63 protein-coding genes and 2 pseudogenes (2 of these 65 only partly in view) are annotated in these 55919 nt (G+C 71.8%); 41 read left to right on the top strand and 24 right to left on the bottom strand.

Features of this window, described 5'->3' with window-relative positions; all coding sequences use genetic code 11:
• A protein-coding gene (locus AB0K14_RS24550) for a glucosyl-3-phosphoglycerate synthase (protein ID WP_360453677.1) crosses the window boundary here: on the top strand, window positions 1-143 show its end. 757 nt of this gene lie to the left of the window's left edge; the window shows 143 of its 900 coding nt (coding positions 758-900); the start codon falls outside the window, past its left edge; the stop codon is at window positions 141-143.
• Window positions 144-340: 197 nt separating this feature from the next.
• Here AB0K14_RS24550 and AB0K14_RS24545 read toward each other — a convergent pair.
• The 4 genes and pseudogenes from AB0K14_RS24545 to AB0K14_RS24530 all read right to left on the bottom strand — a co-directional run.
• Window positions 341-1633, bottom strand: a pseudogene (locus tag AB0K14_RS24545) (ATP-binding cassette domain-containing protein); the annotation flags it as partial.
• A gap of 167 nt (window positions 1634-1800) precedes the next feature.
• Window positions 1801-3405 carry a thiol reductant ABC exporter subunit CydD gene (cydD, locus tag AB0K14_RS24540; RefSeq protein WP_360453680.1) on the bottom strand — a complete coding sequence of 535 codons (1605 nt, stop codon included), beginning with the start codon at window positions 3403-3405 and terminating at the stop codon, window positions 1801-1803.
• Entirely contained in the window at window positions 3392-4237 is an 846-nt protein-coding gene (locus AB0K14_RS24535; protein ID WP_360453683.1) for a cytochrome d ubiquinol oxidase subunit II, read from the bottom strand. The genes cydD and AB0K14_RS24535 overlap by 14 nt, the downstream gene beginning before the upstream one ends.
• Before the next feature lie 10 nt (window positions 4238-4247).
• Window positions 4248-5414, bottom strand: coding sequence for a cytochrome ubiquinol oxidase subunit I (locus AB0K14_RS24530; protein WP_360453686.1), 1167 nt, complete (start codon window positions 5412-5414; stop codon window positions 4248-4250).
• 89 nt (window positions 5415-5503) lie between these two features.
• Here AB0K14_RS24530 and AB0K14_RS24525 point away from each other — a divergent pair, with 89 nt between their 5' ends.
• The 5 genes from AB0K14_RS24525 (at window position 5504) to AB0K14_RS24505 (ending at window position 8193) form a co-directional block, all read left to right on the top strand.
• Complete coding sequence (locus AB0K14_RS24525) at window positions 5504-5842, top strand: helix-turn-helix transcriptional regulator (protein WP_201438570.1); 339 nt, start codon at window positions 5504-5506, stop codon at window positions 5840-5842.
• Window positions 5824-6501, top strand: coding sequence for a permease prefix domain 1-containing protein (locus AB0K14_RS24520; RefSeq protein WP_360453689.1), 678 nt, complete (start codon window positions 5824-5826; stop codon window positions 6499-6501). Before AB0K14_RS24525 ends, AB0K14_RS24520 begins: the two co-directional genes overlap by 19 nt.
• Before the next feature lie 25 nt (window positions 6502-6526).
• A complete protein-coding gene (locus AB0K14_RS24515; RefSeq protein WP_360453692.1) occupies window positions 6527-6895 on the top strand; it encodes a DivIVA domain-containing protein in 369 nt (122 codons plus the stop codon).
• Window positions 6896-7168: 273 nt separating this feature from the next.
• Window positions 7169-7579 (top strand): SRPBCC family protein, encoded by a 411-nt coding sequence (locus AB0K14_RS24510; protein WP_360453695.1) that lies wholly within the window; start codon window positions 7169-7171, stop codon window positions 7577-7579.
• The gene (locus AB0K14_RS24505) at window positions 7576-8193 is read left to right on the top strand and encodes a DNA-3-methyladenine glycosylase I (RefSeq protein ID WP_360453697.1); all 618 of its coding nucleotides are present in this window, start codon (window positions 7576-7578) and stop codon (window positions 8191-8193) included. Before AB0K14_RS24510 ends, AB0K14_RS24505 begins: the two co-directional genes overlap by 4 nt.
• On the opposite strand, the gene AB0K14_RS24500 is transcribed toward AB0K14_RS24505, so the two are convergent.
• Together AB0K14_RS24500 and AB0K14_RS24495 are read right to left on the bottom strand one after the other, a co-directional pair.
• On the bottom strand, window positions 8180-8959 hold the full coding sequence (locus AB0K14_RS24500; protein ID WP_360453700.1) for an enoyl-CoA hydratase-related protein: 780 nt from the start codon (window positions 8957-8959) through the stop codon (window positions 8180-8182). The genes AB0K14_RS24505 and AB0K14_RS24500 overlap by 14 nt on opposite strands.
• Window positions 8960-8973: 14 nt before the next feature.
• Complete coding sequence (locus tag AB0K14_RS24495) at window positions 8974-9753, bottom strand: PaaX family transcriptional regulator C-terminal domain-containing protein (RefSeq protein WP_360453702.1); 780 nt, start codon at window positions 9751-9753, stop codon at window positions 8974-8976.
• Window positions 9754-10014: 261 nt separating this feature from the next.
• Between AB0K14_RS24495 and AB0K14_RS24490 the strand changes: the two genes are divergently transcribed.
• Both AB0K14_RS24490 and AB0K14_RS24485 read left to right on the top strand, forming a co-directional pair.
• Window positions 10015-10182 carry a DUF3117 domain-containing protein gene (locus tag AB0K14_RS24490; protein ID WP_012783412.1) on the top strand — a complete coding sequence of 56 codons (168 nt, stop codon included), beginning with the start codon at window positions 10015-10017 and terminating at the stop codon, window positions 10180-10182.
• Between the two features lie 167 nt (window positions 10183-10349).
• Window positions 10350-11825, top strand: coding sequence for a leucyl aminopeptidase family protein (locus AB0K14_RS24485; protein ID WP_360453705.1), 1476 nt, complete (start codon window positions 10350-10352; stop codon window positions 11823-11825).
• Window positions 11826-12168: 343 nt separating this feature from the next.
• Here AB0K14_RS24485 and AB0K14_RS24480 read toward each other — a convergent pair whose 3' ends face one another.
• Window positions 12169-13035, bottom strand: a complete 867-nt coding sequence (locus AB0K14_RS24480) for a LysR substrate-binding domain-containing protein (RefSeq protein ID WP_360453835.1) — start codon at window positions 13033-13035, stop codon at window positions 12169-12171.
• Between the two features lie 56 nt (window positions 13036-13091).
• On the opposite strand from AB0K14_RS24480, the gene AB0K14_RS24475 reads away from it, so the two are divergent.
• Window positions 13092-14279 (top strand): MFS transporter, encoded by a 1188-nt coding sequence (locus AB0K14_RS24475; protein WP_360453708.1) that lies wholly within the window; start codon window positions 13092-13094, stop codon window positions 14277-14279.
• Between the two features lie 453 nt (window positions 14280-14732).
• On the opposite strand, the gene AB0K14_RS24470 is transcribed toward AB0K14_RS24475, so the two are convergent.
• Together AB0K14_RS24470 and glgA are read right to left on the bottom strand one after the other, a co-directional pair.
• Window positions 14733-16094: a hypothetical protein gene (locus tag AB0K14_RS24470; RefSeq protein ID WP_360453710.1), complete on the bottom strand. Its 1362-nt coding sequence runs from the start codon at window positions 16092-16094 to the stop codon at window positions 14733-14735.
• A gap of 99 nt (window positions 16095-16193) precedes the next feature.
• Window positions 16194-17357, bottom strand: a complete 1164-nt coding sequence (gene glgA / locus AB0K14_RS24465; protein WP_360453712.1) for a glycogen synthase — start codon at window positions 17355-17357, stop codon at window positions 16194-16196.
• Window positions 17358-17460: 103 nt separating this feature from the next.
• On the opposite strand from glgA, the gene glgC reads away from it, so the two are divergent.
• Window positions 17461-18675 (top strand): glucose-1-phosphate adenylyltransferase, encoded by a 1215-nt coding sequence (glgC, locus tag AB0K14_RS24460; RefSeq protein WP_360453715.1) that lies wholly within the window; start codon window positions 17461-17463, stop codon window positions 18673-18675.
• Here the strand turns inward: glgC and AB0K14_RS24455 are convergent.
• Window positions 18662-19054: a cupin domain-containing protein gene (locus tag AB0K14_RS24455; RefSeq protein ID WP_360453718.1), complete on the bottom strand. Its 393-nt coding sequence runs from the start codon at window positions 19052-19054 to the stop codon at window positions 18662-18664. The two genes, glgC and AB0K14_RS24455, sit on opposite strands and share 14 nt — an antisense overlap.
• A 53-nt stretch (window positions 19055-19107) precedes the next feature.
• Between AB0K14_RS24455 and AB0K14_RS24450 the strand changes: the two genes are divergently transcribed.
• Entirely contained in the window at window positions 19108-20124 is a 1017-nt protein-coding gene (locus AB0K14_RS24450) for a helix-turn-helix domain-containing protein (protein ID WP_360453720.1), read from the top strand.
• A 336-nt stretch (window positions 20125-20460) separates the two neighbouring features.
• Here AB0K14_RS24450 and AB0K14_RS24445 read toward each other — a convergent pair whose 3' ends face one another.
• Entirely contained in the window at window positions 20461-21087 is a 627-nt protein-coding gene (locus AB0K14_RS24445) for an O-methyltransferase (RefSeq protein WP_360453723.1), read from the bottom strand.
• A gap of 217 nt (window positions 21088-21304) precedes the next feature.
• Between AB0K14_RS24445 and sigE the strand changes: the two genes are divergently transcribed.
• From sigE to AB0K14_RS24420, 5 genes are all read left to right on the top strand, one after another.
• Window positions 21305-21886, top strand: coding sequence for an RNA polymerase sigma factor SigE (gene sigE, locus AB0K14_RS24440; RefSeq protein WP_360453726.1), 582 nt, complete (start codon window positions 21305-21307; stop codon window positions 21884-21886).
• On the top strand, window positions 21883-22509 hold the full coding sequence (locus tag AB0K14_RS24435) for a zf-HC2 domain-containing protein (protein WP_360453729.1): 627 nt from the start codon (window positions 21883-21885) through the stop codon (window positions 22507-22509). Before sigE ends, AB0K14_RS24435 begins: the two co-directional genes overlap by 4 nt.
• Window positions 22510-22590: 81 nt before the next feature.
• On the top strand, window positions 22591-24120 hold the full coding sequence (locus AB0K14_RS24430) for a trypsin-like peptidase domain-containing protein (protein WP_360453731.1): 1530 nt from the start codon (window positions 22591-22593) through the stop codon (window positions 24118-24120).
• A 62-nt stretch (window positions 24121-24182) separates the two neighbouring features.
• On the top strand, window positions 24183-24563 hold the full coding sequence (gene tatB, locus AB0K14_RS24425; RefSeq protein ID WP_360453734.1) for a Sec-independent protein translocase protein TatB: 381 nt from the start codon (window positions 24183-24185) through the stop codon (window positions 24561-24563).
• A 19-nt stretch (window positions 24564-24582) separates the two neighbouring features.
• The gene (locus AB0K14_RS24420; protein ID WP_360453737.1) at window positions 24583-24753 is read left to right on the top strand and encodes a hypothetical protein; all 171 of its coding nucleotides are present in this window, start codon (window positions 24583-24585) and stop codon (window positions 24751-24753) included.
• 16 nt (window positions 24754-24769) lie between these two features.
• On the opposite strand, the gene AB0K14_RS24415 is transcribed toward AB0K14_RS24420, so the two are convergent.
• Window positions 24770-25939 (bottom strand): P-loop NTPase, encoded by a 1170-nt coding sequence (locus AB0K14_RS24415; protein WP_360453740.1) that lies wholly within the window; start codon window positions 25937-25939, stop codon window positions 24770-24772.
• Between the two features lie 139 nt (window positions 25940-26078).
• Here AB0K14_RS24415 and AB0K14_RS24410 point away from each other — a divergent pair, with 139 nt between their 5' ends.
• Window positions 26079-26498, top strand: coding sequence for a MarR family transcriptional regulator (locus AB0K14_RS24410; RefSeq protein WP_360453838.1), 420 nt, complete (start codon window positions 26079-26081; stop codon window positions 26496-26498).
• Window positions 26499-26520: 22 nt separating this feature from the next.
• On the opposite strand, the gene AB0K14_RS24405 is transcribed toward AB0K14_RS24410, so the two are convergent.
• Together AB0K14_RS24405 and AB0K14_RS24400 are read right to left on the bottom strand one after the other, a co-directional pair.
• Window positions 26521-27015 carry a DUF1003 domain-containing protein gene (locus AB0K14_RS24405; RefSeq protein ID WP_360453743.1) on the bottom strand — a complete coding sequence of 165 codons (495 nt, stop codon included), beginning with the start codon at window positions 27013-27015 and terminating at the stop codon, window positions 26521-26523.
• Window positions 27008-28252: a CBS domain-containing protein gene (locus AB0K14_RS24400; protein WP_360453841.1), complete on the bottom strand. Its 1245-nt coding sequence runs from the start codon at window positions 28250-28252 to the stop codon at window positions 27008-27010. The genes AB0K14_RS24405 and AB0K14_RS24400 overlap by 8 nt, the downstream gene beginning before the upstream one ends.
• Window positions 28253-28346: 94 nt before the next feature.
• On the opposite strand from AB0K14_RS24400, the gene AB0K14_RS24395 reads away from it, so the two are divergent.
• A complete protein-coding gene (locus AB0K14_RS24395; protein ID WP_360453746.1) occupies window positions 28347-30398 on the top strand; it encodes a TIR domain-containing protein in 2052 nt (683 codons plus the stop codon).
• A 15-nt stretch (window positions 30399-30413) separates the two neighbouring features.
• On the opposite strand, the gene AB0K14_RS24390 is transcribed toward AB0K14_RS24395, so the two are convergent.
• Entirely contained in the window at window positions 30414-31271 is an 858-nt protein-coding gene (locus tag AB0K14_RS24390) for an aminoglycoside phosphotransferase family protein (RefSeq protein WP_360453749.1), read from the bottom strand.
• Complete coding sequence (locus AB0K14_RS24385; protein ID WP_360453752.1) at window positions 31268-31603, bottom strand: hypothetical protein; 336 nt, start codon at window positions 31601-31603, stop codon at window positions 31268-31270. The genes AB0K14_RS24390 and AB0K14_RS24385 overlap by 4 nt, the downstream gene beginning before the upstream one ends.
• 115 nt (window positions 31604-31718) lie before the next feature.
• Between AB0K14_RS24385 and AB0K14_RS24380 the strand changes: the two genes are divergently transcribed.
• From AB0K14_RS24380 to AB0K14_RS24365, 4 genes are read left to right on the top strand one after another with little or no spacing between them, the layout of a single operon-like run.
• Window positions 31719-32678 (top strand): CoA ester lyase, encoded by a 960-nt coding sequence (locus AB0K14_RS24380; RefSeq protein WP_360453755.1) that lies wholly within the window; start codon window positions 31719-31721, stop codon window positions 32676-32678.
• Window positions 32679-32721: 43 nt separating this feature from the next.
• On the top strand, window positions 32722-33804 hold the full coding sequence (locus AB0K14_RS24375; RefSeq protein WP_360453758.1) for an AAA family ATPase: 1083 nt from the start codon (window positions 32722-32724) through the stop codon (window positions 33802-33804).
• Window positions 33801-34217, top strand: coding sequence for a DUF4276 family protein (locus AB0K14_RS24370; protein WP_360453761.1), 417 nt, complete (start codon window positions 33801-33803; stop codon window positions 34215-34217). Before AB0K14_RS24375 ends, AB0K14_RS24370 begins: the two co-directional genes overlap by 4 nt.
• A gap of 59 nt (window positions 34218-34276) precedes the next feature.
• On the top strand, window positions 34277-34477 hold the full coding sequence (locus AB0K14_RS24365) for a hypothetical protein (RefSeq protein ID WP_360453764.1): 201 nt from the start codon (window positions 34277-34279) through the stop codon (window positions 34475-34477).
• A 6-nt stretch (window positions 34478-34483) separates the two neighbouring features.
• On the opposite strand, the gene AB0K14_RS24360 is transcribed toward AB0K14_RS24365, so the two are convergent.
• Window positions 34484-34786, bottom strand: coding sequence for a DUF4190 domain-containing protein (locus AB0K14_RS24360; protein WP_360453767.1), 303 nt, complete (start codon window positions 34784-34786; stop codon window positions 34484-34486).
• Window positions 34787-34928: 142 nt separating this feature from the next.
• Here AB0K14_RS24360 and AB0K14_RS24355 point away from each other — a divergent pair, with 142 nt between their 5' ends.
• The 11 genes from AB0K14_RS24355 (at window position 34929) to AB0K14_RS24305 (ending at window position 44776) form a co-directional block, all read left to right on the top strand.
• Window positions 34929-36125: an acyl-CoA dehydrogenase family protein gene (locus AB0K14_RS24355; RefSeq protein ID WP_360453770.1), complete on the top strand. Its 1197-nt coding sequence runs from the start codon at window positions 34929-34931 to the stop codon at window positions 36123-36125.
• A 216-nt stretch (window positions 36126-36341) separates the two neighbouring features.
• Window positions 36342-36869: a general stress protein gene (locus AB0K14_RS24350; RefSeq protein ID WP_360453773.1), complete on the top strand. Its 528-nt coding sequence runs from the start codon at window positions 36342-36344 to the stop codon at window positions 36867-36869.
• Window positions 36870-37040: 171 nt separating this feature from the next.
• The gene (locus AB0K14_RS24345; protein WP_360453776.1) at window positions 37041-38297 is read left to right on the top strand and encodes an ABC transporter substrate-binding protein; all 1257 of its coding nucleotides are present in this window, start codon (window positions 37041-37043) and stop codon (window positions 38295-38297) included.
• Window positions 38294-39244: a sugar ABC transporter permease gene (locus AB0K14_RS24340; RefSeq protein ID WP_360453779.1), complete on the top strand. Its 951-nt coding sequence runs from the start codon at window positions 38294-38296 to the stop codon at window positions 39242-39244. The genes AB0K14_RS24345 and AB0K14_RS24340 overlap by 4 nt, the downstream gene beginning before the upstream one ends.
• Window positions 39244-40089 carry a carbohydrate ABC transporter permease gene (locus AB0K14_RS24335; RefSeq protein ID WP_360453782.1) on the top strand — a complete coding sequence of 282 codons (846 nt, stop codon included), beginning with the start codon at window positions 39244-39246 and terminating at the stop codon, window positions 40087-40089. Before AB0K14_RS24340 ends, AB0K14_RS24335 begins: the two co-directional genes overlap by 1 nt.
• A gap of 4 nt (window positions 40090-40093) precedes the next feature.
• Window positions 40094-41275: a sn-glycerol-3-phosphate ABC transporter ATP-binding protein UgpC gene (ugpC, locus tag AB0K14_RS24330; protein WP_360453785.1), complete on the top strand. Its 1182-nt coding sequence runs from the start codon at window positions 40094-40096 to the stop codon at window positions 41273-41275.
• A gap of 276 nt (window positions 41276-41551) precedes the next feature.
• Window positions 41552-42439, top strand: coding sequence for an SDR family oxidoreductase (locus tag AB0K14_RS24325; RefSeq protein WP_360453788.1), 888 nt, complete (start codon window positions 41552-41554; stop codon window positions 42437-42439).
• Window positions 42440-42494: 55 nt separating this feature from the next.
• On the top strand, window positions 42495-43082 hold the full coding sequence (locus AB0K14_RS24320) for a type IV toxin-antitoxin system AbiEi family antitoxin domain-containing protein (RefSeq protein WP_360453790.1): 588 nt from the start codon (window positions 42495-42497) through the stop codon (window positions 43080-43082).
• Window positions 43079-43510 (top strand): nucleotidyl transferase AbiEii/AbiGii toxin family protein, encoded by a 432-nt coding sequence (locus AB0K14_RS24315; RefSeq protein WP_360453793.1) that lies wholly within the window; start codon window positions 43079-43081, stop codon window positions 43508-43510. The genes AB0K14_RS24320 and AB0K14_RS24315 overlap by 4 nt, the downstream gene beginning before the upstream one ends.
• Before the next feature lie 4 nt (window positions 43511-43514).
• Window positions 43515-43727 (top strand): hypothetical protein, encoded by a 213-nt coding sequence (locus AB0K14_RS24310; protein WP_360453795.1) that lies wholly within the window; start codon window positions 43515-43517, stop codon window positions 43725-43727.
• Between the two features lie 77 nt (window positions 43728-43804).
• Window positions 43805-44776 carry a hypothetical protein gene (locus tag AB0K14_RS24305; protein ID WP_360453797.1) on the top strand — a complete coding sequence of 324 codons (972 nt, stop codon included), beginning with the start codon at window positions 43805-43807 and terminating at the stop codon, window positions 44774-44776.
• A 1-nt stretch (window position 44777) separates the two neighbouring features.
• On the opposite strand, the gene AB0K14_RS24300 is transcribed toward AB0K14_RS24305, so the two are convergent.
• A complete protein-coding gene (locus tag AB0K14_RS24300) occupies window positions 44778-45617 on the bottom strand; it encodes a chromosome partitioning protein ParB (RefSeq protein WP_360453800.1) in 840 nt (279 codons plus the stop codon).
• Between the two features lie 14 nt (window positions 45618-45631).
• The gene (locus AB0K14_RS24295) at window positions 45632-46309 is read right to left on the bottom strand and encodes a metallophosphoesterase (RefSeq protein ID WP_360453802.1); all 678 of its coding nucleotides are present in this window, start codon (window positions 46307-46309) and stop codon (window positions 45632-45634) included.
• A 107-nt stretch (window positions 46310-46416) separates the two neighbouring features.
• Between AB0K14_RS24295 and AB0K14_RS24290 the strand changes: the two genes are divergently transcribed.
• On the top strand, window positions 46417-47502 hold the full coding sequence (locus tag AB0K14_RS24290; RefSeq protein WP_360453804.1) for a DUF2332 domain-containing protein: 1086 nt from the start codon (window positions 46417-46419) through the stop codon (window positions 47500-47502).
• A 221-nt stretch (window positions 47503-47723) separates the two neighbouring features.
• Here the strand turns inward: AB0K14_RS24290 and corA are convergent, their stop codons facing one another.
• Window positions 47724-48800, bottom strand: a complete 1077-nt coding sequence (gene corA / locus AB0K14_RS24285) for a magnesium/cobalt transporter CorA (protein WP_360453806.1) — start codon at window positions 48798-48800, stop codon at window positions 47724-47726.
• Between the two features lie 298 nt (window positions 48801-49098).
• Here corA and AB0K14_RS24280 point away from each other — a divergent pair, with 298 nt between their 5' ends.
• The gene (locus AB0K14_RS24280; protein WP_360453808.1) at window positions 49099-49605 is read left to right on the top strand and encodes a MaoC family dehydratase; all 507 of its coding nucleotides are present in this window, start codon (window positions 49099-49101) and stop codon (window positions 49603-49605) included.
• A gap of 134 nt (window positions 49606-49739) precedes the next feature.
• On the top strand, window positions 49740-50825 hold the full coding sequence (locus AB0K14_RS24275; RefSeq protein WP_360453811.1) for a DUF2332 domain-containing protein: 1086 nt from the start codon (window positions 49740-49742) through the stop codon (window positions 50823-50825).
• Between the two features lie 60 nt (window positions 50826-50885).
• Here AB0K14_RS24275 and AB0K14_RS24270 read toward each other — a convergent pair whose 3' ends face one another.
• On the bottom strand, window positions 50886-51299 hold the full coding sequence (locus tag AB0K14_RS24270) for an NUDIX domain-containing protein (protein WP_364338761.1): 414 nt from the start codon (window positions 51297-51299) through the stop codon (window positions 50886-50888).
• A 143-nt stretch (window positions 51300-51442) separates the two neighbouring features.
• Here AB0K14_RS24270 and AB0K14_RS24265 point away from each other — a divergent pair, with 143 nt between their 5' ends.
• The 5 genes from AB0K14_RS24265 (at window position 51443) to AB0K14_RS24245 (ending at window position 54588) form a co-directional block, all read left to right on the top strand.
• On the top strand, window positions 51443-51601 hold the full coding sequence (locus AB0K14_RS24265) for a hypothetical protein (protein ID WP_360453817.1): 159 nt from the start codon (window positions 51443-51445) through the stop codon (window positions 51599-51601).
• Window positions 51602-51639: 38 nt separating this feature from the next.
• On the top strand, window positions 51640-52200 hold the full coding sequence (locus AB0K14_RS24260) for a PH domain-containing protein (RefSeq protein WP_360453820.1): 561 nt from the start codon (window positions 51640-51642) through the stop codon (window positions 52198-52200).
• Window positions 52201-52214: 14 nt separating this feature from the next.
• Complete coding sequence (locus AB0K14_RS24255) at window positions 52215-53072, top strand: PHP domain-containing protein (RefSeq protein ID WP_360453823.1); 858 nt, start codon at window positions 52215-52217, stop codon at window positions 53070-53072.
• Between the two features lie 363 nt (window positions 53073-53435).
• On the top strand, window positions 53436-54275 hold the full coding sequence (locus AB0K14_RS24250) for a PD-(D/E)XK nuclease family protein (protein WP_360458840.1): 840 nt from the start codon (window positions 53436-53438) through the stop codon (window positions 54273-54275).
• Between the two features lie 10 nt (window positions 54276-54285).
• Window positions 54286-54588 carry a hypothetical protein gene (locus tag AB0K14_RS24245; protein WP_360458842.1) on the top strand — a complete coding sequence of 101 codons (303 nt, stop codon included), beginning with the start codon at window positions 54286-54288 and terminating at the stop codon, window positions 54586-54588.
• A 150-nt stretch (window positions 54589-54738) separates the two neighbouring features.
• Here the strand turns inward: AB0K14_RS24245 and AB0K14_RS24240 are convergent.
• The 3 genes and pseudogenes from AB0K14_RS24240 to AB0K14_RS24230 all read right to left on the bottom strand — a co-directional run.
• A pseudogene (locus AB0K14_RS24240) lies at window positions 54739-54936 on the bottom strand (RICIN domain-containing protein); the annotation flags it as partial.
• 35 nt (window positions 54937-54971) lie between these two features.
• On the bottom strand, window positions 54972-55844 hold the full coding sequence (locus AB0K14_RS24235) for an alpha/beta hydrolase (protein WP_360458844.1): 873 nt from the start codon (window positions 55842-55844) through the stop codon (window positions 54972-54974).
• Between the two features lie 42 nt (window positions 55845-55886).
• Window positions 55887-55919: the final stretch of a PQQ-binding-like beta-propeller repeat protein gene (locus AB0K14_RS24230; protein ID WP_360458846.1), read on the bottom strand. Its footprint extends 1323 nt past the window's final position; the window shows 33 of its 1356 coding nt (coding positions 1324-1356); its start codon lies off the right edge, out of view; it ends in the stop codon at window positions 55887-55889.

Genomic DNA, 55919 nt, shown 5'->3' with positions numbered 1-55919 from the left:
TGCTGCGCCGGTGCGGTGTGCCGGTGGAGTCGTCCACGTTGACGCGGTTCGTGCCGTTCGACGGCGAGTGGCTGCCCTCGCCGGTGGACGTGCCGGCGGAGGACCGGCCCGCCATGCGCTCGGTGCTCCAGCGGTCGCGGTAGTAGCCGGGGACGTCGACCAGTTCGGCGTGCGTGCCCTGCTGGGTGATCCGGCCGTCCTCGAACACCACGACCCGGTCGAAGTCGACCAGCGGGGCGAGGCGGTGCGTGACCAGCACGACGCTGCCGCGGGCGTGGTCGAGCACGCGGCGCAGCACGGCGTCGCCGTGGTCGACGGCCAGGCCTTCGACGGGTTCGTCCAGTAGCAGCACGTCCGGGTCGGCCAGCAGCACGCGGGCCAGGAGCAGGCGTTGGCGTTGGCCGCCGGACAGCGCGTCGCCGTCCTCGCCGACGACGGTGTCCCACGGGACGTCCAGGTCGACCAGTGCGGCCGCCCGGTCCAGCTCGTCCCGTGACGCGTCGGGGCGGGCGAGCCGGACGTTGGCTTCCACGGTGGCGTGGAAGACGTGGGCGTCGTCCAGCACGCCCTTGGCGACACCGGGATGTGCGGCGGCCAGGGCTCTCAGGAACGTGCTCTTGCCCGCGCCGCTGGCACCCACGACGCCGACCCGGCCGACCGGCAGCTCGACGTGCGGTGCGGGGACTTGGTGCGGCGCGAAGGCTGGGTGGGGTGCTGGGGCTGGGTGGGGTGTGGGGGCTGGGTGCGGTGCGAAGGCTCGGTGCGGTGTGGGTGCTGGATGCGGTGTGAGGGCTTGGTGGGGTGAGGGGACAGGGTGGGGTGCTGGGGCTGGGTGCGGTGCGAGGGTTCGGTGCGGTGCTGGGGCTGGTTGCGGTGCGGAGGCTGGGTGCGGTGCGAGGGTTTGGTGGGGTGCGGGGGCTGCGTGCGGTGTTGGGGCTGGGGCTTGGTGGGGTGCCGAGGCTCGGCCGGCCCGCAGCGCTTCCCGCACCCGGGCGACCGAGCCGCGCACCTCGGCCCACCGCTGGGCCGCCGCCGCCAACGGCAACGTCACCTCCAGCACCGCGACCGAGCCGAGCACGACGTGGGCGGGCGCGCCGGCCCGCAGCAGCGCCAACGCCACCCCGAACTGCACGACCACCGCCACCGCCGCCAGCACCGCCGCACCGGAGCCGCCCCGCCGTTCCCGTGCGGCCAGCGCGTCGACCACCCGGCCGGTCGCGGCCAGCTCGCGGTCCAGCGCGCCGAACGCGGTCAGCTCCGCCGCGCCGTCCAGCAGCACGACGGTCCGCTCGGCCAACGCCGACCGCAACGGCGCCAGCCCGTCGAGGTGCCGGGCGGCCAGCAGGTAGGCGGTCGTCGGGATAATGCATACAGTCGTCAGAAGACCAACGACCAAGGGCCACGCGAAGCCGGTCGCGATCAACGCGACCACGCCCACGGCGGACGCCACGGCGCCGGGCAGCAGGCATCGCAGCAGTGCATCTTGTATACCGTCGACATCCGACACGAGCCGGGTGAGGGCGTCACCACCGCGCAGCGGACGCCGCGTCAACGCCTCGTACAGCCGGCCGCGCACCTCGGCCAGGTGCCGCAGCACGGCGGAGTGCCCGGCCAGCCGCTCGACGTACCGCATACCGCCGCGCGCCACGGCCAGCGCCCGCACCGCCACGATCGCCACCGTCAACGCCGAGAGCGGTGGCTGTTGCGCGGCACGCATGACGAGCCACACGGCGGTGGTCATCAGCCCGATCCCGGCCAGTTCCGCGGCCACCCCGGCGACCACCGCGAGCACCAGTCGCCTCATCCGAACGCCACCACCCGGTCGACCTCGCCGAGCATCACCGGCCGGTGCGCCACGACCAGCGCCGTCCGCCCGGACGCGAGCCGCCGCGCGGCCCGCAGCACCGCCTCCTCCGTGCCGCTGTCCAACCGGGACGTCGGCTCGTCCAGCAGCAGCACCCGCGCGTCGTCCCGGACCAGCGCCCGCGCCAACGCGACCCGCTGCCGTTCGCCGGAGGACAGCGGGTGTTCGGCGTCGACCAGGTGCGCCAACCCGACCTCCGCCGCGGCGGCCCGCACGTCGCCGGTCGAGCCGAGCGCGATGTTCGCGCCGACCGTGCCGGGGAACACCGTCGGCCGCTGCGGCACCCACGCGAGCTGCCGCAACCACGACTCCCGGTCGATCTCGCGCAGGTCCACCCCACCGACCAGGACCCGCCCGGACGAAGGCGTGACGAACCCCATCAGCACCGCGAGCAGCGTGCTCTTCCCGACACCGCTCGGCCCCACCAACCCCACCCGCTCACCGGGCGCGACCCGCAACGACATCCCGCCCAACGCCTCCCGCCCCGGGTACCGGACCACGACCCGGTCGACCACGATCTCGGCCACGCGCAGGTCCGGCGCCCGCACCCCGCCCACCACCACCCCGCCCACCACGACGCCGGACCGCTCGCCGAGTTGTCCACAGGCCGCGTCCGCGGGCGCCTTTTCGTCGGTCCTGCCTGGCAGTATCGAAACCGGGGATCCCCCTGGCGGGGACCCCTGCGCAGCCGCGGCGTCCAGCACGGCCAGCCCTTCGGCCGAGGCGTGGAACTGCGACCCCGCCGCACGCAGCGGCAGGTAGGCCTCCGGCGCGAGCAGCAGCACCAGCAGCGCCACCGGCAACGTCACCGCGCCGTCCAGCAGCCGCAGCCCCACCGGCACGGCCACCAACGCCACCGACAGCGTCGCCACCAGCTCCAGCACCAACGCCGACAGGAACGCCACCCGCAGCGTCCGCATGGTCGCCGCCGCGTGCGCGCCCGCCATCGCCCGCACCGTCGCCGCCTGCGCCGCCGCCCGCCCGAACACCTTCAACGTGCCCAACCCGCGCACCACGTCCAAGAAGTGCCCGCCGACCACGGCCAGCCCCTCCCACTGGGCCCGCGTCCGATCACGGGTGTGCATGCCGACCAGCGCGGCGAACACCGGCACCAGCGGCAACGTCACCAGCACCACCACCGCGGACGTCAGGTCGGCCAACGACAACCGCACCACCACCGCGACCGGCACCACCGCCGCCACCACCAGCTGCGGCAGGTACCCGGCGAAGTACGGCTCGACCGCGTCCAGCCCCTTCACCACGAGCGTCGCCACCGACCCCGCCTGCCCGCCCGACCCGCACGAGTCGCGCAACACCCGCTTGCGCAACGACGCCTTCACCGCGGACGCCTCCCGCTGCGTGACCACCCGCCCGCCCCACACCACGAGCCCGCGCGCCACGACCACCGCCACCAGCCACCACGCCGACCACCCACCGGACAGCACCGACGCCAACACCTCGGCCTGCGCCAACACCACCGCCGCCGTCACCACCGCGAGCACGGACAGGACGACGACGTACCGCCGGTCAACGTGCCGCACGGGACATCCACCAGGTCGCCCACTGGAACACCAGCACCAACGGCACCACCACGACCGCCGCCCACGTCAACACCCGCAACGTCGACTCATCGGCCATCACCGACACCGTCACCACCGACCGCGCGCCGAACACACCCACCACCGGCAACGCGCACAGCACGGCGCTACAACCGAAAGCGACCCGGTGACGCCCGCCGCGCAACGCCCACCACACCCCGCCCAGCAGCGCCAACGCAGCCACCGCCGTCATCCCGAACGCGGGCGCGGGCGCCGATCCGGCCGTGAGTACCGCCGCCACCACGAACGCGGCAGCGGGCAGCACCAGGGCAACCGCCGTGCGCGTCGCCCGTTCCCGCAACCCACCGGACAGCCGCCAAGCGAGGAAAACCGCGCCGTGCAACGAGAACAACACCACCAGACCCGCGCCCCACAGCACGGACGGCCCGCCGAGCACCCGGCCCAGCAGCACACCCCAGCCCGCCGCGACCACCAGCGCACCGCCCACCAACAGGAAGTCCCACGCGGGCGAACGCAGCTGCACCGCGACCGTGAAGCACACCAACCCGGCCAACAGCACCGTGAACACCGTGTGCTGCGACGACAGCAGCTCACCCTCCAGCCGGGGGAACGCACCGAACAGCACGCCCACCGCCGCGACCAACCACACCTCGTTGCCGAGGAAGAACGGCGTCACCGCCCGCAGTACCTCCCGCCGCGACCGTTCGTCCCGCCCGATCAACCGCAACAACACCCCGACCCCGTAGTCGAACCCGGCCAACGCGAAGTAACCGCAGGTCAGAAACGCCAGCAGGGCAATCTGGACACCTTGCACGACACACCCCTCACAGAGCCGGAACGAGCGGCGACACGGGCGCCTCGTCGGACGACACCGGTCCGCGCCGCGCCAACCGGGCGATCAGCACCCAGTCGGCGACCGCGAGCAGCGCGAACACCGCCGTGAACGCGACGAAGGACACGAGCACCTGGTCCTGGCCGACGTGCGACATGGCGTCCTGCGTGGTCAGCAGCCCCTGCACCAGCCACGGCTGCCGGCCGACCTCGCGGAACAGCCAGCCGCCGATCGCCGCCACGAACGGCAGCGGGATGCCGATCACCATCAAGTACAGCGGGAACCGCATCCGCACCACCCAGTCGCGGAACAGCAGCGGCACCGTCACCCAGCTCACCAGCAGCAGCACGAACCCGATCTGGATCATGAACCCGAGGCCCGTGCCGTCGAGCGCCCCGACCGTGTCCATCTTGTCCGGCTGGTACCGCTCCACGATCGGGAACTGCCCGAACCCGAACCCCACCAGCAGCGGCGTGGCCAGCGCGGTCAGCACCACGCCGAGCCGCAGCGACCGGCGGAAGAAGTCGACCTCCGCGGTGCGCCGGATGAAGTGGTAGGCGCTGACCCCGGTCAGGAACACCCCGCCCGCGGTCAGCGCGGCGAAGCACACGTGCAGGAACGCCGTGCCGAACGTGGGGTTGGCGAGCATCGCGGAGAAGTCGACCATCCGCAGCACGCCGTCGCGGAGCTCGTGCCCGGCGGGGTGCTGGAGGAAGGCGTTCGCCATCATGATCCAGAACGCGGAGGCGTACGCGGTCAGCGCGACCAGCCAGATCAGGGCCAGGTGCACCCACTTGTTCAACCGGTCCCAGCCGAAGATCCACAGGCCGAGGAACGTCGACTCCAGGAAGAACGCCACCAGCGTCTCCATCGCCAGCGGCGCGCCGAACACGTCGCCCGCGTAGGTCGACAGGCCCGACCAGTTCAACCCGAACTGGAACTCCATGACGATGCCGGTCGCGATGCCGAGCGCGTAGTTCACCACGTAGAGCCGACCCCAGAAGCGCGTCATCCGGGCGTGCACGGGGTCGGCGGACAGCGTGGCCCGGGTCTGCATCAGCGCCACCGCCGTCACCAGTCCGAGCGTCAGCAGCACGAACAGGAAGTGGAACGACGTCGTGGTGGCGAACTGGAGCCGGGCCAGTCCGAGAGCATCCATGAGTAGGGACCGTATATGTAGGCAGACAACTTAACATCGGGGATGTCCCCGATTCCGACCCCGGCCCGCGATCCGTAGAGTCACTACCCATGAAGTCCGACGCGTTGCGGGGACATCTCGACGCGCTCCTGCTGGCCACGCTCGACGGCGGCCAGCTGCACGGCTACGCCATCATCGAGGCGTTGCAGCGGCGCAGCGGCGGTGCCCTCGACCTGCCCACCGGCACCGTCTACCCGGCGCTGCGCCGACTGGAGACCGCCGGCCTGGTGGCCAGCGAGTGGAGCACCGTGGGCGGCCGGCAGCGCCGCACCTACCGGCTCACGAAGGCGGGCCAACGCGCCCTGGCCGCCGAGCGGACCGCGTGGCGCGAGTTCACCACCGCGATCGAGGGCGTGCTGGGAGGCGGGCCGTGGCCGGCGCAGGCGTGATCGACGACTACGTGACCGCGCTGGACCGGCGGCTGCGCGGCCCCGACCCGGTCAAGGAGGACCTGCTGGCCGAGGCCAGGGACAGCCTCCACGACGCCGCCGCCGCGCACCGCGGCGAAGGTCTCACCGAGGACGCGGCCCAACGCCGCGCCGTCGCCGAGTTCGGCCCGGTCACCACCATCGCCCGCGAGTACCAGGGCCTGCTCGGCCTGGCCTACGGCGTGCGCACGCTGCGGTCGGTGATGCTCGTCCTCCCGCTCGCGTACCTGATGTGGGAGCTCAACCGCAAGTTCTGGATCGGCTCCTGGGACGCCTTCGCCGCGCCACCGCCCGAGTGGTACCTGATGATCGCCCGGCTCAACGACACCTCGGCCTGGTTCGTCGCCGGCGCGGCGGTGCTCGCGCTGCTCATCGGGCGACGCCTGGCCCGCACGACGGTCAGCACGATGACGCTGGCCAGGCTCGCGGGTGTCGTCGCCGTCGTCGCGGTCGGCGTGTCCCTGCTCGGCAACGTGGCGATCCTCGCCGCCACCGCCTACCTCGACGCGCCGAGGCTGCTCATGTCACCACCGGTGGCCGCCGCGACCGTCGTCTCGTTCGCCATCGCGCTGCGGCTCGCCGTCCTCGCCCGGAGGTGCGTGGTGTTCTCGTCGGTCTGACCGGGGGATGTGTCACGATCGTCACGTGACTTCAGCGCTCCTCTACATCGTCATCATGGCGCTCGTGGCGGCGGTGGTGTTCCTGCTGGCCGCGTTGGTGTTCGGGCGCGGCGAGGAACTGGCGCCGCTGCCGCCCGGCGCGTCGCCGACCCGCCTGCCCGCCGACGACGTGACCCCCGAAGACGTGCGCGACCTGAAGTTCCAGCAGGTCCTGCGCGGTTACAAGATGACGGAGGTCGACTGGGCGCTGGACCGCCTGGCCGGCGAGGTCGAGCGGTTGCGCGCCAGGGTGGCCGAGCTGGAGGCCGAACTGGGCGTCGACCCGTCCCCCGACCCCACCCACGAGCCCGAACCAGCCCTGAGCCCGCAGGGGCCCGGGTCCGACCTGCGATGACCCCACCGGCAGTTGTCCACAGCCGCGGCCACACGCCCCGCGATTGTCGGACCCCTCTGGCAGGATCAAGAACAGGGGTCCCCTGGGCGGGGACGCCTGCGAAGCAGCACCGCGGACCGGACCAGCACCGTGGGGCGAGCCGGACCGTCGGCCTGCCCCCGCCCGTCCGACCTTGAACCTGAACCCGTGAACCCGAACCCGTGAACCCGAACCCGTGAACCCGAACCCGTGAACCCGAACCCGTGAACCCGCGACACGATCAGGAGCCCGAGCGTGGCCAGGCTTGACCTGCGCGTCGACGTCGAAGCGCCAGCCACCACCACCTGGGCCGCGCTCACCGACTGGGCCAGGCAGGGCGAGTGGATGCTCGGCACCACCGTCCGCGTGACCAGCGGTGACGGGGCGAGTAAGGGCAGCGGGCTGGAGGCGTTCACCGGCATCGGCCCGATCGGCTTCACCGACACCATGCGCATCACCGCGTGGGAGCCGCCGGTGCGCTGCGCGGTCGCGCACACCGGCCGGCTCGTGCGCGGCACCGGCGAGTTCGTCGTCGTGCCCCGCGGCACGCGCAGCGAGCTCGTCTGGTCCGAGGACATCGCGCTGCCGCTCAACCTGGCCTTCGCGCCGGGCGTGAAGTGGTCCCTGCGCCGGTTCGCCGCCTTCGCCCGGGAGTACCCCGCATGACCGACCTCGTCCGCTGCCCGTGGGGCGACAGCACCCCCGACTACGTCGACTACCACGACACCGAGTGGGGCGTCGAGCTGCACGGCGAGGCCGCGATGTTCGAACGCGTGTCGCTGGAGTCGTTCCAATCCGGCCTGTCCTGGATCACCATCCTGCGCAAGCGGGAGAACTTCCGGACGGCCTTCGCGGGGTTCGAACCCGCCGCCGTCGCCGCGTTCGGGCCCGACGACTTCGACCGGCTCATGGCCGACGCGGGCATCGTCCGCAACCGGGCCAAGATCAACGCCACGATCAACAACGCCCGCGTCGTGGCCGAGCTCGACGTGCCGCTGGACGACCTGCTGTGGTCGTTCGCGCCCGAGCACCACGAACGCCCGGCCACCTTCGCCGACGTGCCCGCCGTCACACCCGAGTCGAAGGCGATGGCCAAGGAGCTCAAGCGCCGCGGCTTCGCGTTCCTCGGCCCCACCACCTGCTACGCGCTGATGCAGGCCACCGGCATGGTCGACGACCACATCGCCACCTGCTTCCGCGCCGAGCAAGCCGGGCAGACCGAGCAAGCCGGGCGAGCCGGGCGAGCCGGGAGCACCGGGAGAGCCGTTACCGGCCGGTGAACGTCGGCTTCCGCTTGGCCACGAACGCGGCCACCGCCTCCCGGTGGTCGGCCGTCGCGCCCGCCTCCGCCTGGGTGCGCGCCTCGACCTCCAGCGCCGCCGCCAGCGCACCGGAGAACGCCATCGCCTCCTTGATCTTGGCGTAGGCCGTGGTCGGACCGGCCGCCAGCTGACGGGCCAGCGCCTGCGCCGTCGACAGCACCTCGCCGTCGGGCACCACCTGGCCCACCATGCCGATCCGCAGCGCCTCCTCCGCGTCCACCGGCTGCGCGAGCAGCATCATCTCCATCGCCCGCCCGTGCCCGATCAGCCGCGGCAACGTCCACGACGCGCCCGAGTCCGCGGTCAGGCCCACGTTCGCGAACGCCATCAGGAACTTCGCGCCCGCACCGGCGACCCGCAGGTCGCTCGCGAACGCCAGCGACGCACCGGCGCCCGCCGCCATGCCGTTCACCGCCGCGATGACCGGCTTCGGCATGCCCACGATCGCCTTGATCAACGGGTTGTAGTGCTGCTCCACCGTGTGCAACGGCGCCGGGTCGCCCGCCTCCAGCAGCGCGACGTGCTCCTTGAGGTCCTGACCGGCGCAGAACGCCCTCCCCGCGCCGGTGACGACCACCGCGCGCACGGCGTCGTCACCCGCCGCCTCGACCACGGCCGCCAGGAACCGCTCCTTCAACGCCAGCGTGAACGAGTTGAACGACTCGGGCCGGTTGAGCGTGAAGGTGCGAACGCCGTCAGCGTCGTCGATGAGGAGTTCGGACACGGGTGAACCTCCGGTTAGTGGTGGGCGAGGCAGTCGTCGACGAACTTGGCCACCGCGGGCGCGAGGCGGTTGGTGTGCCGGTCGAAGAACTCGGCCGCGTCCGCGCCCGACCAGTCGGCGGGCAGCAGCTCGCGCGGCAGGCCGGGGTCGCGGAACAGGAACTTCCGCCAAGCGTGCAGGAACCGCTGCGAAGCCGCGAACGCCGCCGGCGGCGACGTACCGTCCACAGCGGACATCACCGGCTCCCACTCGGCCACGAACCGCGCGTAGTCCCGACCCAACGTCGCCAGGTCCCACGCGCGCGCGGCCAGCTCCGCCGCGTCCCCCTCGTGCTCGCCGTGAAACGTGCTCCCGCGCACACCCTCGCCCGCCAGCACGTCCGCCAGCTCCGGCGAGGGCCGCGGCGCGATCCACGTCACAGGGCCCAGCGCGCCGTAGCCGAGCAGCTGGAGCGAGGACGCCAGCCGGTCACGCGCCTCGCGCGCGGGCAGCTCCTCCAGCACGACCACGTGCCACCGACCGTCCCACGTGGACGGCCGGGTGCGGTAGATGCGGGCCGCGGCCTCGTCCAGCCGCCGTTCCGCCCGAGGTGTCATCGCGTAGCCGGGGCCGTCCACCAGCCGGACGGGTTCCAGCCAACCCTGCCGCACCGTGCGCGACACGGCGGTGCGCACGGCGGGCGCGGCGAAGTCCAGCGGCTCCAGCAACCGGACGAGTGCGGCGATCGTCGCCGCACCACCCCGCTCGCGGAGGTGGCCGCCGTAGACGTCGAAGAGCGCGGAACGGGCTCGCACGAGGTCCGAGTCTGTCAGGGCGACCCCGCGACACGCCACAGAGCCGTGATCGGTCACGACCAGGTGACGGTCGGCGGCCGGTGCGGAAGTCGTTGCGGCATGGCGATCCTCGCCCTGATCTGCGGCTCGGTGAAGATCGCCAACCGGCCGCCGACCGGCCGGAAAGATCGGTTCGGTTTCGCTGCCGAGTCCGCATAGGGGAGAATGGCCGAGTATCCGGCCCTGGTCGGACGGGGAAGATGTTGACGGAGGGAGCACGCGATGGCGGCCATGAAGCCCCGGACCGGCGACGGTCCCCTCGAGGTGACCAAGGAGGGGCGCGGCATCGTGATGCGCGTTCCGCTCGAGGGTGGTGGGCGGCTCGTCGTCGAGATGTCGGCGGACGAGGCCAACGCCCTGGGCGACGCCCTCAAGGCAGCCGCCGGCTGACCGGCCGGACCGAGTAAGCGTCGACGCCCCGGTTTCCACAGTGGAACCGGGGCATCGCTACGTCACGCCGCGCCGGTGGCGTCCTCGTGCTGCGCACGACGTCAGACCGGGCGCTCACCTGCGGCTTCACCCATTCCACCGCCTGTCGGCCCCTTCGGAGGTCCCCCGTGCGAGCGCCCCTGCCCACCCCGCTGGTCACCGTCGAGGTGGCCGACACCCTCCGGCGGGGTGTGCCCGCGGTGCTCGTCGCGTTCCCCGGCGACCCGGTGCGGCTGGGACCCGGTGGCGAGCAGGTGGACGACCCGGGTGAGCTGAGCGGCAAGGCCGGGGCGACGTCCAGGCAGGGGCGGTCGTGGGTGGTCGGCGTGGGCGACGGCGGGCCGGGCGACTGGCGGACGGCCGGCGCGGCGCTGGTGCGGGCGCTGAACGCGGACGCGGAGAAGGCGGGCGGGACGACGTTCGACGTGCGGCTGCCGCAGGACGTGACCGCGGCCGCGGTGGCGGCGTTCACGCTGGGTGCGGCGGTCGGCGGGTACCGGTTCAAGGTGACCGGGGAGGAGCCGCCGAAGCGGGTGAAGTCGTTGCGCCTGGTCGCCGACGAGCCGGGGCTGGCGGAGGTCGTGCGCAAGGCGAACACGCTGGCGGCGGCGACGTCGTTGGGGCGGGACCTGGCGAACACACCGTCAAACGTCAAGGATCCGTCCTGGCTCGCCGCGGCGGCGGTGAAGGCGGCCCGGGCCGTGCCCGGTCTGCGGGTCGACGTGCGGGACGAGAAGTGGCTGGCCGAGCAGGGGTTCGGCGGTGTGCTGGCGGTGGGCGGCGGCTCGTCGCGGCCGCCGCGGTTCATCGAGCTGACGTGGCCCGGCACCGGTGCGGGGCAGCCGCACCTCGTGCTGGTCGGCAAGGGCATCACGTTCGACACCGGTGGCATCTCCATCAAGCCGGCCGACGGGATGCACCTGATGCGCACGGACATGTCCGGCGGCGCGGCGGTGATCGCTGCGCTGGCCGGTATCGCCAAGCAGAGCCTGCCCGTTCGAGTGACGGGTCTGGTGCCTGCCGCCGAGAACCACGTGTCGGGTTCGGCGTACCGGCCGGGTGACGTGATCACCCAGTACGGGGGCACGACGACCGAGGTGACGAACACGGACGCCGAGGGCAGGCTGGTCCTGGCCGACGCGTTGGCCTACGCGGTGCGCAACCTCGGACCGGACGTGCTGGTGGACGTCGCCACGCTGACCGGGGCGATGAAGGTCAGCCTCGGCGTGCGCACCGGTGGCCTGTTCGCCACCGACGACGACTTGGCCGCGCGCGTCACCGAGTCCGGTGCTCGCGTCGGCGAGTCGTGGTGGCGGATGCCGTTGTTGGAGGACCTGGTGGAGGCCGTGCGCAGCGACATCGCCGACGTCCGCCAGTGCCCTCCGGGCCCGGGCGCCATCACCGCCGCGCTGTTCCTGAAGGAGTTCACGGGCGGTGTGCCGTGGGCCCACCTGGACATCGCCGGCCCCGCGCGGGCCGACAAGGTCTACGACGAGGTGGTGGCCGGCGCTACCGGCTTCGCCGCCAGAACTTTGATCGAACTGGCCGAAACCTACGCACCCACCCCGCAAACCCCCACCCCGCCGGCCGACACGATCGGGTGATCATGGCCCGAAAATGTACGGAAACACCGTTACCGCACCTCGGTTGAATCGAGGAACCGCAACCGCCGCCAACCACCACCCTCCGACCACCCCAGCCCTCACCCCGGCGGTCACCACCCCGCCGACCACCCACGCCGCCAGCCGCCCCACCCCGCCGGCCAACACCTGCTGGCCGCCTGCCTGCTGGCCCACTGACTGCCTGCTGGCCGCCTACCTGCTGGTCGCCCGCCGGCTGGCTGCCTGCCTGCCCCGCCGACCGCTCGCCGCACCGTCCATCCGCCGCACCGACCGCCCGTCGAGCAGTCGGCGCCCACTTCGCCGCCCGCAGCGGGGCCGGCGGGGGTCAGCGGACGAGCGCGTGATCGCGGAACGCGCGGACGGCGGGCGGGAGCGGGGCCTCGGCGAGCCAGGCCAGGGCGATCTCGCGGGCCGCACGAGGCGTGAGGGGGATTTCCGGCAGCCCGGACGGCGAGTCGGCGTGCGGCAACAGGGCCACGCCCAAGCCGGCCGCGACCAGGCCTCGGACGGTCTCGGTCTCCTGGCCCTCGAACGCGAGCGCGGGCGCGAACCCGGCGGCCGCGCACAGGTCGTCGGTGATCTGGCGCAGGCCGTAGCCGGGTTCCAGCCCGACGAACTCCTCGCCCGCCAGCTCCGCGACCGCCACCGACGCGCGGCCGGCCAGCCGGTGACCCGGTGGCACGACCAAGATCAACTCTTCCTCGCGCACGACGGCGTGGGCGAAGGCGGGGTCGGTCGGGGGTGGCGAGACCAGGGCCAGGTCGACCACGCCGTCGACCAGGTCGGCCAGGATGTCCTGGCGCGAGTTCTGCACCAGTCGGAATCGCACGGACGGGTGATTTTCGCGGAAGCTGCTGACCAGTGCCGGTACCAGCGACCTGCCCAGGAGGTGGAGGAAGCCGAGCGCGACCACCCCACGTTCGGGTGACACCTCTTCCGTTGCGGCACGGTGGCCTGCTTCGAGAGCGGTGAGCGCCCGGTCGGCTGCCTCGCACAGCAGGCGTCCCGCCCTGGTCAGGCGGACTCGTCGGCCCGATCGGACGACCACCGGCGCGCCCAGCGACGTGCCCAGCGCGGCCAACCAGCGGCTCACCGTCGGCTGCGGCACGTCCACGGCCTCGGCGGCGTGGGTCACGTGCTCGTCCGCGGCGAGCGCGCGGAGGACGGCGAGCCTGGGCACCAAATCATCCATCACGGCATCAATTCTGGCAAACAGCCGGATTGGACGCATGGATTAGCGTCGAAGACGTGCCGAGCCGCCTCACCACCTCCGTCGCCGCCACCGGCCTGGCCACGTTCGCCCTGCTCTACGCGCCGCAGTCGGTCCTGCCCGACATCGCGAACGAATTCCGCCTCACACCGGCCGAAGCGTCCCTCACCATCAGCGCCGCCACCGGCGCGCTCGCCCTCGCGGTCATCCCGATGGCCGCCCTCGCCGACCGCGTCGGCCGACGCCGCGTGATCGTCTGGTCCGTCCTCACCGCCGCCGCCCTCGGCCTGCTCCTCCCGCTCGCCCCGACCTACGAGACGTTCGTCGCCGCACGCGCGCTGCAAGGCGTCGCCACCGCGGGCGTCCCGGCCACCGCCATGGCGTTCCTCGCCCAGCAGGCGACCAGGTCGCACGTCGGCGCGGCGATCGGCGCCCTGGTCGCCGGCAACAGCGCGGGCGGCATGCTCGGCCGCCTCATCACCGGCCTGACCACCGACGGCACGTCCTGGCGCACCGCCCTGGCCCTGGCCGGCGGGTTCGGCGCGGTCTGCGCGATCACCGCCGCCTCCCTGCTGCCGAGGGGCCACCACGCCGAACGCCGCCCGAGTGCGTTCAAGGACGCCCTCACCGATCGCGTGCTGCTCTGCCAGTACGCGATCGCGGTCCTCGCGGTGGCGGCGTTCATCTCGGTCTTCAACGTCATCGGCTTCCGCCTCACCACCGACCTCGGCCTGCCCACCGCCGTCGCGACCCTGGTCTACCTCGCCTACGCGGCGGGCGGTGGCACGTCCGCCGCCGCGGGCCGGCTCGCCGACCGCCACGGCCGCGCCCGCATCGCCCTCGCCGGCCTCGCGCTGACCGCCGTGGGCGTCGTGATCACGCTGCCCGACAACGTGGTCACGATCGCCGTCGGGCTGACCCTGTTCACCGGCGGCTTCTTCGCCGTCCACGCCGTCGCCAGCGGCTGGGTCGGCGCCCGCGCGCCGGAGCACGTCCGCGGCCAGGCGTCGGGCGTGTACCTGTTCGCGTTCTACGTCGGCAGCAGCACCGGGGGCACCGCGGGCAGCGCCGCCTACCAGTCGCACGGCTGGCCGGGCCTGACCGCCCTGGTCACCGCGTGGCTGGTGCCGGCGGCCGTCGCCGTCGTCCTCGCCCACCGGGTTCAGCAGGCGAGCGGTACCTCGACACCCGGACGGCCACTGACCGCGCCCGCCGAGTTGCGGTAGCGGCAGGGTCGTCACCGGCGGCTGGGGTGCAGGATCGGGCGGCACGTCGACGCCGGGACCGCAGCACGCCGGCACCGCAGCACGCCGGGACCGCAGCACGCCGGGACCGCCACTGACTGCGGCCATGTCTGATCACGGTGCTGGTGCGGTTGCCGCCGCCGGACGGTGTGGGAGCCGGGGCCGCGTTGGCGCCGGGCCGCCGCTCACTGCGGGCGCGTCTGACTGCGGTGCCGGTGTGGTCGGCTTGGCCGGCGGGCTTGGGAGTTGGGGCGCGTTGACGTCGGGGCGCTGCTCATCGCGGCAGTGGCAGCGGCCGTGGCCGATTGCGGTAGTGGGGCGGTCGTGTTCGTCGGCCGAGGTCAGGGGTTGAGTGGCAACGTCAGCCTTGGGGCCGTCGACCATCGCGGCGGCGTCCGGCTGCGGTACAGGCAGGGGCGTCGTGGCGCACCTGGTTCAGAAGTCCAGTGACACCTCCACCCCGGGACCGCCGCTCACCGCGACCTCACCCGACTGCGGCACCGTCACCGTGCCCGCGGCCACCGAGAAGGTCGCCGCCCGCACGTCCTCCGGCACCTCGAACACGACCGCCGCCGGGAACGTGTCGCCGCCGTAGCGTGCGCCGACCTGCCGGGCCGGTTGCCCACCCGTCGGGGTCAGGGTCAGCAGCGGCGCGGTCTGCCCGGCACCCAGCACGGTCGGCACGTCGTGCGCGACCAGCCGCAGCTCCACCAACGCCATCCCCGGTCCCGCGGTGGCCAGCTCGTACTGCCCGTCCGTCGACACCGGCCGCTGCCGGCCCAACCGCGCCCGCACCACCTCCAGCGACCCGGCCGGCTGCGCCACACCCGCTGACAGCGACACCGGCGTCGACACCGACGTCGTCTCGGGCCCGGGACCGCGCCGCAGCACCTTCGGCGCCTCGCCGATGACCTGCCCCGACGGCACCTCGACCCGCTGTTGCAGCGACTTCGCCCCCACGGTGTCCAGCACGAGCGCCTCCACCCCGCCGGCGGCGGGCACCGTGTAGACGATCAGCGCCGACCCGTTGACCGGCAGCCGGTCGGCGGGCAGCCGGTGCCGCCGCCCCGGCACGTCCAGCGACAGCTCCGGCGGCTGCAACCACCCGCGCCACGGCGTCTGCCCGAACGCCGAGTCGACCTCGTCGTGCCGCGTCACCCGGACCCGGAGCACCCGCAACGCCACCCCGTGCTCGGCCCGCAGATCACCCTCCGCCGTTCTCCACACCGACGGCGCCGCGTACCCCGTGACGTGCACTTCCAGCTGGTCGTCGCGCACCATCGCGGACGCCGCGTCGAGCACCTGGCCGTCGTCGGGCAGCACGGCCAGGAAGTCCGGCCCGGCCTCGCCGACGCCCTGCTCGGCGTCGGTCTCCCGCCCGTCGGTGCGCACCAGCTTCCCCACCGGCGTGCTCCGGGCGCCCTGCGCGGGCACCTGCGGCGGCTCGACCTCCAGCCGGATACCGGACTCGCTGCGTTCGACCTCCTTCAACGGCACCGGCACCCAGTCGGTGGCGGCGGCCGTGCCGGGCACCTGCACGGGGCCGCACCACAGCCGGGTGTCGACCTCGAACGCCTCACCCGTGCGGGCGAACCAGCAGCTCACCGCCTCCTGACCGGTCCGGGCCACGTACCCGAACGACAGCGTGTAGCTCAACTCCGCCTCGGCCCGCGCCTGCAGGCCGGGTGCGTCCACCACCGCCGCACCCCCCATGGTCAACCTGACCTGCTCGGCGCTGAACGCGGGCGTGGCGCACCCACCGGCCACCAGCGCGAGCAGGAGCACAAGCCACCGCATGACGCCCCCAGTAGTTGCTCCTACTGGTTAAAGGCGGTCGGCAGGCCGGACCGTTGCATCACGTTCGAGTGGCGGATGTCACACCGCGGGGTCGGTTGATCACTTAACGCTGGTCAGCGCCGCCTCGTACACGGCCACGGTCTGCTCGGCCACCGTCGCCCACGAGAACTCCTCGACCGCGCGCTGCCGCCCCGCCGCGCCGAACGCCGCCGCCCGCTCCGGGTCGCCGAGCACCTCGTTCACCGCGTCGGCCAGCGACGCCCGGTAGGTCTCGACGTCCTTCTCGTCGTAGTGCACGAGCAGCCCCGTCCGCCCGTGGTCGACGACCTCCGGGATGCCGCCGACGTCGGATGCCACCACGGCCGTCCCGCACGCCATCGCCTCCAGGTTCACGATGCCGAGCGGTTCGTACACCGACGGGCACACGAACACCGTCGAGTGGCTCAGGATCTGCCGCACCTCGGCCGGCTGGAGCATCTGCTGGATCCAGAACACGCCCGGCCGGGACGCCGCCAGCTCCGCCACCGCCAGCCGCGTCTCCTCGGCGATCTCCGGCGTGTCCGGCGCGCCCGCGCACAGCACGACCTGCGCGTCCGGCGAGATCCGGTGCGCCGCGGCGACCAGGTGCCCGACGCCCTTCTGCCTGGTGATCCGCCCGACGAACGTCACGATCGGCCGCGCCGGGTCGATCCCGTGCCGGACCAGCGCGTCGGTCTCGGTCACCGGGTGGTAGGCCGCCGTGTCGATGCCGTTGCGGACCACGTGCACCCGCGCCGGGTCCAACGCCGGGTAGCAGTCAAGCACGTCGGCCCGCATGCCCTCGCTGACCGCGATCACCGCGTCCGCCGCCTCGTACGCGGTGCGCTCCACCCAGGAGGAGATCCGGTAGCCGCCGCCGAGCTGCTCGGCCTTCCACGGCCGCCGCGGCTCCAGCGAGTGCGCGGTCACCACGTGCGGGATGCCGTGCAGCAGTTTGGCCAGGTGACCGGCCATGTTGGCGTACCAGGTGTGCGAGTGCGCGAGCTGGACGCCGCCCAGCGCGGCGGCCATCTCCAGGTCCACCGACAACGTGGCCAGCGCGGCGTTCGCCTGCTCCAGTCCGTGCGCCGGGTTGTGCGCCCTGGCGTCCGCGCGCGGCCCGCCGAAGGCGTGCACGTCCACGTCGACCAGTTCGCGCAACCTCGGCACCAGGAAACCGACGTGCACCCCAGCGCCACCGTAGACCTCCGGCGGGTACTCCCGTGTCACCAGTCCAATTCGCACGACGCTCACCGTAACCCCGATGCGGGGGCGGCCGGGTGAACGGGAGGAGCTCGCCATACTTCGCCGTTGGTGGGCCGGTGCTCACCCGGTTAGGGTCGTTGCTGTGAAAGGGCAACCGCACGTTCTAGGAATTGTCCTCGCCGGTGGCGAAGGCAAACGGCTCTGGCCGTTGACCGCCGACCGGGCAAAGCCGGCGGTGCCCTTCGGCGGTAACTACCGGCTGGTGGACTTCGTCCTGTCCAACCTGGTGAACGCGGGTTTCGTCAAGCTCTGCGTGCTCACCCAGTACAAATCCCATTCCCTGGACCGGCACATCTCCACCACGTGGCGGCTGTCCAATGTGCTCGGCCAGTACGTCACGCCGGTGCCCGCCCAGCAGCGGCTGGGCCCGCGCTGGTACACCGGCAGCGCCGACGCCATCTTCCAGTCGCTGAACCTCGTCAACGACGAGAAGCCCGAGCACGTGATCATCTTCGGCGCGGACCACGTCTACCGGATGGACCCCGGTCAGATGGTGCGGCAGCACGCCGAGACCGGCGCGGGCGTCACCGTCGCGGGCATCCGGGTGCCGCGCGCGGAGGCCAAGGCGTTCGGCTGCATCGACTCCGACGAGACCGGGCTGATCACCCGCTTCCTGGAGAAGCCCGCGGACCCGCCGCACGTGCCGGGCGACCCCGAGGTCACGTTCGCGTCGATGGGCAACTACGTGTTCACCACCGAGGCGCTGATCGAGGCGTTGCGGGCGGACGCGGCCAACCCCGACTCCGACCACGACATGGGCGGCGACATCATCCCCATGCTGGTCGACCAGGGACGGGCGCACGTCTACGACTTCGCCGACAACGAGGTGCCGGGGGAGACCGACCGCGACCGCGGCTACTGGCGCGACGTGGGGACCATCGACGCCTACTACGAGGCGCACATGGACCTGGTGTCGGTGCGGCCGGTGTTCAACCTCTACAACCAGGCGTGGCCGATCCGGACCGCCACCCCGCCGCTGCCGCCGGCGAAGTTCATCGCGGGCGGCAGCGCGGAGGACTCCATGGTGGGGCCGGGTTCGATCATCTCCGGCACCATCCACGGATCGGTGATCAGCTCGGACGTGGTCGTGGAGACCGGGTCGGTGGTGCAGGGCAGCGTGCTGCTGCCGGGCGTGCGGATCGGGCGCGGCGCGGTGGTGCGGCGGGCGATCCTGGACAAGAACGTGGTGGTGCCCGACGGCGCGCTGATCGGCGTGGACCCGGCGACGGACCGGCAGCGCTACACCGTGTCCTCCGGTGGCGTGACGGTGCTCGGGAAGGGCGTCACGGCCCACTGACCAGGTCACCGAGCGGGTGGCCGGTGGTGGCGTCGACGTGGTCGGGGACCTCCTCGTGGCGGTCCCCGACGTTCGACGTGCCGCTGGGCTCCAGCATCAGGATGCGTGCGCCCGCCGACGACGACGGCTTGTGCCGGGCGCCCTTCGGGACCACGAACACATCTCCCTGGCCGAGGTGGACCGTGCGGTCGTCCAGGGCGATGTCGAGCTCGCCGTCGAGGACGAGGAAGAACTCGTCGGTGTCGTCGTGGGCGTGCCAGAGGTGCTCGCCGCGGACCTTGGCGACGCGGACGTCGTAGTCGTTGACCGTGGTCACGACGCGCGGGCTCCACAGCGCGTCGAAGCCCGCCAGCGCCGTCGACAGGTTGATCGGATCCATGGCTGCGATGCTGCGCGCCGGTGCGGCGCGGAGGTGAGTGCTAGGAATCGCACATGCCGCCAGGATCCTCGCACCGCGTCGTGATGATCGTCGACTCCGGTTCGAACCCGTTCGAGATGGGGGTCGGGACCGAGTTGTTCGGCCTGCGCCGGCCCGAGCTCGGTGATCGGCCGTGGTACTCGTTCACGTTGAGCGCGCTCGGGCCGGTGCGGATGAATCACGGCTTCTTCACCCTCACGGGTGTCCCCTCGTTGGGGGAGGTCGACGGCGCGGACACCGTGATCGTGTCCAACCGCCCGGACAGCTGGATTTGCCCGCCGCGACCGCTGCTCGACGCCGTCCGCCGGGCCCACGACCGGGGCGCCCGGCTGGTCAGCTTCTGCACCGGCGCGTTCACCCTGGCGCACGCCGGGCTGCTGGACGGACGGCGCGCCACCACGCACTGGCAGTGGGCCGACCTGTTCCGGGAGATGTTCCCGCAGGTCAAGCTGGTCCCGGAGGTGCTGTACACGCAGGACGACCGGATCTACACGGCGGCCGGGAGCGCGGCGGCGCTGGACCTGGGCCTGCACCTGATCCGGCAGGACCACGGGACGGAGGTGGTCAACGCGGTGTCCCGGCGGCTGGTGTTCGCGGGCCACCGCGACGGCGGTCAACGCCAGTTCGTCGCCCGTCCCGTGCCCGCGGTGCCGGACGACTCGCTGGCCGACGTCCTGACCTGGGCACGAGCCCGGTTGGACCAGCCGCTGACGGTCGCCGCGATGGCCGGTCGCGCGGCCGTCAGCCAGGCCACCCTGCACCGCCGGTTCCAGGCGGAACTGGGCACCACACCCCTCGCCTGGTTGACCGCCGAACGAGTGGACCTCGCGCGGAGCCTCATCGAGCGTGGCGAGTCGCGCCTGGACGTGGTGGCGCGCCGCAGCGGCCTCGGCTCGGCGTCGAACCTGAGGGCCCACTTCCGCCGCCGCACCGGCCTGACCCCGAGCGCCTACCGGCACCGTTTCGGGCCCGCCGCCCCGCCGGTTGTCCACAGGTCGCCGGTTGTCCACAGCGAGCCGCCGACCACCTGAGATCGTCGGACCCGGCCGGCAAGATAAAAGCAGGGGTCCCTCTGGCGGGTACCCCTGCGAAGCACGACCGAGAACCGCGCAGAACCGCGGCGGTGGTCGGGCGTGTCGGGCGTCCGCGGGCCAGGCGTCGCCGACCGCAGGCGAGTTCAGGCGACCGCAGGCGGAGCTCAGCCGACCACGGCTGACCGCGGGGGAACGCAGGGAACGCAGGGAACGCGGGGGAACGCGAGCGGGCTCAGTCGAACGCGGGCTGACCACGGCCGAACGCGGGCGAACGCGGGGAAGCGCGAGCGGGCTCAGTCGAACGTGGGCGAGTTCAGCCGAACGCGGGCGGGCTCAGCCCACCTTTGCCGCCACCAGCAGCCCGTCACCCAGCGGCAGGATCACCGGCACCAGGCGGTCGTCCTCGCGCACCACCCGCGCCACGTCCCGCATCGCGGTGGTGTCCGGGTCGCGGTGCGACGGGTCGACGACCCGCCCGTGCCAGAGCACGTTGTCGAACGCGACCACCCCGCCCGGCCGCAGCAGCCGCACGGCCTCCTCCAGGTACTTCGGGTACTCCGACTTCGCCGCGTCCACGAACACCAGGTCGTACGCGCCGTCGGTCAACCGCGGCAGCACCTCCAGCGCCCGGCCCATGATCAACCTGGTCCGGGACACCGCGATCCCCGCCTCGGCGAACGCCACCCGCGCGGCCCGCTGGTGCTCCGGCGCCACGTCGATCGAGGTCAGCACACCGGCCGCGGGCATGCCGCTGAGCAGGTACAACGCACCGACCCCGGCACCGGTGCCGATCTCCACCACGGCCTTGGCCTGCAACGCCGCGGCGAGGAACCGCAACGCCGCCCCGCCGCCGGACCCGATCGGCACGCACCCCAACTCGGCGCCACGAGCCCTGGCGGCCGTGACCACGGCGTCCTCGGGCAGGTAGCGCTCCACGTACTCGCGCGTCGGCGCATCCACAGCACGAAGGCTAACGCCGCCGGCGGCGGTTCGGGTGAATCTCGGCGACGACCCGGATTCTCAGCGTGCTCTCAGCCGCCTCTCACGATGGTTATAAGGGAACACGTCACGCTGGTCCCAACGCATGACGAGCAGGACGAACGGGAACACGTCGGGGGAGCCGAGCGTTGACCCGTGCAGCAGGGCAGCCAGCCCAGTGGAGGTGCTTAACCGCCCGATGCCAAAGCAGCCGACCGCCGCACTGACGGCACCCGTCCCCGTCGAGGACGTGGAGTGGATCCCGCCCACGTGGGACGAAGTCGTGCGCGAACACGCCGACCGGGTGTACCGGCTGGCCTACCGCCTCACCGGCAACCAGCACGACGCCGAGGACCTGACCCAGGAGACGTTCATCCGGGTGTTCCGGTCGCTCGCGTCGTACAAGCCCGGCACCTTCGAGGGCTGGCTGCACCGCATCACCACGAACCTCTTCCTCGACATGGCCCGCCGCCGCTCGCGCGTGCGCATGGAGGCGCTGCCCGACGAGACCGACCGCATCCCGGGCGACGACCCGACGCCCGAGGAGGTCTACGACGACACGCACCTGGACCCGGAGCTGCAGGCCGCGCTGGACGAGCTGCCGCCCGAGTTCCGCGCCGCCGTGGTGCTGTGTGACGTGGAAGGACTCTCCTACGAGGAGATCGGCGCCACACTCGGCGTCAAACTGGGTACCGTGAGGAGCAGGATCCACCGGGGCCGCCAGGCCCTGAGGGTCGCACTGGAACGCCGTCGGGGTCTGGTTCGGGAGGACTCTGCATGACCGATCTGCGAGGTTGGCAACTGCCCGAGCAGCACCTGCTGCCCGACGCGGTCGTCGCCTTCGTCGACGGCGAGCTGACCGCCTCGGCGCACAGCCGGGCGTCCGCGCACCTGGCGCGCTGCCCGTTCTGCGCCGCGGAGGCGTACTCGCAGCAGCAGGCGCGGTCCGCGGTCCGCGCCGCCGACGCACCCTGCGCGCCCGCGAGCCTGCTGGCCAGGCTCGGCGCGATCCCACAGGAGGTCGAGCTGCCCAGCGCGCCGGACGGCCTCGCGGTCACCGAGGACGGCCAACTCGTCACGGTGCAGCGGCCCGACCGGGTCGCGTTCGGCAACGGCCCCGTGCTGGGGGCCGGCCGCCCTTTCGGAACCGGCGGCGGTAGCCGCTTCGGTGCCGGTCTGTTCGGGGGCAGGCGCGCCCGTCAAGGCGCCGGCGTGGTCGTCTCCGGCCTCATGCTCGGCGCACTGGTCCTCGTCGCACCGAGCAGCGAGGACACCTCGCCGCCGCCCGCGCAGGGCAACACCCCGCACCCCGCGCCCGTCGTCGCGCCGTCGTCCGCCGACGCCGAACGGGAGCCGGTAGGCGTGCTGCGACCCGCGGCGAACACCGGCCTGCTGGGTCGCTGACCAGCCCGCTGACGGCAACTTCACCGGTCACAGGGCACGATTGCCCCGCGACAACCATGGTGTGACGACGTGCGGGGAGCGATGAGCGAGCCAGATCAGGGCAACGGGACGACCCCCAAGTCGGGCGTGGACGACGGGGCGCACCGCAGGCTCGCACCCCGCCCGCTGAACCGCCCGCCCGTCGACTCCGGCCAGCAGGCCGTGTTCGGCAGGCCGCAGGGCGTGGCGGGCGCGTTCTCCGCCGACCGACCGAGCCTCAACGGCGCCACCGCCGTGCACTTCGCACCGCCGCCACCCGAAGCGCTGTCCACCGCGTTCGGCCGCCCCCGGGGCGACGCCGACACCCTCCTGCAACGCCCGCCGGTCGACGTCAACGGCGAGCCGGAGGTGGAGCCCGTCTTCTGGGAGGGCAAACCGGCGGGCGACTCGTGGCGCGACCCGGGCGCGTCGGCCGTCATCGGCCCGCCCGCCGTCACCGAGCAACCCGACGCCGACCCCGAGCCGGAACCGACGCCCGGTCCGCAGCTCAGCGTGCCCGAGCTGCTGTTCGGGCGGCGGGTCAAGCCGCTGGGCCTGGTGCTGCTGGTGGTGGTCGCGCTGCTGGTCGGCGCGGCGGGCGGCGCGGTCGGCTGGCTGCTGGGCCGCGTCGGCAACCCGCTGACCGACGGTGGCGTCACGCTGGCCGAGGTCAAGCCCGGCAAGGAACGCCCCGTGGGGTCGGTCGCCGACATCGCCAAGCGGGTCACGCCCAGCGTGGTGTCGATCGAGTTCAAGGGCGCGAACGTGGCGGGCGTCGGCTCGGGCGTGGTCATCGACGGCGCCGGGTACGTGCTCACCAACGACCACGTGGTCGCGCCGGCGGTGCAGGACACGTCGGCGAAGCTGACCGTCGTCTTCACCGACGGCAAGCGGGCCGTGGCGCAGATCGTCGGCCGCGACTCCAAGACCGACCTCGCGGTGATCAAGGTCGCGGTGGACAACCCGACCGTGCTGCAGTTCGGCAACTCCGACGACCTGGCGGTCGGCGACACGGTGCTGGCCATCGGCTCGCCGCTGTCGCTGTCGAACACCGTGACCGAGGGCATCGTCAGCGCGCTGCACCGCCCCGTGACGGCGGCGGGCGAGAACGGCGGGCCGCAGATCACCTACGACGCGATCCAGACCGACGCGGCCATCAACCCGGGCAACTCCGGTGGCGCGCTGGTCGACTCGTCCGGGGCGCTGGTCGGCATCAACTCGTCGATCCGCACCGAGACCGGCGGCTCGGTCGGCCTCGGGTTCGCGATCTCCGGCAACTACGCGCGCAAGGTCTCGGAGGCGTTGATCCGCGACGGCGTGGTCAAGCACGCCGACATGAACATCAACGTGCGGTCCGCGTCGGCGGAGACGGCCGAGGGCGCGCAGGTGCAGAACGTCCCCGAGGGCGGTGCGGCCGACGCGGCCGGCATCGAGGAGGGCGACGTGATCACCCGGGTCGGCGAGCGGATGGTGCGCAACGCCGCGGAGCTGACCGTCGCGGTAAGGGACCGTGAAATCGGCGAGACGGTACCGGTCGTGCTGGCCAGGCAGGGCCGTGAGCTGACCGTGCAGGTGACTCTGAGGTCCGACTGACGGCTACGCTGGCGGTCAGGGCTGCTGCCCGGAAGGTGCGGCACGGAAGGTGGGGCACGAGGGTGTTCGACAGCATCGGGTGGCTTGAGATCCTCGTCATCGTCGTGGCGGGCCTGTTCATCCTGGGTCCGGAACGACTGCCCGAGGCGGCCTCCTGGGTCGGCAAGACGGTCCGCCGGGTCCGCGACTACGCGACCGGCGCGCGGGAGCAGTTGAAGCAGGAGATGGGGCCCGAGTTCGAGCAGCTGCGCAAGCCGCTGGAGGACCTGCGGGAACTGCGCAACTTCGACCCGAAGCGCGCGATCACCAAGCACCTGTGGGACGACGACCCGGCGGAGAAGCCGAACGGCCACCCCGCCGTGCCGCCGGCCCGCGACACCGCCGCCCGCGACCGCCCGCTGGAGCGCGGCGAGCGCCCGCCGTACGACCCGGACGCCACCTGACGGTCGGTGGCCCGTCGAGGTGAACGTCGGCGACGCCAGGTCGAGCGGAAGGGCCCGCCTGCGACACGGCGAGAACACGGTCGAGTTCGTCGTCGAACAGAACGCGCCGTCGCCCAACGGCTTGGCGATCCACGGCAACGCCATCGCGCCGGACCACACCGACGAGCACATCACGCTTCGCGGCGGGTGAGGCGTCGACGGCGTGGTCAGCGCCCGGCGGGGGAGACGTTCAGCAGCCGGCCGGCCAGTCCGCGCGACCGGGTGGACAGCTTGCCCGCCACGTCCTTCAGCACCTGGCCGGCGACCGACTCGGGGTGCGCCAGCACGATCGGCGTGCCCGAGTCGCCCTGCTCGCGCAGGCGCTGGTCGAGCGGCACCTGGCCCAGCAGCGGCACGTCGGCGCCCACGGCCTGGGTCAGCGAGTCGGCCACGACCTGTCCGCCGCCCGAGCCGAACACGTCCATCCGGGTGCCGTCCGGCAGCTCCAGCCACGACATGTTCTCGATCACGCCGGCGATCCGCTGCCTGGTCTGCAACGCGATCGAACCCGCCCGCTCGGCCACCTCGGCCGCCGCCTGCTGCGGCGTCGTGACGACCAGGATCTCGGCGTTCGGCACCAGCTGCGCCACCGAGATGGCGATGTCGCCGGTGCCCGGCGGCAGGTCGAGCAGCAGCACGTCCAGGTCGCCCCAGAACACGTCGGCCAGGAACTGCTGCAACGCCCGGTGCAGCATCGGGCCGCGCCACACGACCGGGGTGTTGCCCGACGTGAACATGCCGATCGAGATGAGCTTCACGCCGTGCGACTGCGGCGGCATGATCATCTTCTCGACCTGGGTCGGCCTGGCCTCGGTGCCCAGCATCCGCGGGATGGAGTGGCCGTAGATGTCGGCGTCCACCACGCCGACCGACAGCCCGCGCGCGGCCATCGCGACGGCCAGGTTCACCGTCACCGACGACTTGCCCACGCCGCCCTTGCCCGACGCCACGCAGTAGACCCGGGTCAACGACCCCGGCTGCGCGAACGGGATCACCGGCTCCTCGACGCCGCCGCGCAGCGACTTGCGGAGCTCGGTGCGCTGGGCGTCGCTCATCACGTCCAGCTCGACGCGGACACCGGTCACGTCGTCGAGCGCGGAGACGGCGGCCGTCACGTCGGCGGTGATCCGGTCGCGCATCGGGCAGCCGGCCACGGTGAGGTACACCGCCACGTCCACGACCCCGTCGTCACCGACCACGACGCCCTTGACCATGCCCAGGTCGGTGATCGGACGCCGGATCTCCGGGTCCTGCACACCGGCCAACGCCTTCTGCACGTCGTCAACGGTAGGAAGAGTCACGGGAACGCCTTCGCCAAGAGGTGGTGGGACCGCCATGCTACGGCGGTCCGTGCACCTCCAAGCTACCGGTCGGTCACCACGGTTCCGGGGGCAGCGCGCAGCCGGTTGCGTGCTTTCCGTAACATTGGTATCCGTGCCGGAAACCGGATCTGCCCGGTTGCCCACCCGTACCGAGTTGGGGGTGTGGCGATCCTTCCTCCGGGCGCACGCGAGGCTCACTCGGGTCCTGGAAGCCGAGCTGATCGCCGAGCAACGCCTGTCGCTCGCGGCCTACGACGTCCTGGTGCAGCTGGCCGAGGCGTCGCAGCACCGACTGCGGATGACGGAGCTGGCCGACGCGGTGCTGCTGTCGCGTTCCGGCGTCACAAGACTCGTCGACCGCCTGGAACGCGCGGGCCTCGTGCTGCGCGAACGCGCCGACGGCGACGGCCGCGGCGTGGTGGCGGTGCTCACGTCCCAAGGCCTGGAACGGCTGCACGTGGCGTCGGCCACGCACCTCACCGGCGTGGCGCGGCACTTCGCCGAGGCGTTCGACCACGCCGGGCTGGAGGCGTTCGGCCGCACCTGCGACCAGTTGAGCGCCGAGGAACCCTGAGACGTCGCGGCCCCTGGAAGGGCTACGGCGACGACACGTCGTCCTTGACGGTGCGCTTGCGGTCGCGGAACACGCGTTCCAGCTCGCTGCGCAGGTAGTCGCGGGTCACCACCTCGCCGACGGCGAGCCGCAGCGCCGCCAGCTCGCGGGCCAGGTACTCGGTGTCGGCCTTGGTCTGCGCGGCCCGCGCCCGGTCCTCCTCCAGCGACACTCGGTCGCGGTCGTCCTGCCGGTTCTGCGCGAGCAGGATCAGTGGCGCGGCGTACGCGGCCTGCGTGGAGAACGCCAGGTTGAGCAGGATGAACGGGTACGGGTCCCAGCGCAGCGACACCGCGACCAGGTTCACCGTGATCCACACGATCACCATCAGCGTCTGCCAGAACAGGAACTTGCCGGTGCCCAGGAACCGGGCGAGCCGCTCGGAGAACCGGCCGAACGCCTCCGGGTCCAGCGACAGCCGGAACCTCCCCTCGGTGCGCGGCTGGTCGAGCCGTCGACGTGGCAGCAGCTCAGGCATGGGACAGCCCCGTTTCGCGCCAGTTGTCGGGCAGCAGGTGGTCGAGCACGTCGTCCACGGTGACCGCGCCGAGCAGGTGGTCGCTCTCGTCCACCACCGGCCCGCACACCAGGTTGTAGGCGGCGAAGTAGCGGGTCACGTCGCCGAGCGACGCGGTCGGCGACATCGTCGCCAGGTCGGTGTCCAGCACCCCCGCGACCAGGTCGGACGGCGGTTCGCGCAGCAGCCGCTGGATGTGCACGCAGCCCAGGTAGCGGCCGGTCGGCGTGGCCGTGGGCGGGCGGCACACGAACACCATGCTGGCCAACGCGGGCGTGAGGTCGGGGTTGCGCACGTGCGCCAGCGCCTCGGCCACCGTCGCGTCCGGCGCGAGCACCACCGGTTCCGGCGTCATCAACCCGCCCGCGGTGTCGAAGCTGTACTCCAGCAGCCGCTTCACCGGCGCGGACTCCTCGGGCTCCATCAGCTCCAGCAGCCGGTCCTTCTCCAGCTCGGGCAGCTCCGACAGCAGGTCCGCGGCGTCGTCGGGGTCCATCGCCTCCAGGATGTCCGCGGCGCGCTCGTCGTCGAGGTGCGCGATCAGGTCCTTCTGGTCCTCTTCGGCCATCTCCTCGATCACGTCGGCGAGCCGTTCGTCGTCCAGCGCCTCGGCCACCTCGTAGCGCCGCTTGAACGGCAGGCTGTGCAGCGCCAGCGCCACGTCGGCCGCGCGCATCGTCTCGAAGATCGCCACCAGGTGCTGCGCGCCCTGCGGCTGGCCGGCCAGCTCGGTCACCGACAGCCCGGTCAGGTCCTCCCAGCGCAGCACCTGCACCGGTCCGCGGCGGGCCAGCCGCCCGGTGCGCTCCCGGACCGCGACCCGCGTCATCCGCCAGTCGCGGGTGCGGCTGGGTTCCATCGCGGCGTCGACCAGCACCGCGGTCGCGCCGGAGTCGAGCGTCACGCGCGCGTCGAGGAGTTCGCCGACGACCAGCACCTCGTTCGTGCGCTGGTGGAACTGGCGCAGGTTGACCGACCCGGTGGCGAGCGTCACCGCGTTCGGCTCGATCGAGGTGACCCGCAGCATCGGCACGAAGATGCGCCGCCGGGTCGCCAGTTCCAGCACCAGCCCGAGCACCCGGGGCGGCTGGCGGTCCACCCGCAGGCCGATGACGAGGTCGCGGACCTTGCCGATGGACTCGCCGTCCGGCCCGAACACGGGCAGACCGGCGAGCTGAGCGGCGAAGACCCGGTTCATGGCGACCACGTGATCAGGTTAGTCCGCCGGGTGCCGCTCCGCTGCGTTCCACTGTGGACAGATGTGGGGGTGTTGGCCTGTGCATACTGTCGACGTGCACGGGAGAACGCGGGTGCCGGCGGCTCTGCTCGCGGGCGCGGTGGCGCTGGTCGCGCTGGTGGCGCTGTGGGCGGTCGGCACGGCGCTGGACGAGGTCGTCGGCGCGTGGTTCGCCCTGGTGTCGCTGACCGTGCTGGTGTGGGCGTTCCACCTCGGGTGGCGGCAGGGCCGGACCGGCCGGTTCGTGTTCCTGGTGCTCCAGTTCGCCGCCCCGGTGCTGCTCGGCGTGGCGATGGGCTTGCGCGAGGTGCAGAACTCGCGGGTGCCGTGGACGGCGGTCGCGGGCACCGCCGTCGGTCTGGCCGGTGTCCTGGCCGTCACCCTGTTCACCCGGAAGTCCCTCTTCCGACGTCTCCCGAGGACGTTCATCAGCTACCGGCGCGCGGAATCCTCGTACGCGGTGGACCGGGTCTACGAGCACCTGGCCCGCGAGTACACGCCGCAGAACGTGTTCCGCGACATCGACACGATCCACGTCGGCGAGGACTTCGCCCACAGCATCGAGCGGGCGATCTCGGCGTGCGACGTGGTGCTGGTCGTCATGGGGCCGGGGTGGGCGCACCACGTCGACGCGTCCGGCGCGCCGCGCCTGCACGACCCCGGCGACTTCGTGCGGATGGAGGTCGTGCGCGGCCTCGGGGGTGACTGCACCGTGGTGCCGGTGCTGATCGACGGCGCCCGATTACCCGCCGCGGCCGACCTGCCGCCGGACCTGCGGCCCCTGCTCACCCTCCAGACCGCCCAGCTCCGCCCCGTCGACTCCGCCCGCGACCTGCACGCCCTGACCGCCCGCGTCGAACGGGCCCGCCGGGCGGTGGTGGCCGAGCGGTCGCCGCTGCGCTCACCCCGCGTCCGGCGGTGGCGGGACGTGGCGTTCGCCGCTGTCGCGATCATGTTCGCCACCCAGGTGACGGCGCTCGTGCTGGTCGGTCGGCAGTGGGAGGACACCGATCACCACCCGTCGCCCGACGGTCGGCACGTGCTCGCCACGACGTTCGGCGGCGCGATGGCCCTGTGGGACGTGGGGCGCGGGGAGATCACCGCCACCGCGCGGGGTTCGTCGAACCCGATCGACCTGGCCTGGTCGCCCCGCGGCGACCGGTTCGCCGTCGGGTGGTGGCAGGACGGCCTGGAGGTCTGGTCCGTCGACGGGTTGCGCCGCACGGCCTCGCTCGAAGGTGGCCCGGGCGAGGTGCTGGGCAGGCTCACGTGGTCCGGTGACGGCGAGTGGCTGGCCGCCGTCGACTCCTACGGCACCCTGCACCTGTGGGAGGTCGGGACGGGGCGGCACCACTCGGTGGAAGGCGCGGTGGAGGCCCGGGTCGCGCTGTCGCCGCGGGTCGCGCTCTCGACCACCGGTGACCGACTCCTCCTCTACGACGGGCCTCTCGGGGTGACGGTGTACGAGTTCGCCGGCGACGGGCTGATCCGGACGCCGGGAGCCGCGGCGGACGGACCGCTGAGCGACCTCGCCCGGGTGGACGCGGCCGTGTGGACCGACGACGCCGGCGTCCTCTACGCGGAGGACGGCGTGCTCAGGCAACGGCGGTTCGACGGCGCGCCGGCCACCACCTTCGCCCCTTCCGAGGGCGCACAGGAGGGCCGGTTCCACTTCCTGTCCCTGTCGCCTGGCGGGAAGGTCGTCGCGGCGGTGGAGTCCACCTCGAACGGGGACCGCGTCTGGACGTGGTCGACCGAGACGGGGGAACGGCTCGGTCGCCACACCGTGGCCGCCGCGGCGGACTGGGCGTACGGGGACGACGACCCCGAGATCGCGTGGGAACCCGGTGGTCGGCGACTCGCCGTCCGGGCCGGGAACAGCACGGTCACCGTGGTCGACCCGCGGCCGTCCGAGCCGGCGGTCCGGCTGACCGCGCCCGGTGAGGCGCGCCTGTTGTCCTGGGGACCGGACGGGGTCGAGGTGATGAGCACATCACGGGACGAGGTCGGTGTGCTGGTGCTGACGGCGCCGCTCGGCGTGGCGTGGGCCGGCGAGGACCTGCTGCACACGCCGGTCTGGCGACACGTGGTGATCGCGTTGACGTGACGGCCGGAGAGGGTGTCACGGCCGGAACGCGTGGGTGATCGCCTCGACGGCGCCGGCCATCTCGTCCCGCTCCCCGTCCAGGCACCACAGCCAGGTGTCGACCGCGCGGCAGAACGTCCAGGCGCGGGCCCGTTCGGCGTCCAGCTCGCCGATGTCGCACAGCGCGGCGAACCGGTCGCGCAGGCCGCGGTCCCCGTCCAGTTCGCCGAACCTGTTCCACAGCAACGGGATCACGCCGAACTCGCGGTCGCCGGCCAGCGGCTTCGGGTCGATCATCAGCCACCGCTCGCGGTCGCCGCGCAGCACGTTCCCGTAGTGCAGGTCCTGGTTGACCAGGGTGTCCCCGGCGCTCCCGGCCAGGGCGACGCCCAGTTCGCGCGCCTGCTCGACCAGCGCGGCCGGCAGCGGGTCGCCCAGGCCGGCGTTCTCCGCGACCAGGTCGGGGAACTCGTGGCGGTGGAACTCCGGCCCGGCCGGCACGCGCAGCCCGCGCAGCAGCCCGCCGGTGACGGCCACCGCCTCCTCGATCGGCGCGTCGTCCAACGACGTGGTGTGGTCGAGGCGTTCCAGCAGCAGCGCGCCGTGCTCGTCGTCGTGGTCGAGCAGGTCCACCACGCCCCGGCCGCGCCACGCCCGCAGCGCCACCGGCTCCTGCCGGGTCTCCTCGTCCAGCCAGGTGAGCTTGAGCACGGCCGGGTGGCCGTCGGCGCGGCGCACCGGCAGGACGACGGCGACGTTGCCGGTGAGCAGGTCGCCGTCGGGGGTCAACCGCCAGCGGGCGCAGAACTTCGTGGCCAGCGACGGCAGGGTGGCCCGCCACGCCAGTGACTCCTCGCCGAGGATGGAGCCGAAGTCGTCGGGGACGGTGATCACGCGAACTCCAGGCGGTAGACCGAGTCCCACCGCGCCCGGCCGTTCAGCCGGGCCGCCCGCAACGCCGCCGCGGACTCGTCGTCCAGGGCGGTCAGCCGGGCGGTCGCGGGTGCGTCGACCAGGTGCGAGTGGGTGGTGGGCGAGCGGACGGTGACCGTGCAGGCGACGCCGTCGGCCAGGCCCGGCACCTGCTGTTCCGCGCCGCCGACGGCCACCAGCACCGCGCCGTCGCGCCACAGCGCCCACACCAGCCGCGGTCCGTGGCCGGTCGGCGTCACCCAGATCGCGGCGGCCTTGCGCAGCGCGTTGTCCAGCACCTGCTCGATCTCCACCGGTTCAGCCTGCCACGGGCCTGTGAATCCGGACTCACGAAATAGCGGGCGGCACGGGTGCGTGCCACCCTTCGCAACGACAGGAGTTACCGGTCGGTACGAGGAGGTACCCACAGTGGTCGACCAGCAGCGTCCCCGTCGCTCGTGTCTGGCCGTGCCCGGGTCGAGCCAGAAGATGATCGACAAGGCCCGCACGCTGCCCGCGGACCAGGTGTTCCTCGACCTGGAGGACGCGTGCGCGCCGCTGGCCAAGCCGGACGCGCGCAAGACCATCGTGGCGTCGTTGAACGAGGGCGGCTGGGGTTCCCGCGCGCGGGTGGTGCGGGTGAACGACTGGACCACCGAGTGGACCTACCGCGACGTGACCGAGGTCGTCGAGGGCGCGGGCGCGAACCTGGACTGCATCATGCTGCCCAAGGTGCAGACCGCGGAGCAGGTGCACGCGCTGGACCTGCTGCTCACCCAGATCGAGAAGACCATGGGCTACGAGGTCGGCCGGATCGGCATCGAGGCGCAGATCGAGAACGCCCTCGGCCTGATCAACGTCAACGCGATCGCCACCGCCTCGCCGCGGGTGGAGACGATCATCTTCGGCCCGGCCGACTTCATGGCGTCGATCAACATGAAGTCGCTGGTCGTCGGCGAGCAGCCGCCCGGCTACGACGTGGGCGACGCGTACCACTACATCCTGATGCAGATCCTGATGGCGGCGCGTGCGCACGACAAGCAGGCCATCGACGGGCCGTACCTGCAGATCCGCGACGTCGAGGGGTTCAAGCGCGTGGCCGGCCGCTCGGCCGCCCTGGGGTTCGACGGCAAGTGGGTGCTGCACCCCGGCCAGATCGACGCGGCGAACGAGGTGTTCAGCCCCAAGCAGGAGGACTACGACCACGCCGAGAACATCCTCGACGCGTACGACTACTTCACGTCCGAGAAGGGCGGCAAGAAGGGCGCGGTGATGCTCGGCGACGAGATGATCGACGAGGCGTCGCGCAAGATGGCGCTGGTCATCTCGTCCAAGGGCCGTGCGGCGGGCATGTCGCGCACGAACGTGTGGTCGCCGCCGGAGGACTGACTTCCGGGGGCTCCCCGCCGGTCCGTGGTCGTAGAGTGATCGCGTGGCCGACGGGGAGCTGAAGTCGATCGAGATCGAGGGCTACACCTCGATCCGCTCGGCGCGGGTGGACCTCGGCCGGCTGAACGTCATGATCGGCGCGAATGGCGCGGGCAAGAGCAACTTCGTACGGGTCTTCGAGCTGCTCGGCCGCCTGGTCGACTCGGACCTGCCCTACTTCGTCGGCAAGAACGGCGGTGCCTCGGCGCTGCTCAACGCCGCTGCCGCGCGCCTGCGGGTCAAGCTCAACGCGTCCGCGGGGCAGTACGAGGCCGTGCTGGAGCCCGCCGGAAGCGACGAGTTCATCTTCGCCCACGAAGCCGTCGGCTGGGCGGTCCCGGTCGAGGTCGGCCGGGGGAACCGGCAGACGCGGCTGCACGAGGCCGCGGAAACCGGCGTCAACGAGGCGGCGTCGGACATGATCGACATGCTGCGCGGCTGCCGCGTCTACCACTTCCACGACACCAGCTCGGACGCGCCGGTCAAGCACCTCGTGCCGACCGCGGACAACCTGGCGTTGCACCACGACGCGGGCAACCTCGCGGCCGTCCTGCTCGCGCTCTCGGACAGCGACGACAGGGCCGACCAAGCGGCCTACCGGCGCATCGTCGGGGCCATCCGCCAAGTCGCGCCGTTCTTCCGGGATCTGGTGCTGCGCCCCGAGAAGAACGATCGGCTGCGGCTGCGGTGGCGGCAGAACGACTCGGACGTCGTGTTCTCGGCCGACCAGATGTCCGACGGCACGCTCCGGTACATCTGCCTCGCGGCGCTGCTCCTGCACCCCCGACTGCCCTCGCTGGTCGTGCTGGACGAGCCGGAACTCGGACTGCACCCCTACGCCGTCGTGCAGCTGGCCGGCCTGTTGCGCCAGGCGTCCGTGCGCAGCCAGGTGCTCATCGCCACGCAGTCGGTCACCTTGATGAACCAGTTCCACCTGGACGACCTGATCGTGGTCGAGCGGGTGGACGGCGCGTCGACGTTCACCCGGCCGGATCGCGAGCGGCTCGGCGCGTGGCTGGAGGAGTACTCGCTGGGCGAGCTGTGGGAGAAGAACCTGATCGGGGGCAGGCCGGGCGGGCAGACGTGACCGGTGCCATCCGGCGAGTCCACCTGCTCGTGGAAGGGCAGACCGAGGAAGTCGTGGCCGATTCCGTCATCCGGCCCCACCTCGAAGGGCTCGGTTGGGTCACCAGCTTGTCCCTGGTGAAGACCAAGCGGCCGGCGGCAGGACCGTCGCACAAGGGCGGCATCACCGGCTGGGGACAGGTCCAGCGGGACATCAGGCTCCTGCTGAACGACACGAGCCTCGACGTGTCCGCCGGCGGCCCGGAGTTGGTCAACGACGGGCCCGCCACCGCGCCGTCGAAGCGGTTGCTCGACTACTGCCCGGGCTACGTGAAAACGGTCGACGGGCCGCTCGCGATCCAAGACCTGGGGCTCGCGCGCCTCCGGGCGGCGTGCCCGCACCTCGACGCCTGGCTCCGCACGTTCGAAGAGTGACGAAACGTGCACCCGCTGCTGGTCACGGTGGTGAGCATGCCCACAGGAAGCGCCCCTGATTGGCGATCAAGGGGTGGGGCGTGTGCATGGTGGTGGGCGGGTCCAGACACCGAAACCCCCGCCGGTGGTTGTTCCAGCGCCGCCGTGACGACCTGTTGGAGCGCAGCTTCCGGCGCTGCCCGGGCTGCTCCGAGGACGTGCACGTGTTCGCCGACGTCTGCCGGCACTGCGGTGGCGCGCTGGAGCAGCGCGCCTCCTGACCGGGATCAGCGCGTGGGCACCGGCAGGTTCCCGGCCTCCCGGACCAGCCACACCACCAGCACGACCCACACCACGAGCGCCAGCACCCACAGCACGGTGAGCACGACGCCGATGATCAGGCCGGCCGTGGCCATGCCCCAGCCCTCCTCACCGGTCCGCCGGATCTGCTTGCGCGCCACCACGCCCAGCACGATGCCCGCCGGGGAGAACAGGAACGCCGTGATCAGCGCCGCGATCGCCATCCCGTTGGTCTGCCTGGGCGGCGGCGGGTAGTAGCCCGGCTGCTGCTGGTAGTGCGGCTGCGACATGTGGTCCCCCTGCCGGTCCTGCGGACGCCCAGGCTAACCCGCTGTTTCGGTTCAGCGGGTGGCGATGAGCACTCTCGTGCCGCGAACGTGCGTTAACCGGTCCATACTCGCCGGTAACCCGTGAGCTACGAAGGGAACCGCGATGGCGCGCCTGGCCCGGACCGCAGGACTGACCGACATCCAGGAGGAGATCCTGTCGACGGTCCGCACCTTCGTGGACAAGGAGATCATCCCGCACGCCCAGGCGCTGGAGCACGGCGACACCTACCCGGCCGACATCGTCGAGGGCATGAAGGAGATGGGCCTGTTCGGGCTCACCATCCCCGAGGAGTTCGGCGGGCTCGGCGAGTCGCTGCTGACCTACGCCCTGGTGGTGGAGCAGATCGCCCGCGGCTGGATGTCCGTCTCCGGTGTCATCAACACCCACTTCATCGTGGCGCACATGCTCAAGCAGCACGGCACCCCCGAGCAGCAGCGGAAGTACCTGCCGCGGATGGCCACCGGGGAGGTGCGCGGCTCGTTCTCCATGTCCGAGCCGGAACTCGGGTCCGACGTGGCCGCGATCCGCACGCGCGCCGTGCGCGAGGGCGACGACTTCGTCATCAACGGCCAGAAGATGTGGCTGACCAACGGCGGCACGTCCAACCTCACCGCCGTGCTGGTGAAGACCGACGAGGGCGCGGAGAAGGCGCACCAGAACCTGACCACGTTCCTGGTGGAGAAGCCCGAGGGCTACGGCGAGGTCGTGCCCGGCCTCACCATCCCCGGCAAGATCGACAAGATGGGCTACAAGGGCGTCGACACCACCGAGATGGTGTTCGACGGCTTCCGGATCCCCGCCGAGCAGGTGCTGGGCGGCCAGACCGGCCGGGGTTTCCGGCACATGATGGACGGCGTCGAGGTCGGCCGGGTCAACGTGGCGGCCCGGGCGTGCGGCATCGCGTTGCGGTCCTTCGAACTGGCCATCGAGTACGCGCAGCAGCGCAAGACCTTCGGCAAGCCGATCGTCGAGCACCAGGCCATCGCGTTCAAGCTGGCCGAGATGGCGACCAAGGTCGAGGCCGCCCACCTGATGATGGTCAACGCCGCCCGGCTCAAGGACTCCGGCGCCCGCAACGACGTCGAGGCCGGCATGGCCAAGCTCATCGCGTCCGAGTACTGCGCCGAGGTGACGCAGGAGGCGTTCCGCATCCACGGCGGCTACGGCTACTCCAAGGAGTACGAGATCGAGCGGCTGATGCGCGAGGCGCCGTTCCTGCTCATCGGCGAGGGCACCAGCGAGATCCAGAAGACGATCATCAGCCGGGGCCTGCTGCGCGACTACCAGTCCCGCGGCTGACCGCCCGGCGGGTTGTCCACGGGCCGGGGCCGACCGCCGCACACCGTCGGTCCCGGCCGGCAGGATCAAGAACAGGGGGTCCCCCGGCGGGGACCCCGCTCCGCGTCGAGGCCCGAGCCGATGGTCACGTTTCGCACCCTTCCCGGCCACCTGTTTCGCGCCGCCCGTCTGGTGTTGGCAGGATGGGGAGATCAGCACCGCGAAGAGGTGGTCACCGTGACGAGTTCCTTCTCCGGCCAGAACCGACCCGGGGTGCCTCCCCGCCTGCCCACCCCACCCACCGGCTGGCCCATCGGCTCGTACGGCACCTACGAGGAGGCGCAGCGCGCGGTCGACTTCCTGGCCGACGACAACTTCCCCGTCCAAGAGGTCACCATCGTGGGCGTCGACCTGATGCTCGTCGAACGGGTCACCGGCCGGCTCACCTGGGGCCGGGTGCTCGGCACCGGCGCGGCGTCGGGCGCGTGGTTCGGCCTGTTCGTCGGCGTCCTGCTCAGCCTGTTCAACACCAGCCCCGGCGCGAGCCTCGGCCCGATCGTGGCGGGCCTGGTCGTCGGCGTCGCGTTCGGCCTGATCTTCGCCGCGGTCGGCTACGGCTCGGCGCGCGGCAAGCGCGACTTCCAGAGCGCGAGCCAGCTCGTCGCGGGCCGCTACGACGTGCTCTGCCAGCCACGTTCCGCCGAACGAGGGCGCGACCTGCTGGCGAAGCTGGCCATGCGCCCCTCCGACGCGGGCAAAGACTGAGGTTTACCCCGTCCCCGGAGCGGGTAACGCCGTTCCGGGCTCCGGTGGTTGCGGCACCTGATCATCGGGCCTACGTTCGTTCCACCGGTCGGCCCAGTCGACCGGTGGGGCACGACGAGGTGCCGGGCGCTGCGGTCTGGCTCCTCCGTTGTCGGGAAGGAGGCAGGACCGATGAGGGGCAAGGGTCATCGGTTGGCCGCCGCAGGGGGCGCCGCGCTGATCGCGACGTCCGTGCTGGCGGGCTGTGGTTCGGGTGACGGCGGGATCACCATCAACGTCTACAAGTACCCGCAGGAGAACTTCCAGAAGATCGTCGACAACTGCAACGCCCAGGCCGACGGCTACGAGATCGTCTACCACAAGCTGCCGCGCGAGGCGGACGGCCAGCGCGAGCAGATGGTCCGCAGGCTCGCCGCCGAGGACCCCGGCATGGACGTGCTGGCGCTCGACGTCACGTGGACCGCGGAGCTCGCCAAGGCGGGCTGGATCAAGGAGTTCACCGGCCAGGCCAAGGCGCTGGTCGAGGACGGCACGCTGGAGACACCGCTGGAGACCGCCCGGTACGAGGGCAAGCTGTACGGCGCTCCGGACAACACCAACGTCCAACTCCTCTGGTACCGCGCGGACCTGGTGCCGACGCCGCCGAAGACCTGGGACGAGATGATCCAGCTCGGCTCCCGGCTCCAAGGGGACGGCAACGACGACACCCCCGGCCTGGTGGCCGCCCAGGGCAAGCAGTACGAGGGCCTCGTGGTGCTCTACAACACCCTGGTCAACACCGCCGGCGGGCAGATCATCGACGACAGCGGCACGAAGGCCGTGGTGGACGACGGTGCGGTCAAGGCCCTTGAGGTGCTCAAGGAGTTCGCCACCTCCGACGTGGTCGACCCGTCGTTCTCCAACGCCGCCGAGGACGACGCCCGGCTGGCCATGGAGGGCGGCAAGGCGGCGTTCATGCTGAACTGGCCGTACGTCTACGCCGCCGCGCAGGCCGTGCCGGACATCGCGAAGAACCTCAAGTGGGCGCCCTACCCGTCGATCGACGGCGCGCCCGCCGAGGTCACCGTCGGCGGCATCAACTACGCGGTCAGCTCCTTCACCGAGCACGGCGAGGAGTCGTTCGACGCGGTGCAGTGCCTGCGGAGCGCGGAGAACCAGAAGTTCGCCGCCATCAACGACGGCGTGCCGCCGACCATCGAGTCCGTCTACGACGACCCGGAGATGGCCGAGCCGTACCCGATGAAGGAAGCGATCCTGGAGACGTTGAAGAACGCGAGCGCCCGCCCGCGGACCCCCGCGTACCAGAACGTCTCGACCGTCATCTCCACGATCCTGTCGCCCCCGGCGGGCATCGACCCGCAGCGCACGGCCGACCGGCTGCGCACCGAACTGCAGGACGCGCTCGACTCGAAGGGGGTTCTGCCGTGAGCCACGCGCTGGACGCCGACGCACCCGCCGAACCCAAGCTGTCGCCCAAGGCCAAGGCCGCGCTCAGCGAGGGCAAGAAGGCCGAACGCCGACTCGGCCTGATGCTGTGCGCGCCCGCGATCCTCATCATGGCCGCGGTCGCGGGTTGGCCGATCATCTACTCCCTCTGGCTGTCCCTGCAGCGGTACGACCTGAAGTTCCCGGACCGCACCGAGTTCGTCGGCCTGGAGAACTACGTCACCGTGCTGTCCAACCCCTACTGGTGGAACGCCATGTGGGTGACGGTGGTCATCACGGTGGTGTCCGTGGCGATCGAGCTGGTGCTGGGCATGGCGCTGGCGCTGATCATGCACCGCACCCTGGTCGGCCGGGGCATCGTGCGCACGTCCACGCTCATCCCGTACGGCATCGTCACCGTCGTCGCCGCGTTCTCCTGGCGCTACGCCTGGACGCCCGGCACCGGCTACCTGGCCGAGACGGTCGCGGGCGGCGACCCGGTGCTCACCGAGAAGATCCCGGCGATCATGGTGGTGACGCTGGCCGAGATCTGGAAGACCACGCCGTTCATGGCGCTGCTGCTGATGGCGGGCCTGGCGCTGGTGCCCGACGACCTGCTCAAGGCCGCCGCGATGGACGGCGCGAGCGCGTGGCAGCGGTTCACCAAGGTGATGGTGCCGGTGATGAAGCCCGCGATCCTGGTGGCGCTGCTGTTCCGCACCCTCGACGCGTTCCGCATCTTCGACAACCTGTTCGTGCTGACGGCCGGCTCGCAGGGCACCTCGTCGGTGTCGATGCTGACCTACAACAACCTGATCAAAGGCCTGAACCTGGGCATCGGCTCCACCATGTCGGTGCTCATCTTCATCGCGGTGGCGATCATCGCGTTCGTGTTCGTGAAGCTGTTCGGCACCGCCGCACCCGGCGGCGACGGCGGGGGGAGGCGCTGATGGCCGGCATCGGCGGGGCCGTGACCACGGGGCGCAAGGCGCGCTGGACCGTGCTCAACGTGCTGGTGGTGGCGTACGCGCTGTTCCCGGTGCTGTGGATCGTGTCGCTGTCGTTCAAGACCAAGGAGACCCTGGGCGACGGCAACTTCATCCCGCGCGCGTGGACGCTCGACAACTACGCGGCGATCTTCTCCACCACCGAGTTCGTCCGGGCGCTGGTGAACTCGATCGGCATCGCGCTGATCGCCACGGCCGTCGCGGTGGTGTTCGGCACGATGGCCGCCTACGCGATCGCCCGGCTCGACTTCCCCGGCAAGCGGCTGCTGGTCGGGGTGTCGCTGCTGATCGCGATGTTCCCGCAGATCTCGCTGGTGTCGCCGCTGTTCGAGATCGAGCGGACGCTGGGGCTGTTCGACACCTGGCCCGGCCTGATCCTGCCCTACATCACCTTCGCGCTGCCGCTGGCGATCTACACGCTGTCGGCGTTCTTCCGCGAGATCCCGTGGGAGCTGGAGAAGGCGGCGAAGATGGACGGCGCGACGCCCGGCCAGGCGTTCCGCCGGGTCATCGCGCCGCTGGCCGCGCCCGGCGTGTTCACCACCGCCATCCTGGTGTTCATCTTCTGCTGGAACGACTTCCTGTTCGCGATTTCGCTGACCTCCACCGAGAGCTCCCGCACGGTGCCGGTCGCGCTGTCGTTCTTCACCGGCAGCTCGCAGTTCGAGGACCCGACCGGGTCGATCGCCGCCGCCGCCGTGGTGATCACCATCCCGATCATCCTGTTCGTGTTGTTCTTCCAGCGTCGGATCGTCGCCGGGTTGACCTCCGGCGCCGTCAAGGGGTGAAGCAATGGCCGAGATCGTTCTGGACAGCGTGACCAAGCAGTACCCCGACGGCGCGGTGGCCGTGCGGGACGTGGACATCGAGATCGCCGACGGCGAGTTCATCATCCTGGTCGGCCCGTCCGGCTGCGGGAAGTCCACGACCCTCAACATGATCGCCGGCCTGGAGGACATCACCTCCGGCGAGCTGCGCATCGGCGGCGAGCGGGTCAACGAGCGCGCGCCCAAGGACCGCGACATCGCCATGGTGTTCCAGTCCTACGCGCTGTACCCGCACATGACCGTGAAGGAGAACATGGCCTTCCCGCTGCGGCTGGCCAAGGTGGACGACGCCACGGTGGAGAAGAAGGTCCGCGACGCGGCCGAGATCCTCGACCTCACCGGGCACCTGGACCGCAAGCCGTCCAACCTGTCCGGCGGGCAGCGGCAGCGGGTCGCGATGGGGCGGGCGATCGTCCGCAGCCCCAAGGCGTTCCTGATGGACGAGCCGCTGTCCAACCTCGACGCCAAGCTGCGCGTGCAGATGCGCACCTCGGTGTCGCGGCTGCAGAAGCAGCTCGGCACCACCACCGTGTACGTCACGCACGACCAGACCGAGGCGATGACCCTCGGCGACCGGGTGGTGGTGATGCGCGGCGGCGCGGTGCAGCAGGTCGGCGCGCCGCAGTTCCTCTACGACAACCCGGCCAACCTGTTCGTCGCCGGGTTCATCGGCTCGCCCGCGATGAACTTCGTGCCGGCCGCGTTGGAGGACGGCGTGCTGCGCTCGGCGTTGGGCGACGTGCCGCTGACCGACCGGGTGCGCGGGCTGGTGGAGGGCGCCGACGCACCCCGTGAAGTGATCATGGGGTTGCGGCCCGAGCACTTCGAGGACGCCCGACTGGTGGACGAGGCCGTTCGCTCGAAGGGGGTCACGTTCACCAACCACGTCGACGTGCTGGAGTCGATGGGCTCGGACAAGTTCGCCTACTTCAGCCTCCAGGGCGAACAGGCGACCTCGGCCGAGCTGGCCGAGCTGGCCGCCGACGCGGGCTCGGCCGACGTGCCGGGCGGCGGTGTGTCGCTGGTCGCCCGGATCGCCGCCACGTCCACCGCGGTCGAGGGCGAGCCGGCCGAGATCTGGTTCGACGCCGACCAGGTGCAGCTGTTCGACCCGGCCAACGGCCGCAACCTCACCTACCGCGGCTGAGCGCCCCACGGGAGGCCGCCCCCGCGCGCCGGGGGCGGCCTTTCACGTTTTCACCCGAGCCCAACGGAGGTTTTCCGGAGGTCACGGGGAGTTGCCGACCAGTGGAGACCATCGGCAGGGACGAACTCCGTAGGCCATTCAGCGCAGCAAACGCACACCTCGTCGCAATTGTCCCGCCGCCTCTGTTGCCGATCCCCACCCTGGTCGAAGGCGGGAACGACTCCGGCCGGGAGCGCCGGGGCAGGGGAGACCGCCGAGCACAGAGAAGAGCGCGAGATGGGGATTCTTGACGGAAAAGCAGTCGTGATCACCGGGGCGGGACGAGGTCTTGGCGAGGCCTACGCGATGCACGCCGCACAGGCCGGCGCCGCGGTAGTCGTCAACGACGTGGACGCTGACCAGGCAGAACAGGTCGCCGAGCGCATCCGGGCGTACGGCGGGCGCGCGGTGGCGAGCACCCACACGGTCGCCGATCCCAGCGAGGCCGAGAAGATCGTGGGAATGTGCCAGACGGAGTTCGGCCGGGTCGACGGCCTGGTCAACAACGCCGGGCTGAACTACGAGGTGCTGCCGTGGGACGACGAACCGGAATCGATCCGGCGGATCGTCGAGGTCAACCTCCTGGGGGTCATCTACACCGGGATGGCCGCGATGCGGGCGATGCGCGAGCAAGGCTCCGGCTCGATCGTGAACATTTCGTCGGGAGCGTTTCTGGGCCAGCGCAAACTGGCCGCCTACTCGGCCACGAAAGGCGCCGTGGCCTCGCTCAGCTCGTCGTGGGCGCTGGACCTGGAAGGGGACAACATCCGGGTCAACGCCGTCTGCCCGGTCGCGCACACCCGGATGGTGTGGAAGTCGGAGCGGTCGTTGCGCGCCATCCCGGCCGACCGCACCCCCGGCAAGGTCGCGCCGCTCGTGCTGTTCCTGCTCAGCGACGCGGCGGACGGCATCACCGGGCAGATCGTCCGGTGCAACGGCCGGCAGCTGCACCTGGTCGGCCACCCGTACTTCAAGCAGCCGATCCTGGAGAGCGACACGTGGGATACCGCCTCGGTGAAGCGGGCGTTCGACGGCGTCCTCCAAGCCCACCTGGAACCGTTCGGCCTGGAGAAGCGCATGCCACCGCGCCTGCGTGACCTGGTCGAACCCGGCCGCACGGCCTGAGTGCCCATGGACAAGAGTGTTGCAGGGAAGCCTCGACCCTGTGACACTTTTGTCCATGACCAGGCTGGACGCCCTGCCGTCCACGTTCACCACCGGCACGGCGTTGCACCTCGGCCTGCACCGCAGGGACCTCTACCGCCTGCGGGACGAGGGTGAGCTGCGAGAGCTGTCGAGGGGGGTGTTCCGCAAGGCCGAGGCGCCCGAGCCCACCTTCCCGGACCTGCTCGCCGTGGCGCTGCGGGCACCGGACTCCATCGTCTGCTGCGTGTCGTCCGCGGCGGTGCACGACCTGACCGACGAAATACCGATCGCGGTGCAGGTCGCCGTTCCCCACCACCGACGGCCGCCGTGCATCGCGTACCCGCCCACGCAGGTGTTCCGCTTCGCGGAGGAGACCTTCGAGTTGGGGCTCACGCGCCTGGAGGCGGCGCCGGGCGAACTCGTGCGCATCTACACGGAGGAGAGGACTGTGGTGGATCTGATGAGACTGCGGCACCGGCTGGGGGAGGCGACCGCGTACGTGGCTCTGCGCCGCTACCTCGGACGGCGCTCCGCCCGGCCGGGGCAGCTGCTGGAGTCGGCGCGCCGGTTGGGGGTGTCGGGGCCGATGCGGGCCGCGGTAGACGTGGTGATCTCCGAATGAGCCGTCCTACGAGGGAGAGCCCCGGCGGGCGTGCTTACCTGGACCTGCAGAACCGGGCACGCCGGGAAGGGCGGGGCACCGAGGAACTGCTCGTGCTGTACGTCCTCGAACGGTGGCTCGCCCGGCTCGCCGACTCACCCCACGCGGCGAAGTTCGTGCTGAAGGGAGGCATGTTGTTGGCGGCCCTCGGTGCCCGCCGACCGACCTCCGACGCCGACCTGCTCGCCCGGCACCTCGCCAACGACGAGACGAGCGTGATGCGGTTCGTGACCGAGGTGGCCTGTGGGACGGCGGACCCCGACGACGGGGTCGAGTTCTTGGTCGACACGGTCGCGTCGCAGTCGATCCGGGATGACGCGCTGTACGCCGGAGTCCGGGTCACGATGAATTGTCGAGTGGGCAGGGCACAGGTGAAGCTTCGACCGTAGTGCGGTGCGGGCGGCGTTGCGGGCGACGACCGCGCACCGGGGTGTGGAACTCCGGCGACTCTCCGAGGTGGTCGGGAGGTTGGCGGAGCAGCGCGAGAAGGCGTATCGGGCGTTCAAGCAGCGACTGGGCGGTGACGGTGACCGGTTGCCTCCGACGTTCGCCGAAGTGGTCGCGGTCGTCGTCGAGTTCGCCGACTCGCTGGTCGCCGACAGTTGACCGGCGCGGACCTTGCGTAGTCACCACTCCTTCGGGTGATCGCCTGATGGGTGGTCCTTCCTGCGACGATGCTGGACGTGGGCACGCGCACCCCTCGGGTCACGGACTGGCGGCTGGTGGTCCAGTCGCGGCTGGACCGCGTGCGCGCCGACCTCGCCGCGCTCGGTCCGCCCGATCCGCTCGACCAGGAGAGCCAGCAGTGGCGGGCGGTGGCCGAGCAGGAGGCGGCCGTGGTCGAGGACATGATCACGCGCACCGAGTCGCGGTGGCGGACGGTGGCGTCGTGGTGGTCCGGCTGGCACATCGAGCGGGCCTGGCGGTCGTTGCACGAGGCCGAGATCGCGGTCGTGGCGGCCGGCAACGGGTTCCTCGGGCGGCTGCCCGGACTCAAGGCCAGGGTCGCCGAGAACCTGGACGAGGACGACCCGCGGCGGGTCGCGCTGGAGGAGATGCGGCCGGGCGAGTTCCCGCTCGCGGTGGAGCGGGAGATCGTGGTGGACGCGCTGCGGGCCGCGTTCGACGCCTCCGACTTCGCCCATGCCGGGTCACGGGCGCTGCGCAACAAGCTGATCGCCACCTCGGTCGTGCTGTTCGCGGTCAACACCGTGCTCGGCGTCGTCGGCCTGCTCGAACCCGGGCTGGTCCCGATGTGCGTGAGCGCGGAGAAGCTGCCGACGGTGTGCCCGTCGGGCAAGACCGCGGCGAGCACGGACGTGTGGCTGATCCAGGTGTTCGGCGCGTTCGGCGCGGTGCTGTCCGCCGTCGTGCTGCTCCTGCGCCGCCGCCCCAGCCTCTCCCCGTACGTGATGGTCGGCTACCAGGCCATGATCAAGGTGCTGCTGGGCGCGGCGCTGGCGGTGGTCGGCATCCTCGCCCTCGGCGCCGGCGTGACGACCGGCCTGATCGGCGTGGCGTCCCAGGCGGCCCTGCTGCTGTGGGCCGTGATCCTCGGCTACGGCCAGCAGGTCGCGACCCGGCTGCTGGACACCTACACGGACCGGGTGATGGACCGGGCCCGCCCGCTGCCGAAGCTGGAGGAGCAGCGGTAGCTCACCGGCGCGAGCGCAGCGTGGCGATGACGTCCTGGTCCCACCGGTGCGTGCGGATCAGCCGGTACCGCTCGGCCGCCACCCACACGTAGGCCTCGGTCTCGGTGCGGTCGCCGACCAGGTCGGCCTGCCGCAGCATCCCCACCACCGGCTGGTACTCCTCGGCGTACCAGCGCCGCGCGACCGTCGCCCGGTCCAGGAACACGCCCTCGTCCTGCATCAGCCGGAAACCCCACGCCTCCACGTGCTCGCCCAGCTCGGCGTACTCCCACGGGTCCGACAGCAGCACCGCCGCCCGCGCCTGCCCGCCCAACGGCACCCGCTCCAGGAACAGCCGCCGGTAGTCCTTCACGATCAGGTCGCCGCGGTGCCGGATGCCGTGCGCCGCGATCCGCGTCACGACCTCCGTCACGTACGCGTCGATCACCTTCAGGCCCAACGCGTGCGCCACCGACACCCGGTGGTGCCCGTCCTGGACGAAGTGCAGGTCACCGACCCGGTACACCTCGATCGGCGGCACCGCCTCGCCCCGCCGCTGCGCCAGCGCCAACCGCTGCCACCGCTCGCGCACCCGTGCCGACGTGGGCCGGAACCGCCGGTCGAAGTCGCGGGTCCGGTCCACGCTGCCGACGATCGAGTCCAACCGGACCACCTGCAACCCCAGCCGCCGCTCGCTGAGCATCCCCAGCGACTCCACCACCTCGTGGAACGGCAGCATGATGTTCACGTCGTCGGGCTCGCGGCGCAGCCACGCGGCCAACCGCGACATCACCTGGCGGCGGCGGGCGCGCAGGAAGTCGTTCTCCGCGTCGGCCCGCGGGAAACCGGTGTCACGTGGCACGTCACTCCTCCTCGTCAGGGCAATCGTCCCCGGGGCGACCCGGACGGGATGTCCAGCACCTTGTGACCCACCACGTTCACCACCCGCGTCCCGTCGAGGTCCCGGTCCGGCTTCACCTCGCCGTGCGGGTGGATGTGCCCGTGCAGCATGATCGGTGGCCGCAACCGCCGCACGGCCTCGTGCAGGCACGCGAACCCGCGGTGCGGCGGGTCCGGCTCGTCGCCGCAGCCCGCCGGCGGCGAGTGGGTGAGCAGCACGTCCACCCCGCGCCCGTCGCGCAGCCGCCGCCACCGGGCGGCCCGCAGCACCCGCCGCAGCCGCCGCGCCTGCCCGCGCTCGGTCCACTGGTTCGGCCCGCCGCTGTAGCGGATCGACCCGCCGAGACCGGCGATCCGCAGGCCGGCCACGTCCACGACCCGTTCGTCGGCGTTCACGGCGCCCGCCGGTCCCGGCCAGCGCGTCGGGATGCCCGCCTTGGTCCACAGGCCGCGCACGTTCGAGTAGCCGGTCAGGTCGGCGTCGTGGTTGCCCGGCACGAACACGCACGGCCGGTCCAACGCGCCCGCCAGGTACTCCAGGTAGTCGAACGGCAGGTCACCGGCCGCGACGACCAGGTCGACGTCGAGCGCGCGGACCCGGTCGGTCCACAGCCGCTCGACGACCTCGTCCGCCACCGCGAGCACCTTCGGCACCCACCGAGCCTAAGCGTTGCCGCCGCCGGTGACACCTCGTCGGTGAAAGGGTGAAAACCACGGTCCTCCTACTGCCGCACAAGGGAAATCGGGTTAGCGTCACGGGTGTGCTCGCCGAGTTGTTCCTCGACGCGTCCCGCGCCTGCCAAGTGCACAGCCCGCTCACCCACACCCTGCTGGTGTCGGCGGCGGACGACTTGGCGCGCGGTGGCGTCACCGCGCGGGTGATGGCGGGCGCCGAGTGCGACCGGCAGGGCGCCGTGCCCGGCCTGCGGTTCGCGGGCGCCGTGCACCGGCTCGTGCTGGAGGGGCGCGCGCCGGCGCTGGCCAAGCACTACCCGACCGCGGGCGGCAAACCCGACCTGGACACCCTCTGGGACGACGCGCTGCCCGTGCTGCACGAGCTCGCCGACGAGCTGCACGCCCTGGTCACGTCCACGGTCGTGCAGACCAACGAGCCGGGCCGCAGCGCGCCGCTGTTCGGCGGCCTGCAGACCGCCACCCACCTGGCCGCGGCCGAGGTCGGCCGCCGGGCCACGTTCCCGATCCGCCTGCTGGAGGTCGGCGCGTCCGGCGGCCTGAACCTGCGCCCGCACCACATCGCCTACCGGGTCGACGGCACGACGTTCGGCGACCCGGGCAGCCCGTTCACCCTCGACCCCCGGTGGTCGGGCCGGCCGCCGGTCGACTTCGGCCACAACCTGCGCCTGGTCCGGCGCGCGGGCTGCGACCTCAACCCCGTCGACGTGTCCACAGAGGACGGGCGGCTGCACCTGTCGTCGTTCGTGTGGGGCGACCAGGTGGACCGCTTCGAACGCCTCCAGGCCGCCGTCGAGCTGGCCAGGATCGACCCGGTCCCGGTGCGGCCCGCCACCGGCCCCGAGTGGCTGGCCGAGCAGCTCGCACGGCCGGAGCGCGACGTGCTGACCGTGGTCTGGCACTCGGTGGTCTGGCAGTACGCGTCACCGGCCGACCGCGCCATGGGCCGCGCGATCCTCGCCGACGCCGCCGCCCGGGCCACCCCGATGGCGCCGCTGGCGCTGCTGGTCTACGAGCCCAGGCGCACGCACACGGCGGGCACCTACGAGTTCCGGCTGCTGCTGAAGCTGTGGCCGGCCGGCATCTCGCTGCGCCTGGGCACGGGCGTGGGCCACGGCATCCCGTTCACCTGGGACACCGCGCCCTGGAACTGACGTTCCCGCGCCCGCCGCCCTCGCACCGCCCCGCGAGGTCGCGTCGACCGAGCCGCCGTCTGCGGAGCAGCGGCCGACGACTCAGCTGCCGTTGGCGATCAGCAGGGTCACGGTGGCGAGCCAGCCGATCAGGAACGTGAGGACCCAGAACCGCAGGTTGGTGAGCATTCTGGTCATGGTCGGACCATCCCGTCGCACGAAGGGGTAAGGGGGAAGGGCTGCTACAGCCACTGGTTGCGACGGAATATTCGGTACAGCGTCAGGCAGACCACGAGGATCACGGCGATCACCATGGGGTAGCCGTACTTCCAGTGCGTCTCCGGCATGAAGTCGAAGTTCATGCCGTACACGCCGACCACCATGGTCGGCACGGAGATGATCGCCACCCACGCGGCGAGCTTGCGCATGTCCGAGTTCTGCTGGAGCGTGATCTTCGCCAGCACCGCGTTGACCAGCGTGGTCAGCAGCTCGTCGAAGTTGATCACGCGCTCGGACACCTCGGTGAGGTGGTCGTCGACGTCGCGGAAGTACGAGCGCACCTGCTCGGGGATCAGCGGGGTGTAGCCCTCCGCCAACCGCCGCAGCGGCACGGCCAGCGGCATCACCGCCCGGCGCAGCTCCAGCACCTCGCGCTTCATCAGGTAGATCTGGTCGGCGCTGACCCGGCTGCGCGGCTGGAAGACCAGCGCCTCCATCTGGTCGATGTCGTCCTCGATGTGGTCGGTCACGTCGAGGTAGTTGTCGACCACGTGGTCGGCGATGGCGTACAGCACCGCGGCCGGACCGTGGCGCAGCCGGTCGGGCTCCTCCTCCAGCTCGCGCCGCACCGCGGCCAAGCCCGAGTGGTTGCCGTGCCGGACCGTCACCACGAAGTCCCGGCCGAGGAACACCATGACCTCGCCGCTCTCGACGATCTCATTGGCCGTGTCGGGCGAGGAGTTCTGGATGTACCGGACGGTCTTGAGGACCATGAACAGCATGTTGTCGTAGCGTTCGAGCTTGGGCCGCTGGTGCGCGTGCACGGCGTCCTCGACGGCCAGCTCGTGCAGCCCGAACGTGTCCGCGACGCCCTGGATCTGCTGCTCGTCCGGCTCGTGCAGCCCGATCCAGACGAAACCGTCACCGCGCTTGCGCACCTCCTCGACCGCGTCGGTGTGCGACCAGCGGCCCGGCAGGCGCGTGCCGTCGACGTAGACGCCGCAGTCCACGACGTAGTGCGACAGCGGCACGGGGATGGGCACGGAGGGGCGCTCGGGCGCGCGGCCTCTCAGACCGCCGAGCGAGGGCAAGCTGGGCACGGGTCCTCCAGGTGGGGGAGCGTCGACTCGACGAACGACGACGGCACGTCCCGACCGGTACCGCTGGGCCTAGCTGTGGAAAGCCGGCTCCCCGATGAGGACGCGCGAGGTACTCGCAGGATGGGGGTCGTTACTCATCGGTAGTCCTCACCTCCTCGGGTCGGCCGTCCGCGGCGGTGTAGTCGCTCACAGACCAGTTGCCGAGGGTACTCCCCCGGTGCTCACACTGTCCCCCCGGTCGGTGTGGTCCTCGATCACACCGACCCGATCACCAGTTGCCGGCCAACGGAGGCGTGCGGTGCAGTTCGGGCGTTACTACGAGGAGTTCGAGGTCGGCGCGGTCTACAAGCACTGGCCCGGGAAGACGGTCACCGAGTACGACGACCACCTGTTCTGCCTGCTCACCATGAACCACCACCCGCTGCACATGGACGCGCACTACGCGGCGGAGACCACCGACTTCGGCAAGAACGTGGTGGTCGGGAACTACGTCTACTCGCTGCTGCTGGGCATGTCGGTGCCCGACGTGTCGGGCAAGGCCATCGCCAACCTGGAGGTGGAGTCGCTCAAGCACGTGAAGCCCACCTTCCACGGCGACACCATCTACGGTGAGACCGAGGTGCTGGACAAGACGCCGTCGAAGTCCAAGGACGACCGCGGCGTGGTCCACGTCGAGACGCGCGGGTACAAACAGGATGGAACGGTCGTCTGCGTGTTCCGCCGGAAGGTCATGGTGCCCAAGCGCTCCTACGGCGAGGCACGCGGCGGCGAGCAGCCGGGCAGGCCCGTGCCCTCGGCCGGCTGAGCCGGTGGTTGGGCACGAGTCGGCTGAGCCGGTGGTTGGGCACGAGTCGGCTGAGCCGGTGGTTGGGCACGAGTCGGCTGAGCCGGTGGTCGGGCACGAGCCGGCTGGGGCAGGGATCAACACAGAGGAGTGACGTGACCTCGCTGGATCTGGTGCGGCAACGACTGGCCCGGTTCGCCCGGAGCGAGGCCCACGGCGTCTCGCCGCTCTACGAGCACCTGGCCACGCACGCCGCGGACGATCCGGAGGTCGCCGGGCTGCTGACCGCCGCCCCGGAGCGGTTCGCGTACCCGACCCTGCTCCTGGCGGCGGCGCACCGGCTCGTGCAGGCCGAGCCGTACCACGCGCTGTCCAACTTCTACCCGTCGTTGGGCGGCACCTACGGCGCGGACGAGAGCACGTGGCCGCTGTTCCGGCAGTTCGTGCTGGACCGGGCCGACCGGATGCGCGAGCTGATCTCCCGCCGCACCGTGCAGACCAACGAGGTGCGCCGGGCCACGCTGCTGTACCCGGCGCTGGCGCGGGTCAAGGGACCGGTCGGGCTGCTGGAGGTCGGCTGCTCGGCCGGTCTGCTGCTCGGGCTGGACCAGTACGGCTACCGCTACCAGACCCAGCAGGCCGGGCAGCTGGTCGCCGGACCGACCAAGGCGGCGCTCGGGCTGCACTGCGCGTTGGAGCTGGCACCCGGCGCGGAGCTGCCGAAGATCCCCAAAGCGGTGAAGGTCGCGGCCAAGGTGGGCCTGGACCGGGCGCCCGCCGACCTGACCGACGAGGACACCTACGCGTGGCTCGAAGCGTGCGTGTGGGCCGATCAGCCGGAGCGCTTGCGGCTGTTCGGCGTGGCCGCGACCGTGCAGCGCAAGTCGCCGCCGGAGTTCGTGGTCGGCGACGCGGTGGCCGACCTGGGCAAGGCCGCCGCCCGCGTGCCCGACGACCTGCCGCTGGTGGTCCTGACCAGCAACGTCCTGCCGTACCTGGCGGGGGAGGAGTTCGTCCGCGCGCTGCGCGACCTCGGCCGGCCGCTGTGGTGGCTGAGCCACGAGAGCTACGCGGCGGGGCTGGTCCACGTGCTGCCGGGGCGTGACGACCTGCGGCCCGGACCGGACGAGTCGGTGTTCGGCGTGGTCGGCTTGGTCCGGGTCGAGGACGCCGAGGTGCGGTCGGCGCAGGCGCTGGCCAGGACCGCGCCGCACGGGCAACGGCTGATCTGGCTCCCGTGACGGCGGCCGGTCGGTTTCCGTGACGACGGCGGTCCGGCTCCCCTGATCGGGCGAAGTCGATCAGCCGCGGGGGAGCTGCCCCCACCCCTCCAGGGTGTGGTGCAGCATCTCGGTCAGTGGGAGTGTGGCCAAGATCGCAGCATCGGCCCAACACGCGTCCGAAGCGTCGTCCCCCGGTCGGAGCACCCCCGATCGCACCTGGCAGACGTAGTCGTGGATCTCGAACACGCCCCGTGGCGCCGGACGGGTGACGATCCCGATCAACGGCCCGACGGTCACGGAGAGTCCCGTTTCTTCGAGCAATTCCCGCATAATTGCGGTCTCGTCGGATTCGCCGGATTCCACTCGACCACCCGGTAACGACCACAGTCCCTCACCTGGGGGATTGCGCCTGCGGACGAGTAGTAGTCGCCCGTTCGAGTCATGGACGATGCCGCCGACACAGCGGATCCGGAGGTCACGTTCGGCCGTCACGATCACCTAGCGTAGTCACACCGGGTTGGCGGTGCAGACCGCTGACCCAAGTGCGGTACAAATCTCCCGACGTGTCGCGGAGTGCGGTACAACGGTTTTCACTGGCGCCAAACGGGTGCGGGTAGCGAACGGGGTTGATCACCGTGAATCTGAAGAAGATTCTCACTTTCGCCGGGGTCGGCTTGGTCCTGTTCTTCCTCATCGCGGAGCCTCAGCAGGCGGCTCAGCTGGTGCAGAACATCCTGGGCACGCTCCGGACAGCCGCTGAGGCGCTCATCACCTTCGTGAAACAATTGTTCTGAGTCGCCCGACTCCTCCCCCACGGCGAGAGGTCGAAGGCATGTTCGCACCACGGGACCCCGACGAGTACCTCCTGCCCACGGAGCGTCGGGTCATCCGGGTCCGCAGGCACTGGAGCAGCCTCCTCTGGGACCTCCTGGAGGCGGCGGCGCTGCTGGCCGGCGCCATGATGATCTCCTACCTGCTGCCCGACAACGCCGGCATCATCCAGAACATCCTCTGGTACGCCTCGCTGTTCGTGCTGCTCAGGCTGGCCTACTTCGTCATGGAGTGGTGGGTGGAGCGGATCGTCGTCACCGACAAGAGGTTCATGATCTCCTCGGGGGTCTTCGAGACCAAGGTCGCCATGATGCCGATCAGCAAGGTCACCGACCTCACCTACGAGCGCTCGGTGCTCGGGCGCATGTTCGGCTTCGGCACCCTGGTCGTGGAGTCGGCGGGTCAGATCCAGGCCCTCAACCGGATCGAGTACCTGCCCAACCCCGAGGAGGTCTACGACGCCATCTCGGAGTTGACCTTCGGTGACAAGAAGGCCCAGGCGGAGCGCTTCTCGATGATCAAGGCGCAACGGGCGGCGCGCGGCAAGAAGATGGTGCCGTAGTTCAGACTGGTCGGGTGCGCATCGACCTGCACACCCACTCGACCGAGTCCGACGGCACCGACACGCCCGCGGAGCTGGTGGCGGCCGCGGCCGCCGCCGGCTTGAACGCGGTCGCGCTCACCGACCACGACACCGCCGCCGGCTGGGTGGAGGCGGCCAACGCGCTGCCACCCGGCCTGAGGCTGGTGCGCGGCGCGGAGCTGTCCTGCGCCTCCGACGACGGCCGGGGCCGGGTCATCACCGTCCACCTGCTCGCCTACCTGTACGACCACACCTCCACCGCGTTGGTCGAGGAGCAGCTCCGGCTGCGCCTGGAACGACGGCACCGGCTGCGCCGGATGGCCGAGCGGATGGTGGAGGACGGTTTTCCCATCGACCCGGACGAGCTGATGGCGGCCATGCCGGCCGACGCGCCCGCCGGGCGTCCGCACCTCGCCATGGCGCTGATCCGGGCGGGCGTGGTGGCCACCGTGGACGAGGCGTTCGCCAGGTACCTCACCGGCGGCCGCTACTACGTGCCGCGCACCGACACGCCCGTGGCGCGCGCGATCGAGATGATCACCGAGGCCGGCGGTGTGACGGTGCTGGCACACCCCTTCGCCGTCTCGCGCGGCCCGATCGTGACCGACCAGGTGGTCGCCGACCTGGCGGCGCTCGGCCTGGCCGGCGTCGAGGTCGACCACCCCGACCACGACCCGTCGACGCGGGTGCGGCTGCGCGGCCTGGCGGGGGAGCTGGGCCTGCTGACCACCGGTTCCAGCGACTACCACGGCACGAACAAGACCGTGCGGCTCGGCGCGGAGACCACGTCGCCGGAGGTCTTGGACGCCCTGGCCGACCGGGCCACCGGCTGCAAGATCATCGTCGGCTAACGGTGTTGATGGCCGCTGCTCCGCAGACGGCGGCGAGGTCGCCTGGAAGTCGACCGCTCGCGCCTGATCTTCCGACGATCGAAAAGCGTGATCGTCGGAAGATGAGCCACGAACGATCGACGCGACCTCGCGGCGCGGTGGCCGGAAGCGGCGCTCACCTACTCCACCCGTCCCGCTCACCTACCCCACCCACCTGCACTTCCGCGAGATCGCGTCGGTCGTTCGCGTCCTCATTCCCCGGCGATCACGCTCTTCGATCGTCGGGGAATCAGAGCGCGAACGACCGACTTCCCGGCGATCTCGCCGCCGTCTGCGGAGCAGCGGCCATCAACCCTGTCGGACCGTCTCGGTAGCGTTGCGAGCGTGCAGGAACAGTTGGGGTTCGACTTCGGCGCGATGCCGCAGAAGCTGGTGCGGGTGACGCCGGCGAAGCTCGCCACGTGGGCGGACTGCCCGCGTCGGTTCCGCATGGCCTACCTCGACCGGCCGTCGCCGCCGCGCGGTGGGGCGTGGGCGCACAACACCCTGGGCGCGGTGGTGCACAACGCGTTGAAGGCCCTGTTCGACCTGCCCTCGCAGCGCCGCAGCCCCGAGCAGGCGGTGGCGTTGCTGCACCGGCAGTGGAAGAACGACGGCTTCCGCGACGCGGAGCAGGCGGCCGTGTACCGGGACCGCGCGGTCGGGTGGGTGCGCGACTACGTCACCGAGCTGGACACGTCGATCGAACCGGTCGGCATCGAGCGCTGGGTGTCCACGCCCACGTCGAAGATCGTCGCCGAGGGCCGGGTCGACCGGATCGACCTGCGCGACGGCGAACTGGTGATCGTCGACTACAAGACCGGGCGGCACGCGCTGACCGTGGACGACGCGCGGGGCTCGCAGGCGTTGGCCCTGTACGCGCTGGCCGCGCGGCGGACGTTGCGCAAGCCCTGCCACCGGGTCGAGCTGCACCACCTGCCGACGGGCACGGTGTCGGTGTGGGAGCACACCGAGGAGAGCCTGGGACGGCACGTCTCGCGGGCCGAGGAGGCGGCGGACGAGCTGCGGCTGGCCACCGACACCCTGGCCGCGGGCGGCGACCCGGAGATCCTCTTCCCGCCGCGCACCGGCAATCAGTGCACGTGGTGCGACTTCCGCCGTTCCTGCCCCGAGGGGCAGCGGGCGGCGCCGACGCTCGACCCGTGGGCGTTGCTCGCGCCGTAGAGTTGGCCGCGTGACGATGGTGGACAGCGGACCCGAACCACGCCTGGCCAGGCTGTGGCGAGGCGTCAGCGGCGCACTCGCCGTCGGCTTGGTGCTGTTGGCGTTGGCGATGATCGGCGTGCAGGTCTACGCGGGCACCCGCGGCCTGCCCGGCCCTGGGCTGGGCGTGGTGGCGGGGCACGTCGCGGCGGCCGTGGCCGCGGCGGTGGCCCAGGTCGTCGCCGACCGCCGCCGCGGCTGGCTGGTGGCGGTGTGCGGCCTGCTGGTGGTGCTGGTGGCGGCGTTGACGATGTGGTTCTACTGGTGGGCGTGACCTCGGGCTGAGCGGGCACGTCGGTCGGGGGCGTCCGGCGACGTGCCCGCGTCCGGTCAGCCGCGCACGTGCCAGCGCTGGTCGGCCCGCTCGGGGATCGCACGCGGTGAGCAGCAGTGGCCGCACCGAGCCGTCGTGCGTGACGCAGGTGCCGACGTCCATGTTCCGGATCATCCAGGGTCCGCCCTCCTCGCCCCGCCACCGCTGGGCGGGCGAGCCGTCGCACGGCCTGCCGACGACCTCGTCGTCCTGCGCGGTCGCGCACAGCCCTTCCCGCTGCTCCCTGATCGTGCCGTCGTAGCCGAGCTCCCACCGCTGGTTCGCCCCGCCGTGGGAGGGGTAGGCGATGGTCGGGTAGCCGGACCGTGGCCCCCACGAAGGGGTCAGGAGAGCCAGGCGCGCCAGGTCGGCAGGAGCGTGGCCAGCAGGGCGTCCGGGGCCTCGGTGTTCGGGTTGTGCATGACGCCGGGCAGCACGGCGAAGTCGGCGTCGAGGCGCTCGGCCATGTCCCGCTGGCTCGCCGCCGACCACGCGTCGTCCAGCGCGCCGCACACCACCAGGCACGGGATCCCCGTCGAGCGCGCGACGCGGGCCAGCTTGGCGACCAGGTCCGGCTCGGTGCGCAGCGCCTCGCCCATGCCCAGCAGCCCGGCGGGCGACGAGCGGACGAACCGCTCGTGGTAGAAGTCCTTCAGCTCCTGCGGGACCAGCCGCCAGCGCGGGTCGAGCGCGTGACGGGTCTCGTGCACCTGCACGGCCGCCTCGATGCCCTGTTCGCGGAGCACGACCTCGCCGTAGTCCAGGGCGGTGCGGCGCTCGCCAGGTGGCAGTTCGGACGGGCCGGACGACATCAGCGTCAACCCGGCCACGGGCGCGCCCGCCAGCACCGCGCCGCGTGCCACCAGGCCGCCGAACGAGTGACCCAGCAGCAGCACGCGCCTGCCCTCGGCGGCCAGCTTCGCGGCTAGTTCGGCCACCGCCGCGCCCAGCACCTCCGGCCGGTAGTCGGACTCCACCACCGGTCCGGGCGACTCGTGCTGGCCGGGCAGGTCGATCGCCACGACCTCGACGCCCGCCTCGGCGATCGGGTCGACCAGCGGCGCGAAGTCCTCTTTGGACCCGGTGAAGCCGGGGACCAGCAGCGCGGTGGCGCCCAGGTCGTGGCCCGCGGCGGGCGCGTGCAGGGCCGCGATCGAGCCGTACCTGCCGGGCAGGTCCACGCGTTGCGCCCGGTGCGGGCTGAACTGCGAGTGCACGTCTGGCAGTCTGCCGCACCGGCCGCCCGGGCGCGTGGCGCGTTACCGCAGTGCGACGAGGGTGGTGCCGCGCTG

Origin of the sequence: Actinosynnema sp. NPDC050801, from assembly GCF_040673975.1 — a bacterium.
GTDB lineage: Bacteria > Actinomycetota > Actinomycetes > Mycobacteriales > Pseudonocardiaceae > Actinosynnema.
Note: the sequence above shows the minus strand (reverse complement) of the source record. Positions and strands in the feature narration are given on the sequence as shown.

Coding starts and splice junctions, on each gene's coding strand:
- AB0K14_RS24505 (WP_360453697.1), top strand. CDS start 7,576: ATGACCGACCTCGTCCGCTGCCCGTGGGGCGACAGCACCCCCGACTAC.
- AB0K14_RS24490 (WP_012783412.1), top strand. CDS start 10,015: ATGGCGGCCATGAAGCCCCGGACCGGCGACGGTCCCCTCGAGGTGACC.
- AB0K14_RS24400 (WP_360453841.1), bottom strand. CDS start 28,252: ATGAACCGGGTCTTCGCCGCTCAGCTCGCCGGTCTGCCCGTGTTCGGG.
- AB0K14_RS24335 (WP_360453782.1), top strand. CDS start 39,244: ATGGCCGGCATCGGCGGGGCCGTGACCACGGGGCGCAAGGCGCGCTGG.
- AB0K14_RS24430 (WP_360453731.1), top strand. CDS start 22,591: ATGAGCGAGCCAGATCAGGGCAACGGGACGACCCCCAAGTCGGGCGTG.
- AB0K14_RS24450 (WP_360453720.1), top strand. CDS start 19,108: ATGCCGCCAGGATCCTCGCACCGCGTCGTGATGATCGTCGACTCCGGT.
- AB0K14_RS24360 (WP_360453767.1), bottom strand. CDS start 34,786: ATGTCGCAGCCGCACTACCAGCAGCAGCCGGGCTACTACCCGCCGCCG.
- AB0K14_RS24525 (WP_201438570.1), top strand. CDS start 5,504: ATGAAGTCCGACGCGTTGCGGGGACATCTCGACGCGCTCCTGCTGGCC.
- sigE (WP_360453726.1), top strand. CDS start 21,305: ATGCCAAAGCAGCCGACCGCCGCACTGACGGCACCCGTCCCCGTCGAG.
- AB0K14_RS24530 (WP_360453686.1), bottom strand. CDS start 5,414: ATGGATGCTCTCGGACTGGCCCGGCTCCAGTTCGCCACCACGACGTCG.
- ugpC (WP_360453785.1), top strand. CDS start 40,094: ATGGCCGAGATCGTTCTGGACAGCGTGACCAAGCAGTACCCCGACGGC.
- AB0K14_RS24435 (WP_360453729.1), top strand. CDS start 21,883: ATGACCGATCTGCGAGGTTGGCAACTGCCCGAGCAGCACCTGCTGCCC.
- AB0K14_RS24260 (WP_360453820.1), top strand. CDS start 51,640: ATGTTCGCACCACGGGACCCCGACGAGTACCTCCTGCCCACGGAGCGT.
- AB0K14_RS24415 (WP_360453740.1), bottom strand. CDS start 25,939: ATGGCGGTCCCACCACCTCTTGGCGAAGGCGTTCCCGTGACTCTTCCT.
- AB0K14_RS24405 (WP_360453743.1), bottom strand. CDS start 27,015: ATGCCTGAGCTGCTGCCACGTCGACGGCTCGACCAGCCGCGCACCGAG.
- AB0K14_RS24325 (WP_360453788.1), top strand. CDS start 41,552: ATGGGGATTCTTGACGGAAAAGCAGTCGTGATCACCGGGGCGGGACGA.
- AB0K14_RS24470 (WP_360453710.1), bottom strand. CDS start 16,094: ATGCGGTGGCTTGTGCTCCTGCTCGCGCTGGTGGCCGGTGGGTGCGCC.
- AB0K14_RS24480 (WP_360453835.1), bottom strand. CDS start 13,035: ATGGATGATTTGGTGCCCAGGCTCGCCGTCCTCCGCGCGCTCGCCGCG.
- AB0K14_RS24355 (WP_360453770.1), top strand. CDS start 34,929: ATGGCGCGCCTGGCCCGGACCGCAGGACTGACCGACATCCAGGAGGAG.
- AB0K14_RS24455 (WP_360453718.1), bottom strand. CDS start 19,054: ATGGATCCGATCAACCTGTCGACGGCGCTGGCGGGCTTCGACGCGCTG.
- AB0K14_RS24345 (WP_360453776.1), top strand. CDS start 37,041: ATGAGGGGCAAGGGTCATCGGTTGGCCGCCGCAGGGGGCGCCGCGCTG.
- AB0K14_RS24320 (WP_360453790.1), top strand. CDS start 42,495: ATGACCAGGCTGGACGCCCTGCCGTCCACGTTCACCACCGGCACGGCG.
- AB0K14_RS24315 (WP_360453793.1), top strand. CDS start 43,079: ATGAGCCGTCCTACGAGGGAGAGCCCCGGCGGGCGTGCTTACCTGGAC.